This is a genomic window from Pseudomonas sp. GW821-FHT02A08 (assembly GCF_059422045.1).
On the sequence record NZ_JBWKWD010000046.1, the window covers coordinates 1 to 46,828 of the forward strand.

At 60.0% G+C, this 46,828-nt stretch carries 43 protein-coding genes, 2 tRNA genes and 1 riboswitch; of the genes, 27 read left to right on the plus strand and 18 right to left on the minus strand.

Translation table 11 applies throughout. The annotated features are described in order from the left end of the window. Positions 1–512 precede the first annotated feature (512 nt). The 5 genes from AC07W4_RS24515 to dapA form a co-directional block, all read right to left on the minus strand. Positions 513–602 (minus strand) — tRNA-Ser (locus AC07W4_RS24515). Positions 603–685: 83 nt separating this feature from the next. Next, positions 686–1,399, minus strand: a complete 714-nt coding sequence (gene purC, locus AC07W4_RS24520; RefSeq protein ID WP_495034314.1) for a phosphoribosylaminoimidazolesuccinocarboxamide synthase — start codon at positions 1,397–1,399, stop codon at positions 686–688. Positions 1,400–1,427: 28 nt separating this feature from the next. Then, on the minus strand, positions 1,428–2,186 hold the full coding sequence (locus tag AC07W4_RS24525) for an MBL fold metallo-hydrolase (RefSeq protein ID WP_008050753.1): 759 nt from the start codon (positions 2,184–2,186) through the stop codon (positions 1,428–1,430). Between the two features lie 4 nt (positions 2,187–2,190). Beyond that, positions 2,191–3,306, minus strand: coding sequence for an NlpB/DapX family lipoprotein (gene bamC / locus AC07W4_RS24530; protein ID WP_008050751.1), 1,116 nt, complete (start codon positions 3,304–3,306; stop codon positions 2,191–2,193). Between the two features lie 17 nt (positions 3,307–3,323). After that, positions 3,324–4,202, minus strand: a complete 879-nt coding sequence (gene dapA / locus AC07W4_RS24535) for a 4-hydroxy-tetrahydrodipicolinate synthase (protein WP_008050749.1) — start codon at positions 4,200–4,202, stop codon at positions 3,324–3,326. A 328-nt stretch (positions 4,203–4,530) separates the two neighbouring features. Here dapA and AC07W4_RS24540 point away from each other — a divergent pair, with 328 nt between their 5' ends. Both AC07W4_RS24540 and AC07W4_RS24545 read left to right on the plus strand, forming a co-directional pair. After that, entirely contained in the window at positions 4,531–5,091 is a 561-nt protein-coding gene (locus tag AC07W4_RS24540) for a glycine cleavage system transcriptional repressor (protein WP_007979776.1), read from the plus strand. Between the two features lie 10 nt (positions 5,092–5,101). Beyond that, positions 5,102–5,575 (plus strand): peroxiredoxin, encoded by a 474-nt coding sequence (locus AC07W4_RS24545; RefSeq protein ID WP_008050748.1) that lies wholly within the window; start codon positions 5,102–5,104, stop codon positions 5,573–5,575. A 144-nt stretch (positions 5,576–5,719) separates the two neighbouring features. Here the strand turns inward: AC07W4_RS24545 and AC07W4_RS24550 are convergent, their stop codons facing one another. Then, on the minus strand, positions 5,720–6,790 hold the full coding sequence (locus AC07W4_RS24550; RefSeq protein ID WP_008050747.1) for an AI-2E family transporter: 1,071 nt from the start codon (positions 6,788–6,790) through the stop codon (positions 5,720–5,722). A 31-nt stretch (positions 6,791–6,821) separates the two neighbouring features. After that, positions 6,822–7,061, minus strand: coding sequence for a sulfurtransferase TusA family protein (locus AC07W4_RS24555; RefSeq protein ID WP_007996208.1), 240 nt, complete (start codon positions 7,059–7,061; stop codon positions 6,822–6,824). 98 nt (positions 7,062–7,159) lie between these two features. On the opposite strand from AC07W4_RS24555, the gene AC07W4_RS24560 reads away from it, so the two are divergent. Then, the gene (locus AC07W4_RS24560; protein WP_008050746.1) at positions 7,160–8,593 is read left to right on the plus strand and encodes a M48 family metalloprotease; all 1,434 of its coding nucleotides are present in this window, start codon (positions 7,160–7,162) and stop codon (positions 8,591–8,593) included. Between the two features lie 76 nt (positions 8,594–8,669). Here the strand turns inward: AC07W4_RS24560 and AC07W4_RS24565 are convergent, their stop codons facing one another. The 4 genes from AC07W4_RS24565 to rpoE form a co-directional block, all read right to left on the minus strand. After that, entirely contained in the window at positions 8,670–10,094 is a 1,425-nt protein-coding gene (locus tag AC07W4_RS24565) for a DegQ family serine endoprotease (protein ID WP_008050744.1), read from the minus strand. Between the two features lie 178 nt (positions 10,095–10,272). Further along, positions 10,273–11,232, minus strand: a complete 960-nt coding sequence (locus tag AC07W4_RS24570) for a MucB/RseB C-terminal domain-containing protein (protein WP_008050742.1) — start codon at positions 11,230–11,232, stop codon at positions 10,273–10,275. An 8-nt stretch (positions 11,233–11,240) separates the two neighbouring features. Further along, complete coding sequence (locus tag AC07W4_RS24575; RefSeq protein ID WP_008050741.1) at positions 11,241–11,828, minus strand: sigma-E factor negative regulatory protein; 588 nt, start codon at positions 11,826–11,828, stop codon at positions 11,241–11,243. Positions 11,829–11,859: 31 nt separating this feature from the next. After that, on the minus strand, positions 11,860–12,441 hold the full coding sequence (gene rpoE, locus AC07W4_RS24580) for an RNA polymerase sigma factor RpoE/AlgU (protein WP_003172477.1): 582 nt from the start codon (positions 12,439–12,441) through the stop codon (positions 11,860–11,862). 552 nt (positions 12,442–12,993) lie between these two features. On the opposite strand from rpoE, the gene nadB reads away from it, so the two are divergent. Then, positions 12,994–14,610 carry an L-aspartate oxidase gene (nadB, locus tag AC07W4_RS24585; RefSeq protein ID WP_008050737.1) on the plus strand — a complete coding sequence of 539 codons (1,617 nt, stop codon included), beginning with the start codon at positions 12,994–12,996 and terminating at the stop codon, positions 14,608–14,610. Here the strand turns inward: nadB and AC07W4_RS24590 are convergent. Together AC07W4_RS24590 and AC07W4_RS24595 are read right to left on the minus strand one after the other, a co-directional pair. After that, positions 14,579–15,031, minus strand: coding sequence for a protein YgfX (locus AC07W4_RS24590; protein ID WP_495034315.1), 453 nt, complete (start codon positions 15,029–15,031; stop codon positions 14,579–14,581). The genes nadB and AC07W4_RS24590 overlap by 32 nt on opposite strands. Then, a complete protein-coding gene (locus tag AC07W4_RS24595; protein WP_007979797.1) occupies positions 15,015–15,269 on the minus strand; it encodes an FAD assembly factor SdhE in 255 nt (84 codons plus the stop codon). Before AC07W4_RS24595 ends, AC07W4_RS24590 begins: the two co-directional genes overlap by 17 nt. A 149-nt stretch (positions 15,270–15,418) precedes the next feature. Here AC07W4_RS24595 and ygfZ point away from each other — a divergent pair, with 149 nt between their 5' ends. Next, on the plus strand, positions 15,419–16,360 hold the full coding sequence (gene ygfZ, locus AC07W4_RS24600) for a CAF17-like 4Fe-4S cluster assembly/insertion protein YgfZ (protein WP_495034316.1): 942 nt from the start codon (positions 15,419–15,421) through the stop codon (positions 16,358–16,360). A gap of 34 nt (positions 16,361–16,394) precedes the next feature. Further along, entirely contained in the window at positions 16,395–17,216 is an 822-nt protein-coding gene (locus AC07W4_RS24605; protein WP_495034317.1) for an HDOD domain-containing protein, read from the plus strand. Between the two features lie 130 nt (positions 17,217–17,346). Here AC07W4_RS24605 and AC07W4_RS24610 read toward each other — a convergent pair whose 3' ends face one another. Beyond that, positions 17,347–18,735: a sensor histidine kinase N-terminal domain-containing protein gene (locus AC07W4_RS24610; RefSeq protein ID WP_495034318.1), complete on the minus strand. Its 1,389-nt coding sequence runs from the start codon at positions 18,733–18,735 to the stop codon at positions 17,347–17,349. After that, positions 18,728–19,399 carry a response regulator gene (locus tag AC07W4_RS24615; protein ID WP_007979804.1) on the minus strand — a complete coding sequence of 224 codons (672 nt, stop codon included), beginning with the start codon at positions 19,397–19,399 and terminating at the stop codon, positions 18,728–18,730. Before AC07W4_RS24615 ends, AC07W4_RS24610 begins: the two co-directional genes overlap by 8 nt. A gap of 237 nt (positions 19,400–19,636) precedes the next feature. Between AC07W4_RS24615 and AC07W4_RS24620 the strand changes: the two genes are divergently transcribed. The 7 genes from AC07W4_RS24620 (at position 19,637) to AC07W4_RS24650 (ending at position 27,306) form a co-directional block, all read left to right on the plus strand. Beyond that, positions 19,637–20,926, plus strand: coding sequence for an OprD family porin (locus AC07W4_RS24620; protein WP_495034319.1), 1,290 nt, complete (start codon positions 19,637–19,639; stop codon positions 20,924–20,926). A 39-nt stretch (positions 20,927–20,965) separates the two neighbouring features. Further along, a complete protein-coding gene (locus AC07W4_RS24625; protein WP_495034320.1) occupies positions 20,966–21,943 on the plus strand; it encodes a Bug family tripartite tricarboxylate transporter substrate binding protein in 978 nt (325 codons plus the stop codon). 58 nt (positions 21,944–22,001) lie between these two features. Next, positions 22,002–22,460, plus strand: coding sequence for a tripartite tricarboxylate transporter TctB family protein (locus AC07W4_RS24630; RefSeq protein ID WP_007996224.1), 459 nt, complete (start codon positions 22,002–22,004; stop codon positions 22,458–22,460). A gap of 1 nt (position 22,461) precedes the next feature. Then, positions 22,462–23,976: a tripartite tricarboxylate transporter permease gene (locus AC07W4_RS24635; RefSeq protein ID WP_007996225.1), complete on the plus strand. Its 1,515-nt coding sequence runs from the start codon at positions 22,462–22,464 to the stop codon at positions 23,974–23,976. Further along, positions 23,969–25,006, plus strand: a complete 1,038-nt coding sequence (locus tag AC07W4_RS24640) for an AbrB family transcriptional regulator (RefSeq protein ID WP_495034321.1) — start codon at positions 23,969–23,971, stop codon at positions 25,004–25,006. The genes AC07W4_RS24635 and AC07W4_RS24640 overlap by 8 nt, the downstream gene beginning before the upstream one ends. Before the next feature lie 78 nt (positions 25,007–25,084). Next, a complete protein-coding gene (locus AC07W4_RS24645; RefSeq protein ID WP_495034322.1) occupies positions 25,085–26,422 on the plus strand; it encodes an AAA family ATPase in 1,338 nt (445 codons plus the stop codon). After that, positions 26,419–27,306, plus strand: a complete 888-nt coding sequence (locus tag AC07W4_RS24650) for a hypothetical protein (RefSeq protein ID WP_495034323.1) — start codon at positions 26,419–26,421, stop codon at positions 27,304–27,306. Before AC07W4_RS24645 ends, AC07W4_RS24650 begins: the two co-directional genes overlap by 4 nt. A 48-nt stretch (positions 27,307–27,354) precedes the next feature. Here AC07W4_RS24650 and ung read toward each other — a convergent pair whose 3' ends face one another. Further along, a complete protein-coding gene (ung, locus tag AC07W4_RS24655) occupies positions 27,355–28,047 on the minus strand; it encodes a uracil-DNA glycosylase (protein ID WP_008050720.1) in 693 nt (230 codons plus the stop codon). 132 nt (positions 28,048–28,179) lie between these two features. On the opposite strand from ung, the gene dspII reads away from it, so the two are divergent. Beyond that, positions 28,180–29,292: an enoyl-CoA hydratase/isomerase DspII gene (dspII, locus tag AC07W4_RS24660; RefSeq protein WP_008050718.1), complete on the plus strand. Its 1,113-nt coding sequence runs from the start codon at positions 28,180–28,182 to the stop codon at positions 29,290–29,292. Positions 29,293–29,419: 127 nt separating this feature from the next. On the opposite strand, the gene AC07W4_RS24665 is transcribed toward dspII, so the two are convergent. Continuing rightward, complete coding sequence (locus AC07W4_RS24665; RefSeq protein WP_495034324.1) at positions 29,420–29,863, minus strand: hypothetical protein; 444 nt, start codon at positions 29,861–29,863, stop codon at positions 29,420–29,422. 167 nt (positions 29,864–30,030) lie between these two features. After that, positions 30,031–30,279, minus strand: a complete 249-nt coding sequence (locus tag AC07W4_RS24670; RefSeq protein ID WP_495034325.1) for a hypothetical protein — start codon at positions 30,277–30,279, stop codon at positions 30,031–30,033. Positions 30,280–30,561: 282 nt separating this feature from the next. Continuing rightward, positions 30,562–30,662, plus strand: a riboswitch (guanidine-I (ykkC/yxkD leader). A gap of 60 nt (positions 30,663–30,722) precedes the next feature. Between AC07W4_RS24670 and AC07W4_RS24675 the strand changes: the two genes are divergently transcribed. The 13 genes from AC07W4_RS24675 to AC07W4_RS24735 all read left to right on the plus strand — a co-directional run bounded on the left by AC07W4_RS24675 (position 30,723) and on the right by AC07W4_RS24735 (position 46,549). Next, on the plus strand, positions 30,723–31,790 hold the full coding sequence (locus AC07W4_RS24675; RefSeq protein WP_495034326.1) for a putative urea ABC transporter substrate-binding protein: 1,068 nt from the start codon (positions 30,723–30,725) through the stop codon (positions 31,788–31,790). Between the two features lie 15 nt (positions 31,791–31,805). Next, a complete protein-coding gene (locus AC07W4_RS24680; protein WP_495034327.1) occupies positions 31,806–32,621 on the plus strand; it encodes an ABC transporter permease in 816 nt (271 codons plus the stop codon). After that, the gene (locus AC07W4_RS24685) at positions 32,618–33,406 is read left to right on the plus strand and encodes an ABC transporter ATP-binding protein (protein ID WP_495034328.1); all 789 of its coding nucleotides are present in this window, start codon (positions 32,618–32,620) and stop codon (positions 33,404–33,406) included. Before AC07W4_RS24680 ends, AC07W4_RS24685 begins: the two co-directional genes overlap by 4 nt. Before the next feature lie 13 nt (positions 33,407–33,419). Then, the gene (locus AC07W4_RS24690) at positions 33,420–34,145 is read left to right on the plus strand and encodes an urea amidolyase associated protein UAAP1 (protein ID WP_495034329.1); all 726 of its coding nucleotides are present in this window, start codon (positions 33,420–33,422) and stop codon (positions 34,143–34,145) included. 11 nt (positions 34,146–34,156) lie between these two features. Then, entirely contained in the window at positions 34,157–34,798 is a 642-nt protein-coding gene (locus AC07W4_RS24695) for an urea amidolyase associated protein UAAP2 (RefSeq protein WP_495034330.1), read from the plus strand. A 306-nt stretch (positions 34,799–35,104) separates the two neighbouring features. After that, a complete protein-coding gene (gene uca / locus AC07W4_RS24700; protein ID WP_495034331.1) occupies positions 35,105–38,764 on the plus strand; it encodes an urea carboxylase in 3,660 nt (1,219 codons plus the stop codon). A gap of 25 nt (positions 38,765–38,789) precedes the next feature. Then, positions 38,790–40,568, plus strand: coding sequence for an allophanate hydrolase (gene atzF / locus AC07W4_RS24705; protein WP_495034332.1), 1,779 nt, complete (start codon positions 38,790–38,792; stop codon positions 40,566–40,568). Positions 40,569–40,759: 191 nt separating this feature from the next. Beyond that, positions 40,760–42,253, plus strand: a complete 1,494-nt coding sequence (locus AC07W4_RS24710) for a sensor domain-containing diguanylate cyclase (protein WP_495034333.1) — start codon at positions 40,760–40,762, stop codon at positions 42,251–42,253. Beyond that, positions 42,240–42,458 carry a cysteine-rich CWC family protein gene (locus tag AC07W4_RS24715; protein WP_008050697.1) on the plus strand — a complete coding sequence of 73 codons (219 nt, stop codon included), beginning with the start codon at positions 42,240–42,242 and terminating at the stop codon, positions 42,456–42,458. The genes AC07W4_RS24710 and AC07W4_RS24715 overlap by 14 nt, the downstream gene beginning before the upstream one ends. A gap of 34 nt (positions 42,459–42,492) precedes the next feature. Beyond that, positions 42,493–43,185 carry a pseudouridine synthase gene (locus tag AC07W4_RS24720; RefSeq protein ID WP_495034334.1) on the plus strand — a complete coding sequence of 231 codons (693 nt, stop codon included), beginning with the start codon at positions 42,493–42,495 and terminating at the stop codon, positions 43,183–43,185. Between the two features lie 314 nt (positions 43,186–43,499). Beyond that, positions 43,500–44,384 carry an alpha/beta fold hydrolase gene (locus AC07W4_RS24725; protein ID WP_495034335.1) on the plus strand — a complete coding sequence of 295 codons (885 nt, stop codon included), beginning with the start codon at positions 43,500–43,502 and terminating at the stop codon, positions 44,382–44,384. Between the two features lie 181 nt (positions 44,385–44,565). Continuing rightward, positions 44,566–44,639, plus strand: a tRNA-Gly gene (locus tag AC07W4_RS24730). Positions 44,640–45,004: 365 nt separating this feature from the next. Continuing rightward, positions 45,005–46,549, plus strand: coding sequence for a Fic family protein (locus AC07W4_RS24735; protein ID WP_495034336.1), 1,545 nt, complete (start codon positions 45,005–45,007; stop codon positions 46,547–46,549). The last annotated feature ends 279 nt before the right edge of the window (positions 46,550–46,828 follow it).

The window sequence follows — 46,828 nt, forward strand, 5'->3', positions numbered from 1 at the left end:
CTCCACAAGCACCCACACGAATTGCTTGATTCAGTTGTTAAAGAGCGGTTGGTTAAGAGCTTTCGTCTCAACCGAGGTGCACATCTTACAGCGCATCTTTTCAATTTGCAACCTTAAAAGTTTCTGATTTTTCAACAAAATCAACCACTTAAACCAAGAGCCACATCAAACTGCTCGTTAGCGGGAGGCGAATAGTACAGCATTAAAAACCGTGGTCAACCCCCCACCTGAAAATTCTTCTTCCTTACCAAAGCGCCCGGGTTGCCACCACGAGAACCTACAGCATCTATATAAAGCACCGGGACAGCAGCGAACCCAATCCACGTCACCTGGACATATAGATACAACAATGATGAGAAAGCCCTACGGCAAATGGATACTCAGGGACCCCAAGAGCATGACGGGTATCGCGCCAAAAATGCCGGGACACGAAATGCCCCCGATCAATGCGACAGAAACGAAAAAGCCCCTGAAACGTTTAACCATTTCAGGGGCTTAGTCTTATTCAATAATGGCGGAGAGATAGGGATTCGAACCCTAGGTACCGGTGAAGGTACAACGGATTTCGAATCCGTCCCATTCGGCCACTCTGGCATCTCTCCAACGGCGCGCATCATAACAACACTTTCGCAGGAAGCGAACCCCCTAAGCGAAATATTTCTGTGCTATCAGATGCTTGCGTCGGTTAAAGCGGTACGCCCAGACGATTGGCGACTTCTTCGTAGGCTTCGATGACGTCACCGAGGCCCTGACGGAAGCGGTCCTTGTCCATTTTCTTGCCGGTGGCCTTGTCCCACAGACGGCAGCCATCCGGACTGAATTCGTCGCCCAGCACGATGGAGCCATCGTGGAACACGCCGAACTCCAGCTTGAAGTCGACCAGCAGCAGGCCAGCGTCGTCGAACAGCTTACTCAGGACTTCATTGACCTTGAGCGACAGCTCTTTCATGCGAACCAGTTGCTCGGCGGTGCCCCAACCAAAGGCCACGACGTGGGATTCGTTGATGAACGGGTCGCCCTTGGCGTCGTCTTTCAGGAACAGTTCGAAGGTGTAAGGGTTGAGTTTCATGCCCTCTTCGACACCCAGACGCTTGACCAGGCTGCCGGCTGCGTAGTTACGCACGACGCACTCGACCGGGATCATGTCGAGCTTCTTCACCAGGCATTCGTTGTCGCCCAGCAATTTGTCGAATTGGGTCGGCACGCCAGCCGCTTCGAGCTTCTGCATGATGAAGGCGTTGAACTTGTTGTTCACTATGCCTTTGCGGTCGAGCTGCTCGATACGCTTGCCATCGAACGCCGAGGTGTCGTTGCGAAACAGCAGGATCAAACGGTTAGCGTCGTCGGTCTTGTAAACCGACTTGGCTTTGCCGCGGTAGAGTTCTTCACGTTTTTCCATGATGGGCTCCGCTTGCTAAGTAGATGGGCTAGGCGATGTGACGCCAGTCGAGCCCTGAATCTTGATCGGCCAGTTGCAGCCAGTCCGGGTCGCACCCGAGGGTGTCGACAAAACATTGCCGGGCCAGCCGCGGCAGGTTGTTCTTGCTGCTCAGATGGGCCAGGACCAGGTGCTGCAGGTCTTTCCAGCCCAGCTCGGCCACCAGGAATGCCGCCTGGTGGTTATTCAGATGTCCCAGTTCACCGCCCACCCGTTGCTTGAGAAAGTACGGGTAATGACCGCGAGCCAGCATGTCACGGCAGTGATTGGACTCGATCATCAACGCATCGAGGTCCCGATAGCCGTCCAGCACCTTGTCACAATACGAACCCAGGTCGGTCAACAGGCCGAAGCGCCGCAAACCGTCACTGAAAACATATTGCGTCGGTTCCTGTGCATCGTGGGCCACGGCAATGACACCGATGCTCAAGTCGCCGATTTGCAACTGCTCGCCGCCGGCCAGAAAGCCTGCGGGTTCAATCGGTTTGCGCATCCCGCGCAAGGTCCCGCGACTGAGGTAGACAGGCAGATTGTAGCGCCGAGACAGCAAACCCACGCCATGCACGTGGTCGGCATGTTCGTGGGTCACGAGTATCGCGCTCAGCTGCGCAGGGCTCACACCCAGGCGCAGCAGGCGTTTTTCGGTTTCCCGCAGGGAAAAACCACAATCCACCAATACGTACGTATCAGCGCTGGCTATCAGCGTGCCGTTCCCTTGGCTACCGCTGCCGAGAACGGCAAAACGCATGTGATCAGCCCAGGTTGTCCTGAATCACGCTCAACACCTTACGCGCCACATCTGCCGGCGCCACGGTGTTGATGTTTTTCTCGACCGTAACCTGGACGTTCTCGCCAACCTTGCTCAGGCGAACCTGATAACGCTCGGCACGGGCTTCACGCTCTTCCTTGCTCGGCGCACTGCCGAACAGGCTGCTGAAGAAGCCTGGCTTGTCGTCTTTGCTCTCGGCTTTTTCGGCCAGGTTGATGTAGTACAGGCCCAAGCTGCGGTTGATGTCTTCGACACGCCATTCGCCTTGCTCCAGTGCACGACCAACGCTCGACCAGGCACGATCCAGGTCGGTGCCGACGTTCAGCACAGGGTTGCCGCTGCCGTCTTCACTCAGGCTGACACGACTTGGCGCGTCGAAATCACGGGAAGCCAGCATGGAGACCGAACCGCCCTTCTCGGAGATACGGCTCATGCTCGCGAGCATGTCGTCGACCAGTGCCGCGTCCAGGCCAGTGTTGACCGAACGATTGGTGAAGGCCACGTCGGCGGTGCTGCCGGCAGGACGTTCGGCGCTGACCACGTAGACTTCACTGGTGTTGCGCTGCACGCCCGGCTCGATGCGCACCCGCACGCGGGTTTCGCTGTCCGTGCTGACGCCGGCCGCGCCCAGGCGCTTGGCCATGGCCGCGGACAGTTCGTCGGAATGCTGCCAGGTCGTGGTGAACTCGCCGGTTTGCGGACGCTGTTCATCCAGACGGAAACCGTTGTCCTGGAAGAACTGAACGGCCACGGGCCAGATTTCAGCCGGCGGATTCTGCGCCAGGATGGAGCTGGTGCCGCCGCTCTTCTGCAGGGAGTAGGCACTGGCGTCGGCACCCGCGGTCAGCGGTTGCGGCCGAGGAACGATGTATTCGCCCTTGGCGGTGTCATCGGCCACGTTGCGCGGGATCGGCAACAGCGGATCCAGACGCTTGGCGGTGTGGATATCCTGCGGTATTTGCATCGGTGCAGTCTGTTGCGCTTCCAGGTAATCGCTACCACGGTCACGGAAATAACCTTCCGGGCCCCAGATCCATCCACAGCCACTGGTGCTGGAGATAATCAAGGCAAGTGCGGAAAGTCCGGCCATTCGCTTCATGCGTTGTACTTCCTCAATTAAACCAGGACGCCGCACTGGCGCAGGGCCGTGCGCAGCGTTTCGTGACAAGGTGTGCTCAGCCAGGTCAACGGCAGGCGAATGCCTTCGTGCATCAGGCCCATTTCAACCAAAGCCCACTTCACCGGAATCGGGTTGGCTTCGATGAACAGGTCCTTGTGCAGCGGCATCAGTTTTTCGTTGATTGCCCGTGCAGTCTCGGCATCACCCTTGAGGGCGGCCTCGCACAGATCGGCCATTTCACGCGGCGCGACGTTGGCGGTGACGGAGATGTTGCCCTTGCCGCCCATCAGGATCAGCTCGACCGCGGTCGGATCATCGCCGGAAAGGACGATGAAGTCCTTGCTTACGCCGTCGAGGATGGCCTTGGCGCGCTTGAGGTCGCCGGTCGCTTCCTTGATACCGATGATGTTCGGCACGGTGGACAGTCGGATCACGGTTTCGGCCTGCATGTCGCAGGAGGTGCGGCCGGGAACGTTATAGAGAATCTGCGGGATGTCGACCGATTCGGCGATGTGCTTGAAGTGCAGGTACAGGCCTTCCTGGGTCGGCTTGTTGTAGTACGGCACTACCAGCAGGCAGGCATCGGCGCCGGCTTCCTTGGCATTACGGGTCAGTTCGACGGCTTCGCGGGTCGAATTGGCACCGGTACCGGCGATCACCGGAATACGACCGTTGACCTGCTTGACCACGGCACGGATGACTGCGATGTGCTCGTTGACGTCGAGGGTTGCCGATTCGCCGGTGGTGCCGACGGCGACTATGGCATGGGTGCCGTTTTCAAGGTGGAAGTCCACGAGTTTGCTGAGGCTGTCCCAGTCAAGACGCCCCTGTGCATCCATGGGTGTGACCAGTGCCACCATACTGCCCGCAATCATGAAACCGCTCCTGCCGGAAAAAGAGAGCCGTAATGGTACTGGCGCCAAGATGCTTGCACAAGCGAAGTACTGTGCTGCCGCCATTCCCCTTGGCGCCGGTTTTCGCTACCCTTCAGACTTTGATCGGTACAGACAAGCTCGTGCGTCGGGTTTCAGCCTCCATTTTCGGCATCACAAGCCCTGATCCAGCGTTGCCGCCTCTCGCTCCCGCCCTGCCGGAGCACGTCGCAACCTGCCTTCCGGGGTTTTCTGAATTCGCATCCGCAGGCTCGCTCCCGGCAAAACGCCTTCTGGACGTACCGACCGCTCATCGCTTTAGGAATGCTGCATGTCCACCCCCACAGTTCGCGAACAATTCCTTGTTATCAGTGCCCTCGGCGCCAACCCCATGGAGCTGACCAACGTCCTGTGCCGCGCCAGCCATGAAAACCGCTGCGCCGTTGTCACCTCTCGCCTGACCCGCCATGGCGAATGCAGTGCCCTGGTACTGGAAATCTCCGGTAGCTGGGATGCCCTGGCACGCCTGGAAGGCAGCCTGCCGGTTTTGGCCAAGCGGCATGCCTTCACGGTCAACGTGGTGCGCAGCGCGGCCCTGGAAAACCGCCCACAGGCCCTGCCGTACGTCGCTTATGTCAGCTCGGCCTACCGCTCGGACATCATCAACGAGCTGTGCCAGTTCTTCATGGACCACAATGTCGAGCTGGAAAACCTGACCTGTGACACCTACCAGGCTCCGCAGACCGGCGGCACCATGCTCAACGCCACGTTTACCGTGACCTTGCCGGCCGGCGTGCAAATCAGCTGGCTGCGCGATCAGTTCCTGGATTTTGCCGACGCGCTGAACCTCGATGCCCTGATCGAGCCCTGGCGCCCACAGAACCCAATGTAAGGAAGCTTTCATGGCCGTTGCCATCGACCAACCGGTTGCCGATTTCCAAGCCCCCGCCACCAGCGGGCAGACCGTCAGCCTGGCGGGCCTGAAGGGCAAGCAAGTGGTGATCTACTTCTACCCCAAGGACAGCACCCCGGGCTGCACCACCGAGGGGCAAGGCTTTCGTGATCAGTACGCTGCGTTCAAGGCCGCCAACACCGAAGTGTTCGGCGTGTCTCGCGACAGCCTGAAATCCCACGAGAACTTCAAGTGCAAACAGGAATTCCCCTTTGAGCTGATCAGCGACAAGGACGAAGCCATCTGCCAACTGTTCGACGTGATCAAGCTGAAAAAGCTCTATGGCAAGGAATACATGGGCGTGGATCGAAGCACCTTCCTGATCGACAAGAATGGCGTGCTGCGCCAGGAGTGGCGTGGTGTGAAGGTGCCAGGGCATGTCGATGCTGTTTTGGCGGCGGCTCAGGCCCTCGACAAAGCCTGACTCATATAGCGCCTATCCGGACGCTTTCGCGGGCAAGCCCGCTCCCACATTGGACCTTGTTCGCCTGAACAACTCGGTCAACTGTGGGAGCGGGCTTGGTCCGGGCGGCGTTCCGACGAAGAGGCCATCAGCCTCACCGAAGAATTAAAGCAACGGCGCCACCTCCGGCTCCTTGCGCGGCCAGGCGTCCAGCACGGCCTTGAACAGCGTCGCCAGGGGAATCGCGAAGAACACCCCCCAGAATCCCCACAACCCGCCAAACAACAGCACTGCGCAGATGATAACCACCGGGTGCAGGTTGACCGCCTCCGAGAACAGCAAGGGCACCAGCACGTTGCCATCGAGCGTCTGAATGATCCCGTAGACCGCCATCAAGTAGATGAACTGATCGCTCCAGCCCCACTGGAACAGTGCAATCAGAAACACAGGCACGGTCACCACCACGGCGCCGACATAAGGCACCACCACCGAAATCCCCACCAGCAGGGCCAGCAGCGCCGCATAGTTGAGCTCAAGGACAACGAAGGCGATGTAGGTCACGCCTCCGCAAATGAAGATTTCGATGACTTTGCCGCGAATATAGTTGGCGATCTGCCGGTTCATGTCATGGGCGACCCGAGTGATCAACGCCCGCTCACGGGGCAGGTATCCGCGCACCCACTGGCCGATCATGGCCCGATCCTTGAGAAAGAAGAACACCAGGATCGGCACCAGCACCAGGTAGATCATGATGTTCACCAGCAATGGCAGGCTCGACAGCGAGAACGTGAGCGCCCACTGACCAAACTTGCCGATTTCGCCCCGCGCCACTTCGATGGCCCGCAGTACTTGCTCATCCGATACCAGGTGCGGATAGCGCTCGGGCAGCAACAGCAATATCGACTGCCACTTGGCAAGCATGCCGGGCAACTCGTTGAACAACGTGATCAGTTGGTGCCACAGCAACGGCACGACAACCACGATGAATACCAGCAACAACCCCATGAACAACGCAAAAACCAACCCCACCGCTGCCCAGCCCGGCACGCGCAGGCGCTCAAGGGCCACCACCAGCCCCTGCATCAGGTAAGCCAGCACCATGCCGGCGAGCACCGGCGCCAGCATACCGCCCAGGGTCAGTACGACGGTGAATGCCAGAAACAGCAGGACAGCCAGCACCACCGCTTCTTCATCGGAAAAATAGCGCTGAATCCAGTCGCGTAACACTTTGAACATCAATAATCCTTAGGAGCAAACGCAGCCGATTTCAGGCTTTTTTCAACCAGTAGCGGTAAACACCCGCATCATCTTCTTCACGAAGCAGGGTATGACCGGCCAATCGGGCAAAGGTGCGAAAGTCGCGCTGCGAACCCGCATCGGTGGCGATGACCTTGAGTACCGCACCACTGGCCAGCCGGTTGAGCTCCATCTTGGCCTTGAGCAACGGCAACGGACAATTCAGGCCACTGGCGTCCAGTTCAACGTCATGCTCTACAGCGTCGGTCATTGCATCACTCCGGGTCAGGTGGTTGAGTTGCCTAGAATATCTGGTCGCAACGTCGGTGTCCGGCTACAGTAAGGTCTTTGTCGACTAAGGCTTTGTGCATGACATTTTTGCGCCCTACCCTGCTGACGCTCGCTTGCCTGCTCGCCTCACCGGGCTTCGCCGACGACCTGCCGTCACTCGGCGACGCCAGTTCTGCCATTGTCTCACCGCAACAGGAATACCAGCTCGGCCGTGCCTGGCTGGCCATGTTGCGCAGTCAGGTTTCGCAGCTCAACGATCCGCAACTCAAGAATTACGTGGAATCCAGCGTTTACCGACTGGTCGAGACCAGCCAGGTCACAGACCGGCGCCTGGAATTCATCCTGATCAACAGCCCGCAGCTCAACGCCTTTGCGGCACCCGGCGGGATCGTCGGGGTGAACGGCGGCTTGTTCCTCTATGCCCAGACCGAAGGCGAATACGCTTCAGTACTGGCGCACGAATTGGCTCACTTGTCGCAACGCCACTTTGCCCGAGGCGTCGAAGCGCAGCAACGCATGCAAGTACCCATGATGGCTGCATTGCTGGCGGGTATCGTGTTGGCAGCCGCAGGTGGCGGTGATGCCGGGATTGCAGCCATTGCCGGCACACAGGCCGCAGCCATCCAGGAACAGCGGCGATTCTCCCGCCAGAACGAGCAGGAAGCCGACCGTATCGGCATCCTCAATCTGGAAAAGGCCGGTTACGATCCCCGCTCGATGCCAACGATGTTCGAGCGCCTGGGGCGTCAGTACCGCTACGATGCCAAGCCACCGGAATTTCTGCTGACTCACCCGGTCACCGAATCGCGCATCGCCGACACCCGCAACCGCGCCGAACAGTTTCCAGCGGGCGGTATCGAAGACAGCATGCGCTACCAACTGATCCGCGCACGCGTACAGCTGATCTATGAAGAAACCCCGGGGCTTGGCGCCAAGCGCTTTCGCGCACAGCTCGACGAGAACCCGAAAAACGACGTGGCTCGCTACGGCCTGGCAATCGCCCAGATCAAGGGCGGCCAACTGAACGAAGCACGGGAAAACCTCAAGCAGTTGCTGGCCAAGTCACCCAACGAAATCATCTACAATCTGGCTCAGGTCGATCTGGACATCACCAACAATCGCCTGGCGGACGCCCAGTCCCGGGTTGACCGGTTGATGGGCCAATACTCTGGCAACTACCCGCTGAACCAGATGCGCGTCGACCTGCTGCTCAAGCAAAACCGTACCGCGGATGCGGAGAAAGCCCTCGAAGGCCTGCTCAAGTCGCGCCCGGATGATCCGGACGTGTGGTATCAGGTTGCCGAAACGCGCGGCCTGTCGGGCAATATCATTGGCCTGCATCAGGCTCGCGCCGAGTACTTTGCACTGGTCGGCGACTACAAACAGGCCATTCAGCAACTGGACTTCGCCAAACGCAGGGCTGGCAGCAACTTCCCGCTGTCTTCGCGGATCGACGCGCGACAACGCGAGCTGATGGAGCAGGAGCGCATGATCAAGGACATGATGGGCTGACGCCCCGACGACAAAAAGTCCGGACACAAAAAAACCGCCTCTTTCGAGGCGGTTTTTTATTCAACCAACAACCGGATTATTCAGCCAGCTTGAAGGTGATGAAGCTGGCACGCCCCTGACGCAGTACCCGCATCGACACCGAGCGGTTCTTTGGCAGCGCCTTGGCGATGTCCGCGAACTCCTTGGTGGAACCGATGGCCTGGTTGTTCAGGTGGGTGATCACATCACCCGGCTGCAAGCCGATCAGAGCGGCAGGACCGTCCTGCACCTCCTTGATCAGCACACCACCTTTGAGGTCGTAGGTTTTCTTCTGCTCGTCAGTCAGCTCGACCACGGAAACTCCGAGACGATTGCTGCTGCGCTCGATGCCGGATTTTGGCAGCGCATCCAGCTCCTTGCCTTCTTCCGGAATCGCGCCGACCGTCAATTCGACATTCTTGCGCTTGCCGTCACGAATCACTTCCAGATCGGCCTTGGTGCCAGCCTTCAACGCGCCAACAAGGTGCGGCAGGTCGGCCGACATCACGATTGGCTGACCGTTCATGCTCAGGATCACGTCGCCCACTTGCAGGCCACCCTTGGCAGCCGGACCATCATCCTGGATCTGGGCCACCAGCGCACCGGCCGGTTTCTCCAGACCGAACGACTCGGCCAGGTCCTTGCTCACTTCCTGAATCACGACGCCCAGCCAGCCACGACTGACCTTGCCACCGGATTTCAGCTGATTGGAAACATCCATGGCCACATCGATCGGGATTGCAAACGACACGCCCATGAAGCCACCGGAGCGGGTATAGATCTGCGAGTTGATCCCGACCACTTCCCCGTTGAGGTTGAACAGCGGGCCACCGGAGTTACCCGGGTTGATCGGCACGTCGGTCTGGATGAACGGCACATAGTTTTCGTTCGGCAGGCTGCGACCAACGGCACTGACGATGCCTTGGGTCACTGTGTGGTCAAAGCCGAATGGCGAGCCGATCGCGACAACCCATTGGCCAGCCTTCAGGTCCTGGGATTTACCGAGCTTCAGTACCGGTAGATCCTTGCCTTCGATTTTCAGCAGCGCCACGTCGGAACGTGGATCGGTACCGATCAACTTGGCTTTCATTTCGCTGCGATCGGCCAGGCGGACGAGGATTTCGTCAGCATCGGCGATCACGTGGTTGTTGGTCAGGATATAGCCATCGGAAGAGATGATGAAACCCGAGCCCAGGGAGGTTGCCTCACGCTGACGGTCACGAGGTGAGCGCGATTGTGGCGGCATGCCCCGTTCGAAGAATTCGCGCAGCATTGGCGGCAAGCCTTCGAGGTCGGGCATTTGCTGGCTGACTTTGCGGTCCGGCAGCTTTTGCGTGGTACTGATGTTTACGACCGCAGGCGAGGCCTGTTCGACCAGTTGCGTAAAGTCAGGCAATTCGACCGCCTGGACGGTGACCGCCTGACCGAGCACCAGCACGGTGGCAATAATGGAGAGGTAGGACTTCAAGCGAGGTATCGACATACGGCTCCCGTTACGACGAGCATGGTTAAGCGATATGGAGCAAGGAACACCGGGAACAATACGCCGGTATTTTTGTTCCGGGAACAACAAACAAGGCCAGAGCCGAGGGGCTCTGACCTATAAGAAATTTCCGGGTTTTTTGCAAATTGAAATGCTCACGAAACATTTCGAATTCAGCTCACTGCTTGGTTGCAGTGGTGTCGGTGCGCATCGAAAGCGCTATCCGTTCAGCGGTACCGACCGGTATCTCGCCGACGACCGTCACCATCATGTCGCCCTGTGCCGTGGCCAGGCGCCGGGAAACCGCAACGGTCGGCCCCAACTGAGTACGGGTGTCGGTGACTGTTGCGCCATTCAACGGCTCGAGGAATACCGAAAAGCGCGTCAGACCATCGTCATACATCAGGCTGTTGACCTGGGTCTTGGTCTGCGGATCCTTGCGAGCGGTGCTGCTGGTCAACTCGAAGCCGGGCGGCAACCAGTCGGAACGCCAGACCTGGGCAGACTTGACGGCAGAAGCCTTGTCACTCTCGAGGTTGACCGGCTTGCAATCATTACTGGCCTGCAGGTCTTTTTCGGAAGGAACGTCAGCGGTATCCAGTTGCGTGAACTGAAAGCGCTCCAGCAACCGCCCCTTGTCGTCCAGTAGCAAGGACTTCAGAGGCAGGCCGGTCTCTTTATCCAGATGCAGTTCAAAGCCGTAGCGGTGCTGATCGCGGGGTTTGAGCGATACGATCACCGCCGGACGCCCGGCGACACGCGACTTGCCGATGACGGCGAGGTCATACCAATTCTTGAGCTTTTGAGGATCGAGTGCACGGGCAGCGGAGTTCGGGGAGTCCCCAAGCCCGGCTATCAGTGTGCCGCTGACACATTGGGTTTGCCCATCAATGCGAACGACTTCCTGAGCGGAGCCGTCGAGCTGGATCAATCGCTCTCGGACCTTTCCATCCTGGACCAGGTGCCAGATGTTATGGGTAGAAAAACTACCGTTACGCTCGTAGACGAAAGTACCCTGAAAGCTTTGCTGCTGCTCTGCCTGGCCCAGGCGGGTCAACCAGTCCTGGGCATCATCAGCTTGGGCTGGAACGATGAACCAGCCGCTGAGCAGAAGCGAAAGTAGAGGTATGGCGCGCATGATCCTCCTTAACGGTTTTCCAGACTTGCGGCACGAGCGTACGGTAGAGCGCTCTCAGTGCCTTTCAGTGCAGCCTGTTGTGCGTGTTGGCGCAAGTAACCTGGCAGACGCTGATCGTGCCAGCCTGGCTGACCTTGCAATACGCCGTTGGCCATTGGGCCGGTAGCATCCGAACTCTCATTGTAGCCTGCCAGAACGGCTGGGCCTTTTACTTGAGGAGCGGCCAGCGCGGGTTGGGTGGATTGCTGGGCCAATTCGACGCCGGCGATCTCATCCTGGTTGTACAGACGCACACCGGCCAGCACCGCCAGGGTCACGGAAGCTGCGACCGCCAGACGACCCAGGCTGCGCCACGGACCACGGGAAGGTTTTGCCGGTACGGCTTCGTCAGCCAGGGCAGCAGAAACAGCCGCGGCGATGTCCAGGCGTGGAAGCAGCAGATCCTTGTGCATCACTGCCCGAGCGATCTGGTAACGAGCCCAGGTTTCACGGGTTTCAACATCGTCACAGGCATTCAATACCCGACGCAATTCCAATTCGTCCGCTTCGTTATCCATCACTGCGGACAGCGATTCCTGCAGGGCTTCACGACTCATGGCGTTCCTCTCTTGGCTGTCGCCGCTGTCTTTAGTTTTCCTGCAACAACGGCTGCAGGGCTTTGTCGATGGCCTCCCGGGCGCGGAAGATCCGGGAGCGCACGGTGCCTACCGGACATTGCATGACACTCGCAATGTCCTCGTAACTCAGACCATCAAACTCACGTAAAGTTAAAGCCGTACGCAAATCTTCCGGCAGTTGCTGAATGGTTCGATGGACGGTGCCTTCGATCTCATCCCGCAGCAAGGCCCGCTCTGGCGACTCGAGATCCTTGAGGCCATGATCGCCATCGTAGAACTCTGCATCCTCGGAACTGACATCGCTATCCGGCGGCCGACGGCCGCGTGAAACCAGATAGTTTTTCGCCGTGTTGATGGCGATGCGGTAAAGCCACGTATAAAACGCGCTGTCTCCGCGAAAATTTCCAAGTGCACGGTATGCCTTGATAAAGGCTTCTTGTGCCACATCCTGGGCTTCATGGGTGTCGTGCACGAAACGCACGATCAACCCGAGAATTTTGTGCTGGTATTTCAGCACTAGCAGATCGAAAGCACGCTTGTCGCCGCGCTGAACGCGTTCGACCAGTTGCTGATCCTCTTCCTGGGTTAGCATGAACACTCCTCGATGAGCTCGGAGGAGGCTTGCAGAAGTAAACCACCAGACTTGCAAACATAGACTCGTGCTTTTCGCAAAAGTTCTCCCCCTCCAGGCAAGTTTCCTGCGGGCTCTGATTTGGCACGCACGAAAAGCGCAGCACGAGTTGACCCGGCTGCGCGGATAATCTTGTCATCGGATTCTTCAGCAAGGACAGAACTGCAATCCCCACTGAAACCGACACTGTCCCTTGTTTCAGGCATCCGTCTATTGATCTTGGCCCTTTGGCAAAAGTTCCAAATATTTATAGCCGTACCAACCCGACATTGTGCAACCGTGAAGGGAAAAAGACTGTTAAATCGGCGATACAGTCATTCTCGCGCCCAACGGGCAGAAAAACATCCGACGAAGCGACCGGTGTTTTGCGTCACGGTAGTTTCACAATGCCATGCCAGCTCGGGTATTGTGCCGCTCCCCCCCTCTATATACTAGTGGGCTGTGCGGCTTGCATTGACTCGACAATCCAGCTGCGCCAACCCCGACCCGGGTCGCTTTGAGCGGAATCCTGAAATGAGCCAACAGTTTCAACACGATGTTCTGGTAATTGGCAGCGGTGCTGCCGGCTTGAGCCTTGCGCTGACCTTGCCCGGTCATTTGCGCATTGCCGTTCTGAGCAAGGGCAACCTCGCCAATGGCTCGACGTTCTGGGCCCAGGGCGGCGTTGCGGCCGTGCTGGACGACACCGACACCGTTGAATCCCATGTCGATGACACCCTCAATGCCGGCGGTGGCCTGTGCCATGAGGACGCCGTGCGTTTTACCGTCGAGCACAGCAGGGAAGCGATTCAATGGCTGATCGACCAGGGCGTGCCCTTTACCCGCGATGAACACTCGAGTAACGAAGATGGCGGGTTCGAGTTCCACCTCACCCGCGAAGGCGGCCACAGCCATCGGCGCATCATCCATGCCGCCGATGCCACCGGCGCCGCCATTTTCACCACCCTGCTCGACCAGGCCCGGAAACGACCGAACATCGAGCTGCTGGAGCAGCGGGTGGCGGTTGACCTGATCACCGAGAAACGCCTGGGACTCGAAGGTGATCGCTGCCTCGGCGCCTATGTGCTCAATCGCGGCACCGGCGAAGTCGACACCTACGGCGCCCGCTTTGTGATCCTCGCCTCCGGTGGTGCGGCCAAGGTTTACCTCTACACAAGTAACCCTGACGGCGCCTGTGGCGATGGCATTGCCATGGCCTGGCGCTCGGGTTGCCGGGTGGCGAACCTGGAATTCAACCAGTTCCACCCTACTTGCCTGTATCACCCGCAAGCCAAGAGCTTCCTGGTCACCGAGGCCCTGCGTGGCGAAGGCGCCCACCTGAAGCTGCCCAACGGCGAGCGCTTCATGCCACGCTTCGACCCACGGGCCGAGTTGGCGCCACGGGACATCGTCGCCCGGGCCATCGACCATGAAATGAAGCGACTGGGTGTCGATTGCGTCTACCTGGACATCAGCCACAAGCCCGAAGCCTTCATCAAGGCGCACTTCCCGACGGTGTACGAACGCTGCCTGGAATTTTCCATCGACATCACCAAACAACCGATTCCGGTGGTCCCGGCAGCGCACTACACCTGTGGCGGCGTGATGGTCGATCAACAGGGTCGTACCGATGTGCCGGGGCTGTATGCCATTGGCGAAACCAGTTTCACCGGCCTGCATGGCGCCAACCGCATGGCCAGCAACTCGCTGCTGGAATGTTTCGTCTATGCCCGCTCGGCGGCCGCGGACATTCTCGAACAGTTGCCCCGGGTGCCGATGCCGGCCCCCCTTCCCGTCTGGGATGCGAGCCAGGTCACCGATTCCGATGAAGACGTGATCATTGCGCACAACTGGGATGAACTGCGGCGATTCATGTGGGACTACGTTGGCATCGTGCGCACCAACAAGCGTCTGCAACGGGCGCAACACCGCGTGCAACTGTTGCTGGATGAAATCGACGAGTTCTACAGCAACTACAAGGTCAGCCGGGATTTGATCGAGTTGCGCAACCTGGCCCAGGTGGCCGAGCTGATGATTCTGTCAGCCATGGAGCGCAAGGAAAGCCGTGGCCTGCATTACACCCTCGACTACCCGGACATGTTGCCGGTCGCTCTGGACACTATTCTGGTGCCGCCCACCTACGTCGGCTGAATTTGAGCCGGACCCGCAGGCGTCGGTGCACATCCGCCGCCTGCGCATCCCTGGGTACGCAAATGGCCCGGACCCGGCGCTCGTCACGCAGTCGAAAACGCAGCACCACCACCAATGGCAGCGCCAGGCTGTCCGGTCTCAGTTGCACGGGCTGCCACCCCCCGGCTCGACTCCACAACTGCCAGCCATCGGCATCGCGCCGCAAGCCGCAGAATGCCTGTGGGTGCGTCAGCAAAATCTGACGCGGCAGCACCCAAAAGCCATGCAGCAGACAGCCAAAAACACCGAGCAAACTGGCCCAGACCGGAATTGACAGTAAAAACAACGAACCCAACGCGAACAGCTGGGCCAGGAGATACGCCGCCAGCAACTGCCGCGAGGCATGCCAGCGGCATTCGAACCCGTTACTTGGGCTGGACACGGTCCAGGATCATGCGAACCATGCGTTGCAGCTCGGGATCTTCCGATTCGCTGCGTTCCATGAACCAGCCGAACATGTCCTGATCCTCACACGTCAGCAGTCGGACGTACAACGCGCGATCCACTTCGTTGAGCGTTGCGTAAACCTCTTTCGTGAACGGCACCAGCAACACGTCAAGCTCAAGCATGCCACGGCGGCTGTGCCAAAAGAGGCGGTTCAGTTCAACATCTTCGACCATGGAGCGCTCCTCAAATAGGCCGCAAGTATACAGGCCCGCGCACCGTCGAACAGTCGGCTTTGGTCGGGCACCGACGAACCTTTGTTAACTACCCATTTCCAAGGCAGCCCCTTATGATGTCCTCCAGACTTTTTACCCTGCGATGACCCATGGCCGATTCTGCTTTTTTCTGCACTCTTTCTCATGAAGGCGTTCTCGCGGTCCGCGGCGCGGACGCCAGCAAATTCCTGCAAGGCCAACTGACCTGCAACCTCAATTACTTGAGCGATACCCGGGCCAGCCTCGGTGCGCGCTGCACGCAAAAAGGCCGGATGCAATCGAGTTTCCGCATCCTGCTCGAGGGTGACGGCGTGGTCCTGGCCATGGCCAGCGAATTGCTCGAACCGCAACTGGCGGACCTGAAAAAATACGCGGTGTTTTCCAAGTCGAAACTGACCGACGAAAGTGCCGCTTGGGTCCGCTTCGGCGTTGACCATGGTGATGCCGCACTGGTCAGCATCGGCCTGGACCTGCCGGCAGAAACCGACAGCGTCGTGCGCAACGATGGGCTGATTGCCATCCGTGTCTCGCCTGAACGCGCCGAACTGTGGGTCGCCGCAGGTCTTGCCGACGCGGTCAAAGGCAAGCTTTCGGCAGTGCTGAGCGAAGGCGATCTGAATCAATGGCTGCTGGGCCAGGTCCGCGCAGGGATCGGTCAGGTCATGCCCGGCACCCGCGAGTTGTTCATCCCGCAGATGCTCAACCTGCAAGCGATCGGTGGCGTGAGCTTCAAGAAAGGTTGCTACACCGGGCAGGAGATCGTCGCGCGGATGCAGTACCTGGGCAAACTCAAGCGCCGCCTGTATCGCCTGCAACTGGCTGCCGGCGAACTGCCTGAACCGGGTACCCCGCTGTTTTCCCCGACCCATGGCAGCTCCATCGGCGAAGTGGTGCTGGCTGCCCGCGCCGGACAGACCATTGAACTCCTGGCTGTGTTGCAAGCCGAAGCAGCAGAAAGTGGAGATATCCACCTGGGCGCGCTCGAAGGGCCGGCCTTGCAGCTGCTCGACCTGCCTTATGAACTGGACCGCGATCGCGAAATCCAGCAATAACGGCAGCACTTGGCGCAACACCTAGAGAGATTAAATGAGCAAGCTGGCGGAAAAGGTCCAACAGGATTTGGTTGAGGCCATCAATAACGATGACCTGGTTCTGCCAACGTTACCGGAAGTGGCCCTGCAGATTCGCAAGGCCGCGGAAAACCCGGAAGTCAGCGTCAGCACCCTGAGCAAAGTGATCGGCCGTGATACCGCGCTGTCGGCACGCCTGATCAAAGTGGTCAACAGCCCGCTGTTGCGCGCGGCCCAGGAAGTGACCGACCTGCATACCGCGATCACCCGCCTGGGCATCAACTACAGCTGTAACCTGGCGATCGGCCTGGTCATGGAGCAGATTTTCCATGCCCGCTCCGACGTGGTGGAACAGAAGATGCGCGATGTCTGGCGCAAAAGCCTGGAAATCGCCGGCGTCAGCTACGCCCTGTGCCGCAGCTACACCCGGCTCAAGCCCGACCAGGCTGCCCTTGGCGGGCTGGTGCATCAGATCGGCGTGCTGCCGATCCTGACCTATGCCGAAGATCACTATGAGCTGCTGTCCGACCCGGTCAGCCTCAACCATGTGATCGACCGGATTCATCCGCTGATCGGCGAAAAACTGCTCAGGGTCTGGGACTTTCCCGACATGCTGGTGCAGGTGCCGCAGCTCTACCTGAATTTCAAACGCCTGTCGGCGCAGGTCGACTATGTGGATCTGGTGCAGGTGGCCAGCCTGTATTGCCACAAGGACACCGACCATCCGTTCGCTCGTATTGATCCGTTGAGCGTGCCGGCCTTCAATGCTCTTGGCATCGACATCGACGACGAGGCGATGTGCGCCGACCTGGAAGAAACGCGCACGATGTTTTACTGATCAAAGACCGCGCTGGCCCCTTCGTCGGAACGCCGCCCGGAGCAAGCCCGCTCCCACATTGGATCTATGCAGCACCACAAATCCCTGTGGGAGCGGGCTTGCTCGCGAATAGGCCATAACAGACGCCGCATCAATCCCCTGCAACAAAGCTCACCCGCACCTTCAACCCCGCCCGCTCACCATCATGCAGGCTGATCTGCGCCAGATGCGCGCGGCAGATCTCACCGACAATCGCCAGTCCCAATCCGGAACCTGCCACTTGCTGATTGCGTCGGTAAAAGCGCTCGAATACCCGATCGCGCTCCTCAAGGGGAATACCGGGGCCATCATCTTCGACTTCCAGCACGGCAGGCGCCGAGACCCGCAGAATCACGTTGCCACCCGGCGGCGTGTGAGCCAGCGCGTTATCCACCAGATTGCTCAGTAGTTCGTTCAATAGCGTCGGCTCGCCCCGCAGCCAGACCGGCTCATCCGCCTCCAGCGCCAGCGCGATACCACGCTTATGGGCCAACGGCGCCATGGCCATGCCCAGTTCCCGGGCCAATTGACTCAGGTCGAGTAACTGCGCGCCGCCTTCGGCAATCGCCCGGGCGCCGTTTTCGACCCGTGCCAGGGAAAGCAGCTGATTGGCCAGATGGGTCAAGCGATCAGTGCCCTGGGCGGCGGTCTCCAGCGTGCTGCGCCAGGTTTCGGGCTCGGCTGAGCGCATGCCCAGTTCCAGGCGTGCCTTGAGCGCCGCCAGCGGCGTGCGCAGTTCGTGGGCGGCATCGGCGATGAATTGCGCCTGCTTCTCGAACTGCCCGCGCAAGCGCTCGGTAAAGTGATTGAGTGCGCGCACCAGCGGCCACAATTCGCGCTGCACTTCCACCAACGGCAAGGGCCGCAGATCGTCCGGCTGGCGCTCTTCCACCGCCGTGCGCAAGCGTTCCAGCGGACGCAACGCGGCACTCACCGCGAACCACACCAACATCAAGGCCCCACCCGCCAGCATGCCCAGGCGCAGCAAAGTATCTGTCGCCAGGCTGCGGGCCATGCTCACCCGCGCCTCATCGGTTTCCGCTACGCGGATTTCCGCCATGCCGTTCATGTTCGGCTCGCTCACCGGTTTGAGCAGGCTCACCACGCGCACGTTCTGCCCGCGATATTGGGCGTTGTAGAAGCGTGCCAGCGCCGGATAGTCATCGGTGCGCGGCGTTCCCGGCGGTGGCGCCGGCAGGTTTTCGTAACCGGAAATCAGCTTCTGATTGATGTCGTTGACCAGGTAGAAAATTCGCCCGGCGCTGTCGTAGGCAAACGTATCGAGGGCCACGTAGGGCACGTCGGCACTCAGGGTGCCGTCGCGCTGGGAGACGCCGGCGGCAATGGTTCGCGCCGAGGCCAACAGGGTCCGGTCATAGGCCGTGTCAGCCGCTTCACGACCGTTCCAGTAGGCGCTCAACCCACTGGCCAGCATCAACACCACCAGCAGCAGCGCCAGGTTCCACAGCAACCGCCAGCGCAGGCTGCTGGGCTTATGCATCGCGGCTTTCCAGCAAGTAACCGAGGCCGCGGAAGGTCACGATGGCGACCGGCTGGCCATCGAGTTTCTTGCGCAGGCGGTGCACGTAGATTTCGATCGCATCGGGGCTGGCCTCTTCATCAAGACCGAACACTTGCGACGCCAGTTGCTCCTTGCTCATCACCCGACCGGGACGCGCGATCAGGGCTTCGAGTACGGCTTGCTCGCGGGAAGTCAGGGTCAGCAACTCTTCGCCGAGGGTAAAACGCCGGGTCTCCAGGTCGTAGGCCAGCACACCGCAACGCTGAATGCGCTCACCGCCCAGCACACTGCGGCGTAACAAGGCTTTGACCCGGGCTTCGAGTTCGGTCAGTTCGAACGGTTTGGCCAGGTAGTCGTCGGCGCCGAGGTTCAGGCCGTGGACCCTGTCCTTGACGTCGCTGCGGGCGGTCAGCATCAACACCGGCAGGTTCTTGCCCCGCGCCCGCAAACGCGCCAGCACTTCGAAACCATCCATGCGCGGCAAGCCGACGTCGAGGATCGCCATGGCGTATTCCTCGCTGCCCAGCGCCAGGTCGGCTGCCACGCCATCGTGCAGAACGTCCACGGTCAGCCCGGTGCTCTTGAGCGCCTGGGCGACACTTTCGGCGAGCTGCAAATGGTCTTCGACGAGCAGGACACGCATGGATCTTTACCTCATTCCGGGATGGTCGACGCCATTCTCTGGCGCGAAGTTTACAGCCGCAACCGCCGCTGTGAAGCCCGAAAACCGTGAAAGTCAGCTGAAAGGTTAGCGAAAGGTTAGCCCGTTACAGTCCAGCCACGGACAGTTTCGACTGCCGTCGCTGCAGCCACACAGCGATACGAAAAACGCCTCGAAGCGTTTTCGACAAATAAGAACAATAAACGGAGTAAGTCATCCATGCAGTCCCTGCAGACCCAGGCTATCGCGCCTGCCCGCCTCTCCCGTTTCAGTCACACTGCGCTTGCCAGCGCTGCCGCCCTTGCCGGTTTTTCACCTTTGAGCCAGGCCGCATTCGTCGACGACAGCTCGGCCACTTTCGAAACCCGCAACATGTACTTCAATCGCGATTTTCGCGACGGTACAAGTGCCCAACAGTCCAAGCGCGACGAGTGGGCCCAGGGTTTCATGCTGAATCTGAAATCAGGCTACACCGACGGCACCGTGGGGTTCGGTGTCGATGCGCTGGGCATGTTGGGGGTCAAGCTCGACTCAAGCCCGGACCGCACCGGTACCGGCCTGCTGCCGACCGACGATGGGCGAGCCGTCGACGAATATTCCAAGCTCGGCCTGACCGGCAAAATGAAAGTCTCCGCCAGCGAGCTGAAAATCGGCAGCCTGATTCCGGAACTGCCGATCCTCAAGGCCAACGACGGGCGCATCCTGCCGCAGACCTTTGAAGGCGGCATGCTGACCTCCAAAGAGATCAAGAACCTGACCTTCACCGGCGGGCGCCTGGACAAGGCCAAGGATCGCGACAGCACCGACTTCGAGGACATTGCCCTCAACAACAAGAACAGCCGCTTCGCCGGAACGGTGGCCGGCAAGCACTTCGATTTTGGCGGCGTGGACTACAAGTTCACCGACAAGATCACCGGCAGCTACCACTTCGCGCAACTCGATGAAGTCTACAACCAGCACTTCCTCGGTTTGATCGCCTCGCAGCCATTCGGCCCCGGCACTTTTGCCAGCGACCTGCGGTTTGCCATCAGTGACGACCAGGGCGAGGCCCGTGGCGGCAAGATCGACAACAAGTCCCTCAATGGTCTGCTGAGTTACGCCTTGAGCGGGCACAAGTTCAGCGCGGGCTACCAGCACATGTCCGGCGACAGCGCATTCCCGTATGTGGATGGCAGCGACCCGTACCTGGTGAACTTCGTCCAGATCAACGACTTTGCCGGCGCCGAAGAACGCTCCTGGCAAGCGCGTTATGACTTCGACTTCGTCACCCTCGGCGTCCCCGGCCTGAGCTTCATGAGCCGTTACGTGAGCGGTGACAACATCAAGCTCAAGAACGGTGACGAAGGCAAAGAGTGGGAACGCAACTCCGAGATTAAATATGTTGTACAAAGCGGCGCACTCAAGGATGTCGCCGTGCGTTTGCGCAATGCCACCTACCGCTCCAACTACTCTGCTCGCGATGCCGATGAAGTGCGTCTGCTGGTGAGCTATAGCGTTGCCCTTTGGTAATTCAGTACGTCGATAACAACAACTCCCAAGGAGACTTGAATGAACCTGTCAATGCGTAAACTAGCCCTCGCCGCCAGCGTCCTGCTGTTCACCGGCCAAGTGCTTGCCGAACCCAAACGCCCGGAATGCATCGCCCCGGCTTCACCCGGCGGTGGTTTCGACCTGACCTGCAAACTGGCGCAAAGCGCGCTGGTCAACGAAAAACTGCTGACCAAACCGATGCGCGTGACCTACATGCCCGGCGGTGTCGGCGCGGTGGCGTACAACGCGGTGGTTGCCCAGCGTCCGGCGGATGCCGGCACCCTGGTGGCATGGTCAAGCGGTTCGCTGCTGAACCTGGCCCAAGGCAAATTCGGTCGCTTCGATGAAAGCAACGTGCGCTGGCTGGCCGCCGTCGGCACCAGCTATGGCGCCATCGCGGTGAAAAGCGATTCGCCTTACAAGACTCTGGACGATCTGGTCCAGGCACTGAAGAAAGATCCGAGCAAAGTGGTGATCGGTTCCGGCGGCACCGTCGGCAGCCAGGACTGGATGCAAACCGCGCTGATCGCCAAGGCCGCCGGGATCAACCCGCGCGACCTGCGTTATGTGGCGCTCGAAGGCGGCGGCGAGATTGCCACCGCCCTGCTCGGCGGCCACATCCAGGTCGGCAGCACCGACATCTCCGACTCCATGCCGCACATCCAGAGCGGCGACATGCGGTTGCTGGCCGTGTTTGCCGAGAAGCGTCTGGACGAGCCGGAAATGAAAGACATCCCGACCGCCAAAGAGCAAGGCTACGACATTGTCTGGCCGGTGGTGCGCGGCTTCTACCTCGGGCCAAAGGTCAGTGACGAAGACTACGCCTGGTGGAAAGACGCCTTCGACAAACTGCTGGCATCGCCTGAATTCGCCAAGCTGCGCGATCAGCGTGAACTGTTCCCGTTCGCCATGACCGGCCCGGAACTGGACACCTACGTGAAGAAGCAAGTCGCGGACTACAAAGTGCTGGCCAAAGAGTTCGGCCTGATCCAGTGATCGCCTCTGTCTAGCGGCTGCGGCTCCGTTTTGCGGGGCCGCGGCACAGGAGTTTTCCATGCTCTTACAACGCATTTTTGCTTCGGTGCTGTTACTGGTCTGTCTCGGCCTGGCACTGATGGCGTGGCCGTACCAAGCGGCTTTTTCCTACGAACCGGTGGGGCCTCGGGCCTTTCCACTGCTGATGCTTGGCCTGATGGGCTCAGCGCTGTTGTACATGGCGTTCCGTCCGGCACCGATCAAGCACAGTGCTGACGAGCCGCCACTGGATCGCGAAACCCTGACCAAGATCGGCATCTGCGTGGTGCTGTTGCTGGTGTTCGCCGGCACCTTCGAACCGCTGGGCTTCATCGTCGCCAGCATCCTGATCGGCGTGCCCATGGCCCGTCTGTATGGCGGTCGCTGGGTGCCAAGCATCGTGATCATCAGCCTGATGGCCGTCGGCCTCTACCTGCTGTTCGACAAGTTGATGGACGTGCCGCTGCCTTTGGGTGTGCTCGACGTTCTGGAGAACTGATATGGATACTCTTGGCTATTTGGGTCAGGGTTTCGGCGTCGCGCTGAGCCCGTATAACCTGGTGACTGCACTGTGCGGCACCCTGATCGGTACCGTGGTCGGCCTGTTGCCGGGCCTGGGGCCGATCAACGGCGTGGCACTGTTGATCCCGATCGCATTCGCCCTCGGCCTGCCACCGGAGTCGGCACTGATCCTGCTGGCGGCGGTGTATCTGGGTTGCGAATATGGCGGCCGGATCAGCTCGATCCTGTTGAACATCCCGGGCGAAGCGTCCACCGTGATGACCACCCTCGATGGTTACCCGATGGCACGCAAAGGCCTGGCCGGTGTAGCGCTGTCGTTGTCGGCATGGAGCTCGTTCATCGGTGCCTTTATCGCGACCTGCGGCATGGTGCTATTCGCCCCGCTGCTGGCGAAATGGGCAATTGCCTTCGGCCCGGCGGAATATTTCGTACTGATGGTGTTTGCGATTGTCTGCCTCGGCGGCATGGCCGGTGACCGTCCGCTGAAGACGTTCATCGCGGCGCTGATCGGTCTGTTCCTGTCGACCGTCGGCATCGACGCCAACAGCGGTGTGTATCGCTTCACCGGGGACAATATTCACCTGACCGACGGCATCCAGTTCGTCGTGCTGGTGCTGGGCCTGTTCTCCATCAGCGAAATCCTGCTGCTGCTGGAAAAAACCCACCACGGCCAGGAAGCGGTGAAAGCCACCGGGCGCATGATGTTCAACTTCAAGGAAGCGGCGTCGGTGTTCGTGGTGAACATCCGTTGCGGCGTACTGGGTTTCATCATGGGCGTGTTGCCGGGTGCCGGTGCGACCCTGGCCAGTGCCGTGGCCTACATGACCGAAAAACGCATGGCTGGCGCCAAGGGTACTTTCGGCCAGGGCGACATGCGTGGCCTCGCCGCTCCGGAAACCGCCATCGGTGGCGCAGCTTGCGGTGCGCTGGTGCCGATGCTGACCCTCGGCGTTCCAGGTTCCGGCACCACGGCGGTGATGATCGGCGCGCTGTCGCTGTACAACATCACTCCGGGCCCGCTGCTGTTCCAACAGCAACCGGACATCGTCTGGGGCCTGATCGCTTCGTTGTTCATCGCCAACGTGATGCTGGTGATCCTCAACATCCCGATGATCCGCATCTTTACCCGCATCCTCGCCGTGCCGAACTGGGCACTGGTGCCGGTGATCGCGATCATTACCGGGATTGGTGTCTACGCGGTGCACGCTACAACGTTCGATCTGTTCCTGATGATCGGCATCGGCATCTTCGGTTATATCCTGCGCAAGCTGGACTTCCCGCTGTCGCCGGTATTGCTGGGCTTCATCCTCGGCGGCCTGATGGAACAGAACCTGCGCCGCGCCCTGTCGATCTCCAACGGTGCACTGGAAATCCTCTGGTCGAGCCCGATCACCTTCGGTTGCTGGATCCTGACGGCGATCATGCTGCTGATGCCGCTTATCCGCATCTGGCGCAAACGTTCCGCCGCGCAACGCGCTATCGCCGATGTCTGACAGGTCCCCCTTCAAACTCTGGTGGGGAACCCCGCTGGTCGGCCTGCTTGGCGGTTACCTCGCCAGCCAGGTCGGCTGGCCTTTGCCGTGGATGGTCGGCTCGTTGCTGGCGATCATCCTCGTGCGCTGCCTGACACCCTGGCAACTGGCCGAAATCCCTGGCGGCCGCAAGTGCGGCCAGTGGATCGTCGGCATCGGTATCGGCCTGCACTTCACCCCGCTGGTGATGGAGCAGGTGCTGAGTCATTTCGGTCTGATCTTCTTCGGTGCGTTGGTCACCAGCCTGTCTGCCGTGGTCGGCGTGTGGCTGATGCGCCGCACCGGTGAAGATCGTGCCACGGCGTTCTTTTCCAGCATGCCCGGCGGCTCCGGGGAAATGGTCAACCTCGGCGCCCGCAATGGTGCGGTGCTCAGCCGTGTCGCGGCGGGGCAGAGTTTGCGGGTGCTGGTCGTGGTGCTCTGCGTGCCGGCGGCTTTCAAGTACTTACTGGGCGATGGTGCCCCGGTTTTACATGCCACCGCCGTGGACTGGCGCTGGCTGGCCCTGCTGTTCCCGGCAGGCGCATTGGCGGCCTGGATCTGGGAACGCCTGCGTCAACCCAACCCCTGGCTGTTCGGGCCGTTGCTGGTCAGCGCGGCAGTCAGCATCGGCTGGGATCTGCACATCGGTCTGCCCAATGGCGGTAGCCAGATTGGCCAATGGTTGATCGGCAGCGGTCTGGGCTGTCACTTCAACCGGCAGTTTTTCCGGCGTGCACCATCGTTCATGGGGCGTACCTTGATTGGCACGGTGCTTACCATGTTGATCGCCACGGCGGCGGCCTTGGGTTTGAGTGCGCTGACCCATCTGGATCTGCGTTCACTGACATTGGGCATGATGCCCGGCGGGATTGCCGAGATGAGCCTGACGGCGGAAACCCTGCAACTGTCGGTGCCTCTGGTGACGGCGATGCAGGTGATGCGGCTATTGTTTGTGTTGTTTCTGGCGGAGCCGTTGTTCAAGTACTGGGACCGCGATCCAACTTCGTAACGAACAATTGCCGTGAGACGAGCGGTATCCAATGAAGCATAGTTTGCTACCATCTCTGGCTTCGGGAGAGGTGAACTGATGCACATCAAAGATCTACAGATAGAAAAATTGCGGTCTTTCGAGAGTGCCACCCTTGAGTTCAATCTGCCGGGGGCCAAAGATCTGCAATACCCCAACGTCAATGTGTTGCTGGGGGACAATGGCCTCGGCAAAACCAGCATTCTAAGGGCCGTTGCCCTTGCGGTATTGGGGCCCCTCCTGAGTGGCAGTTCCGGCTTTGTACCTGAAGGTCTTATCCGGCGCGCACCGGGAAAAGTCGCCGGCAAAATCAACCTCAACAAAAACAAGGCACGACTGACTGCGCAAATCCTCTCGACAGTGGAAGAAAGACCACCACTTAAAAAAAGCGCATTGACCATGCCCGAAGAGTTTTCGGTAAGCACAGAAATCCGCACCGTCAGCCTGGTTGAGCGGATGAGTTGGAGTATGTCGCCGCAAGACTACGATGAAGCCATCGAGGCAATGCAACTGGATGAAAAGAGCCCTGCCTTTTTCATTGTCGGCTACGGCGCCACCCGTCGCGTAGAAGCGGCAGCCCGAGTTGACGAAAGCGCCCGAACCCGCTCTCGCTTGCGTCGTTATGAACGTGTCGCCGGCCTCTTCGAAGATCACTTGACGCTCATGCCCCTGTCTTATTGGCTGCCAGCCTTCGCCGAAGAGAACAAGGGTCGATACACGCAAGTCATCAACCTGATCAACGATCTGCTTCCCCCCGTCTGCCAGATTCAAAGTGTGCCCACGGATCGAGAGCACCTATTCGAAATGAACGGAACAGTACTGCCGTTTCGCGCCTTATCTGACGGTTTCAGGGCCTATATCGGCTGGATTGGCGATATGTTGTTCCATGTTTGCCAAGGTGTCTCCAGTGGTTTGAAACTACGAGAGATGCGTGGCGTCATCATGGTTGACGAGATTGATCTGCATCTTCATCCCGAGTGGCAACGCAGTGTGGTCCCTACACTAGCCAAAGCTCTTCCCAATGTTCAGTTCATCCTGACGACTCACAGTCCATTGGTTGTAGGTTCATTGACTTCGCAAAACCTGTTCGTACTGGCAGATGAAAATGGCTCAACCGTTGTCAAGCGCCTACCCGAACATGTACGGGGTAAGAGCGCCGAGCAGATTTTGCTTTCCCCCTATTTCGGCCTTGAAAGCACACGAGCGACTCCAACTGCGGACACCCTGATCAGCCTGGCGCGCAGTGCAGTTTCCGGAGATGCCAAAGCTTCTGTCGACTATCTGAGAGTCCTCGCCGAGGGTATGACCTTCGATGAAATGGCAAAACCTCAAAAAACCAAAACTACCGCTACCCGTGTCCGACGCCCGCGTGTGACGCCGTCAGAGTCGAAAGAATGATCCGCTACCCAATCTCGGAAGCTGAGCTAATTGCGTTGATCAACGGAGTACAACCGAACTGGATAGGCCGTGCTCAAACGCGAATCCAGCACTACATTGCTGCCGGTGGCTATACCGATGACCCGGACTTTTGGGGGGAAATCAAACACGTCTACATTTCGCTGCAGCATGAAAAATGCGCGTATTGCGAAACCAAGCTTCAGGGAGCCGTACTGGCGAGCAAAGTCCATGAAGTCGAGCACTATCGCCCCAAAAGTGAAGTCAAACCGTGGCCCAATCACAAGGTTGTTCACTGGAAAGACTTCAAGCCTGCCTGGCCCACAGGAGCAGGCAGCAAGGTGGGTTATTACAAGCTTGCGTATCATCATCTGAACTATGCCATCGCCTGCACCCGCTGCAATTCGACGCTCAAGTCGAGTTACTTTCCAATTCGTGGCAAACGCGACATTCAGAATAGTGACCCGGCGAACATGCAAAAAGAGTCTGCCTTGCTGCTCTACCCAATCTCATCGGTCGATCCCGATGACCCGCAAGAACTCATTACGTTCAATGGAGTACTGGCGGTTCCACGACACAGTGATGGCCCCGCAAACGAACGCGCAGTCACGACCATCGAGTTTTTTCAACTCAATCATGAAGACCTCACATCACGCAGAGCCGTAGAAATCAGGACGCTTTGGTTCGCACTACAGTTGGCTAAAATCAATCCGCAAGACAAACAACTATACGAAGACACAATCGCGTTGATGTGCAGTCCGCAAAGTCCTTTCAGTTCCTGCGTATCAGCCTTTCTTGAACTCACCAAAACGGACTATCCAACGGCGCAAGCGATGGCAAAGCTCATCGTCACGGCATTAACGGCAAATCAACCACTCACCGCCTGATGCATAAAGTTCGGGCAATCTGCCTTGAAAGCCGTTGGACCGAGGTACTCAAACCGGCGGCAACCGCCACTCGATCGGCGTCTCGCCATTCTGCTCCAGAAACTTGTTGGTCCGGCTGAAGTGCCCGCAACCAAGGAAGCCGCGATAGGCCGACAGCGGTGACGGGTGCACCGAGGTCAACACCAGATGCTTGGTGGCATCGATCAGCTTCTGCTTGCTCTGGGCATGGGCGCCCCACAGCATGAACACCAGGTGCGGTTGCTGTTGGCTGACCACTTCAATGACTCGATCAGTGAAAAACTGCCAGCCCTTGTCCTTGTGCGCATTGGCGTTGGCGCGCTCGACGGTCATGGTGGTGTTGAGCATCAGCACCCCCTGATCGGCCCAGCTCTGCAAGTAGCCATGGTTGGGGATGTCAATGTTCAGGTCGCGCTTGAGTTCTTTGTAAATGTTCACCAGCGACGGCGGCGCCGGTACGCCCGGCTGCACCGAGAAGCACAAGCCATGGGCCTGGCCCGGACCGTGATAAGGGTCCTGACCGAGGATCACCACCTTGACCTTGTCCAGCGGCGTGGAATTGAGCGCGTTGAAAATCATCGGCCCCGGCGGATAGATCTCCTTGCCGGCCGCCCGCTCCTGTTGCAGGAAGTTTCGCAACTCTGCCATGTAGGGCTGGTCGAATTCGGCACGCAGTGCCTCCTTCCAGCCCGGTTCGAGTTTGATACGGTCGTCAGCAGTCATGGTTACATCCGGCAAAAACAATGGGGCGAACCCTAGGAAAGCGCATCACGCTTGTCAATTGATCTGACGCAGATCCAGCACTTTCCCACACAGCGATCATACTTAATCCTCAAATTCCCGATCGAGGTCACGATGAATCTGCACTTCGAAGAACTCACCGGCACCGACGGCGCGCGCATCGGCATCGCCAGCCTGGATGCCGAAAAATCCCTGAACGCCCTGTCCCTGCCGATGATCAACGCCCTGCGCGACCGCCTGGAAGCCTGGGCCAAGGATCCGCAGATCGTCTGCGTCCTGCTGCGCGGCAACGGCGCCAAGGCCTTTTGCGCCGGCGGCGAAGTGCGCAGCCTGGTGGAGGCCTGTCGCGTCCATCCGGGTGAAGTACCGCCACTGGCCGCGCAGTTTTTTGCGGCGGAATATCGCCTGGACTTCAAACTTCATACCTACCCGAAACCGCTGGTCTGTTGGGGCCACGGCTATGTACTGGGCGGAGGCATGGGGTTGTTGCAAGGGGCAAGCATCCGCGTTGTCACGCCGAGCAGCCGGTTGGCGATGCCCGAGATCAGCATCGGCCTGTACCCGGACGTTGGCGCCAGTTGGTTTCTGTCGCGCCTGCCCGGCAAGCTCGGATTATTCCTGGGCCTGACCGGTGCGCACATGAACGGCCGCGATGCCATCGACCTTGACCTGGCCGATCGCTTCCTGCTCGATGAGCAGCAGCCGGAATTGATCGAAGGCCTATTGCAATTGAACTGGCAGGAACAGACACCCATGCAGCTCAACAGCCTGCTCAAGGCCTTGCAGCAGGAAGCCGTGGCACAGATGCCCGAAGCTCAGTGGCTGCCGCGACGCCAGCAGATCGACGAACTGCTGGATGTCAGCGACGTGCGTTGCGCCTGGAAGGCCATCAGCGCCTTGCGCGATCACACCGACCTGTTGCTGAGCCGCGCAGCCAGAACCCTGAGCGAAGGCGCGCCGCTGACCGCTCATCTGGTGTGGGAGCAGATCATCCGCGCCCGGCACCTGTCGCTGGCCGAAGTCTTCCAGATGGAATACACCCTGAGCCTCAACTGCTGTCGTCATCCGGAATTCAGCGAAGGCGTACGTGCCCGGTTGATCGACAAGGACCAGAAACCGCACTGGCACTGGCCGGACATCAACAACGTGCCGGACGCGGTGGTAGAGGCGCATTTTCACAAAGCGTGGGAGGGTCGGCATCCGCTGGCGGATTTGTCCGAATACTGAAAACACACACAAAACTGTGGGAGCGGGCTTGCTCGCGAAGGCGGAGTGTCAGACAACATCAATGTTTCTGAGACGACGCCTTCGCGAGCAAGCCCGCTCCCACATTAGAGCTGTGTTCTATATAAAACTAGCGGTGGTTACGCCGCCAGTTGTGATCGCCACGTTCGCCACGATGGTTGCGCCAGTCATGGCCTCGAGAGTCATTGTTCCAGCCCCCGCGGTTACGGCCGTCCCAGCCATGGTTCTGATGCATCCGGTAATAGCCCCGATATGGCTGGTAGTAATGCGGAGCGGGCTGGTAATAGCGCGGTTGATACATCCGCGGCTGGTAGTAATAGCGCGGCGTCGGCTGGTAATACCGCGCTGGTGGCATGTAATACCGAGGCGACGGTGTGTAGTAACCATTGGAATAGTAGGAACTCCCCCCGGCGTATTGGGTTGGCGCCGGCGAGGTATAGACTTCGGAACTGTAGTAGCTGCCTCCTTCATCGTAATAAGGCACGCACCCACCAAGGGATAATCCCAACACAGTAAGCAGAAGAATTCGGCGCAGCTTTTTTTGACAGTGCATGGCGGCCTCCTGGACCGCGGGCAAGCCACACCAGCGACGCTGGCAGGCGACAGTCAAATGTTCAATGACTGTCGAAATATCAGACACCGAATTCGGAATCTGGTGCGTCATCGAAACAAGTAGAAACATCTGGCCGATGAAAGGTTTTTCATCCATTCACGCCCTGATTAATGGTGACCACCGCGATGTCCACCGCCATGATGTCCACCGCCATGGCCACGGTAGTAACCATGCCCACCGTAGTAATAGGAGCGATAGCCACCGTAATAACGTGGACCGTAGTAACCGTAGTAATAAGGCGAGTAGTAGTCGGGGTAGTAATAAGGTCCCCCGTAGACGTCGGCAGGACCGTCGTAGTAGTAGCAGCCAGACAATCCGAGACCGAGCACTGCACCCAACAACAATCGACGTAACATGGCGGCCTCCGTAAAGACCTGTGACAGCAGCCGGCACACACCGACTTACACCTGTTTTGACTGGTAATCCCCTGCCAAGTGCGATGTTGCACCCGCCTCCTGATCAGCGGCGGACAGGTTCCAATGCGGTGCACCAGCGCACCATCACAAGGCAGTGCGCCTTTCCAACCAACACCGTCGACCTGCCTGTCCCCCACGCTAGAGCGCTCGGGCCAACTTGGCACGCCTCTCGCTTTAGTAAGACCGTGCAGGAGTCACTACAGGTTCGCGGCACCACAATTTGCAATGGCTGACTAGGGTTCCGGCTCGCAATCGCGAGTGGCTGGTCCGAGAGTTGGCGACCTCCAGTTGAGGTTACACGGCGGGACAAAAGCCCGGGAGACAAGCCACCGTTAGCGGTGCCGCTGCCTTCCTGTCCGTCCTTGATCAACTGGAGAATCACCATGTCCCAGCTTCGTTTACCCGCCCTGCTCGCCGCTGCGTTCGCCGCCCTCGTGAGCTTCTCGTCCCAGGCCGCCCAGAAAGACCACTTCAGCGTGTGCTGGACGATCTACGCCGGCTGGATGCCCTGGGAATACGCCGGCAGCCAGGGCATCGTCGATAAATGGGCGAAAAAGTACGGCATCAAGATCGACGTGGTGCAGCTCAACGATTACGTCGAATCGATCAACCAGTACACCGCCGGCCAGTTCGACGGTTGCACCATGACCAACATGGACGCGCTGACCATTCCGGCCGCTGGCGGCGTCGACAGCACTGCGTTGATCGTCAGCGATTTCTCCAACGGCAACGACGGCATCGTACTCAAGGGCGAAGGCAGGAAAGTCGCCGACCTCAAGGGCATGGACGTCAATCTGGTCGAACTCTCGGTCTCTCACTACCTGCTGGCCCGGGCCCTGGATTCGGTGGACCTCACCGAGAAAGACCTGAAAGTGGTCAACACCTCCGACGCCGATATCTCGGCCGCCTTCAACACCGATCAGGTCAACGCCGTCACCACCTGGAACCCGATGCTCTCGGACATCAAGGCCAAGCCTGCGGTGACCGAGGTGTTCAACTCCAGCCAGATCCCCGGCGAGATCATGGACATGATGGTGGTCAACTCCCAGACCCTCAAAGACAACCCGGCCCTGGGCAAGGCACTGACCGGCGCCTGGTTTGAAGTGGTCGAGTTGATGAGCGCGAAAAACGCCGCCGGCAAAGCCGCCCTGGAGCACATGGCCAAAGCCTCGGGCACTGACCTGGCGGGTTTCCAGGCGCAACTGGACACCACCAGATTGTTCGCCACCCCGAAAGAAGCCCTGGCGTTCAGTACCAGCAAGCAACTGCCGGAAACCATGCGCAAGGTCGCCGAGTTCTCCTTCCAGCATGGCTTGCTGGGTGAAGGCGCCAAGGACACCAGCGTGGTCGGCATGGCCTTCGCCAACGGCGTGACCAGCGGCGACAAGGCCAACCTCAAGCTGCGCTTCGACCCGAGCTACGTGCAGATGGCCGCCGACGCCAAGCTGTAATCAGGAGAACCGGTCATGCGCCTGATCAACCGTCACCCGGACCGCCCCAGTCGCCTGTTGCTGGTGATCCTGCCGCTCGCCCTGGTGCTGTTCGCCTACTTCATGGGCTCGGCCGAGCGACTGGCGGAAAACCCCAACGACAAGCTGCTGCCCAGCGCCGTGCAGATGACCGATGCGGTGAAACGCCTGGCGTTCGTCGCCGACAGCCGCACCGGCGGATTCCTGCTCTGGCAGGACACGGCGTCCAGCCTGCAGCGTCTGGCCATTGGCCTGGGCATCAGCGCCCTGGCCGGGCTGTGCCTGGGCATCGCCGCCGGTACCCTGCCATTGTTCGGTGCGCCGTTGTCACCCTTGCTGACCGTGCTGTCGATGGTGCCGCCGCTGGCGATCCTGCCGATCCTGTTCATCGTTTTCGGCTTGGGTGAATTGTCGAAAGTGATGCTGATCGTGATCGGCATTACTCCGGCGCTGGCCCGGGACCTGGAACAGCGCGCCCGGGAAATTCCCGTGGAACTGCTGATCAAGGCCCAGACCCTCGGTGCCTCGACATGGACCCTGATGCTGCGGGTGGTGTTGCCGCAACTGCTGCCACGGCTGTTGATCTCGCTGCGACTGATGCTCGGCTCGGCGTGGCTGTTCCTGATTGCCGCCGAAGCCATCGCCTCCACCGATGGCCTCGGCTACCGGATTTTCCTGGTGCGTCGCTACCTGGCGATGGACGTGATCTTGCCCTACGTGGTGTGGATCACTTTGCTCGCCTGGCTGATGGATTGGGGCCTTAAACGCCTGACCCGGCGTGCGTTCCCCTGGTATGAGGGGGCCGCCAAATGAGCTTCATCACCGTTAAAAACGTCTGGCAGCAATACGCCGATCAAGTGGTGCTCGAAGGTCTCAACCTGAACGTCAACGAAGGTGAGTTCTGCACCCTGGTGGGTACCTCCGGTTGCGGCAAATCGACCTTCCTGCGCCTGCTGCTCGGCCAGGAACGAGCCAGTCGCGGCGAAATCCTGCTCGACGGCCAACCGCTGGCCGGTGAGCCGGATGCCAGCCGTGGCGTGGTGTTCCAGCGCTACTCGGTGTTCCCGCATTTGAGCGTGCTGGACAACGTCGCCCTCGGCCTCGAACTGCCGCGCTCCCCCTTGCTAGGACGCCTGTTCGGCAGCGCGAAAAAAGAGGCCCGCGAAAAGGCTTCGGTGCTGCTGCACAAAGTTGGTCTCGGCCACTCGCTGGACAAGTATCCGGCGCAACTCTCCGGCGGCATGCAACAGCGGCTGGCCATCGCCCAGGCGCTGATCATGAAGCCGCGGGTATTGCTGCTCGACGAACCGTTCGGCGCCCTCGACCCGGGGATCCGCAAAGACATGCACGCCTTGCTCCTGGAGCTGTGGCGCGAGACTCGACTGACGGTATTCATGGTCACCCATGACCTGTCCGAAGGCTTCAGCCTGGGCACACGCCTGCTGGTGTTCGACAAGGTCCGTCTCGACCCGCATGCGCCCGGCCGCTATGGCGCACGCATCACCTACGACATCCCTTTGAACAGCGACCGCCGCACCCACCGTGCCGCCGTCGACGCCCTGCCAGTGCAACTGGCGGGCTCACTTCGAACCGCTTGAGAGGGTTTTGCCCATGACTGATTCGACCCAAATGTTCCCGCCCTTCGCCGAAGAAATGCTCCCCGGCGGCGGCCATCGTTCCTTCGTCTTGAAACGTGGCCAACTGCTGCGCCTGACCGACATTCGCGGTGGCGCCAACGTCAGCCTGATGCTGCTCAACGCCAACGAAAAAAACGAGCGCCTGAACCTGCCCGACAGCCTCAAATGCCAACACACCGCCAAGCTCACCGCCGGCCACTGCCTGTACTCGGACATGGGCCGCGTGCTGGCCGCCATCACAGCCGACACCTGCGGCTGGAGCGACAGCCTCGGCGGCGTGCTCTGCGCGGAAGAAGTGGCGCAAAAGTACGGCACGGGCCGCTATCAGGAACTGCGCAACGGCTTCTTCCGCAACGGTACCGACAACCTGTTGGTGGAGCTGGGCAAGTGGGGGCTGGGCCTGTCCGACCTGCTGATGACCCTCAACCTGTTCAGCCGCGTGAACGTCGATGACGCCGGGCGCTTCCATTTCGTCGAGGGCAATTCCAAGGCTGGCGACTACATCGAGTTGTACGCGCCGATGGACACCCTGGTGGTGCTCACAGCCCTGCAGCACCCGATGGACCCGTCGCCGGAATATGCGCCGAAACCGCTGAAGCTCAGCTGGATGAACGCCGACGCCAGCGTCGCCGAACACTGCCGTACCTCGCGCCCGGAAAACGAGCGCGGTTTCATCAACACCGACCGTTTGTTTGCCTGAGGATCGCTGCCATGTCACTCGCAATCGCCACCGTTGCACAGTCGCCTGAAACGGCCGTCTACCGCACCACCATCCCCGCCGGCGAACCCTGGCTGATGGAGGTCAAGGCCGGACAGACCCTGCGCATCCTCGACCTGGAAGGCAACCAGGCTATCGACACCTTGTTCTACAGCGTCGCCAATCCCAGGGAGCGCTACGACGTGCAGCGCACCCTGCGTCGGCAAAACAGTGTGTACCTGAGCACTGGCAGCGTGCTCTATTCCAACCTCGGCAAGCCGATGCTGACCATCGTCGCCGACACTTGCGGGCGTCACGACACCCTCGGCGGCGCCTGTGCGCAAGAGAGCAACACCGTGCGCTACGCCCTGGAAAAACGCTACATGCACAGCTGCCGCGACAACTACCTGCGCGCCTGTGCTCACGACGGCCGCCTGGGCAAGGGCGACATCGGGCCGAACATCAACTTCTTCATGAACGTACCGGTCACTGCCGACGGCGGGCTGACGTTCGAAGACGGAATTTCCGCGCCGGGCAAGTACGTCGACCTGCGGGCCGAGATGGACGTGATCGTGTTGATCTCCAACTGCCCGCAACTGAACAACCCGTGCAACGCCTACAACCCGACCCCTGCGGAGCTGCTGGTATGGAACTGAAATTCCCGAGACTGCGCCGTTGGTTGTTTGCCTTGTGCCAGGCCCGTTCGGGGCAGTGCATCAAACAGTAAAAGCACCACAAGTCCCCCTGTGGGAGCGGGCTTGCTCGCGAAAGCGGCGAATCAGACACATCGAAGTCGACTGACACGCCCCCTTCGCGAGCAAGCCCGCTCCCACAGGGGGTCAGCGGTGTCTGGCAGAGAACTGATTTTGCCACCGGGGACGACCCCGGTGCCTTTCGAAAAACTGCGGGACGGCCCGCATCCCAGTCGAGGCTGATGCGCTATCGCCTCCGGGGGTTATGCCATGTTCGAAAAAGTCCTGATTGCCAACCGTGGCGCCATTGCCTGCCGCATCCTGCGGACCTTGCGCGAACTGCAAGTGCCGGGCGTTGCCGTGTACTCCGAAGCCGATGCCGCCAGCCTGCACATCCTGCAAGCCGATGAGGCCCACAGCCTCGGTGAGGGTGCAGCGGCTGGAACTTACCTGGCGGTCAACAAGATCCTCGCCATCGCCAAGTCCACCGGCGCCACCGCGATCCATCCCGGCTACGGCTTTCTCTCGGAAAACGCCGCGTTCGCCGAAGCCTGCGAGGCCGTCAACATTGCCTTTATCGGACCGACACCCGAACAACTGCGGGTGTTCGGCCTCAAGCACACCGCACGCGCCCTGGCCAAACAACACGGCGTGCCGATGCTCGAAGGCACCGAACTGCTTGACAGCCTCGATGCCGCGCTGCTGGCTGGTGAACAGGTCGGCTACCCGGTGATGCTCAAGAGCACCGCTGGCGGTGGCGGCATCGGCATGCGCGTATGCCGCAGCGCGGCCGAGTTGAGCGAATCCTTCGAAGCGGTCAAGCGCCTGGGCCAGAACAATTTCAGCGACGCCGGAGTGTTCATCGAGAAGTACATCCAGCGCGCCCGGCACCTGGAAGTGCAGGTGTTCGGCGACGGTCACGGTGACGTGATCGCCCTCGGCGTGCGTGATTGCTCGGTGCAACGACGCAACCAGAAAGTCCTCGAAGAAACCCCGGCGCCGAACCTGCCCGACGGCATGGCCGAAGAGCTGTGCGCGGCCGCGATCAAACTGGCCAAAGCGGTGAATTACCGCAGCGCCGGCACCGTGGAGTTCGTCTTCGACAGCGATGCCCGGCGTTTCTACTTTCTGGAAGTGAACACCCGCTTGCAGGTGGAACACGGTGTCACCGAACAGGTGTGGGGTGTCGACCTGGTGCGCTGGATGGTGCAACTGGCGGCCGGTGATCTGCCGCCCCTGAGCGAACTGATGCAAGGTTTGAAACCGGTGGGCCATGCGATCCAGGCGCGGTTGTATGCCGAAGATCCGGGCCGCGACTTTCAACCGAGTCCAGGCTTGCTTACTGCCGTGGATTTCCCGGTGGCCAATGGCATTGAACTGCGTATCGACACCTGGGTCGAAGCTGGCTGCGAGATTGCGCCCTACTTCGACCCGATGATCGCCAAGGTCATCAGTTGGGCCCCGACTCGCGAAGAGGCCACCGCTGACCTGCATCAGGCGCTGGGGGCCAGCCTGCTCTACGGCGTGGAAACCAACCGCGATTACCTGCGGCAGATTCTGCTCGATGCACCTTTCGCCAGTGGCCAGCCGTGGACCCGTTGCCTGGAAGGCCTGGTGTATCAAGCCAACACCTTTGAAGTGCTCAGCGCCGGTACGCAAACCAGCGTTCAGGACTATCCCGGCCGTCTCGGTTACTGGGCGGTTGGCGTGCCGCCATCGGGGCCGATGGACAGCCGGGCGCTGCGTCTGGGTAACCGTTTGCTGGGCAATGACGAAGGCGCGGCGGCGCTGGAAGTCACCATGAGCGGGCCGTTGTTGCGCTTCAATTGCGAGGCGGTGGTGGCGGTGACTGGCGCGGTGATTCCATTGTTGCTCAACGGTGAAAGCGTACCGATGAACACGGCACTGCTGATTCCAGCGGGCGCGACGTTGAGCCTTGGCTCCATCGCAGGCGCAGGTGCCCGCAGCTATCTGTGCCTGCGTGGCGGCCTGCAGGTACCGGATTATCTGGGCAGCAAAAGCACCTTCACCCTGGGTCAGTTTGGTGGTCACGGCGGTCGCGCGTTGCGCGCCGGTGATGTGTTGCACCTGCCAGCCCTCAATGACCGCAGTGCCGGTCAGCAACTGGCTGACGAGCAGGGCACCGACCTGCCGGCGATTCGGCAGATTCGCGTGATCTACGGCCCTCACGGTGCCCCGGAATACTTCACGGAAAACTACATCGGCACCTTCTTCGCCACGCAGTGGGAAGTGCATTTCAACTCCAGCCGTACCGGCGTTCGCTTGATCGGACCGAAGCCTGAGTGGGTGCGCGCCGACGGCGGTGAAGCCGGTTTGCATCCGTCAAACATCCACGACAATCCTTATGCGATCGGCGCGGTGGATTTTACCGGTGACATGCCGGTCATCCTCGGCCCGGATGGCCCGAGCCTTGGCGGGTTCGTGTGCCCGGTGACGGTGATCGAGGCGGATCTTTGGCAACTTGGGCAGCTCAAGGCAGGGGACAAGGTGCAGTTCTCCCCCGTCGACCTCAAGACCGCCCGCACCCTGGCCTTGAAATGGGATCAATGTGGGAGCGGGCTTGCTCGCGAAGAGGGCGTGTCAGTCAACATTAAAGTGTCCGATGAACCGCTTTCGCGAGCAAGTCGGACCGCCGCACCGCCGCTCCCACAGGGGATTGTGTCGCCTGTGGTATTGGATTTAGGGCAGGACGATACGCGGTTGGTGGCGCGCCTTTGCGGCGACACCCACCTGCTGCTGGAAATCGGCGCCCCGGAACTGGACCTGGTCCTGCGCTTTCGCGCCCACGCTCTGATGCAGGCGCTGGAAAGCAAAGTCCTGCACGGCGTGATCGACCTGACGCCGGGCATCCGTTCGCTGCAAATCCACTATCAGCCCGAGCAACTGCCGCTGTCCGACCTGCTCGGCATCGTCGCTGGCGAATGGGACGCTGTGTGCGCCGCCAAGGACCTGCAAGTGCCCTCGCGCATCGTGCATCTACCACTATCCTGGGACGACCCTGCGTGCCAGTTGGCCATCGAGAAATATATGACCACGGTGCGCAAGGACGCGCCGTGGTGCCCGAGCAACCTGGAGTTCATCCGCCGCATCAACGACCTGCCGAACCTCGACGAAGTGCAGCGCACGGTGTTCGACGCCAGTTACCTGGTGATGGGCCTGGGCGACGTCTACCTCGGCGCACCGGTCGCCACCCCGCTCGACCCGCGCCATCGCCTGGTAACCACCAAGTACAACCCGGCGCGCACCTGGACCGCGGAAAACTCTGTGGGCATCGGTGGCGCCTACATGTGCGTCTACGGCATGGAAGGCCCCGGCGGCTATCAGTTTGTCGGGCGCACGTTGCAGATGTGGAACCGCTACCGCGAAGTTGCCGCGTTCGATGGCAAACCCTGGTTGCTGCGGTTTTTCGACCAGATCCGTTTCTACCCGGTCAGCGCCGATGAACTGCTGCGCATCCGCCGGGATTTCCCCCTCGGGCGCTTCGACCTGAACATCGAGCACAGTCAGTTGAACCTGGCGGATTACCAGGCGTTCCTGGCCCGGGAAGCCGAGACCATCGACGGGTTTCGCGATCAGCAAAAAGGCGCATTCAATGCCGAGCGCGAACGCTGGATCGCCAGTGGCCAGGCGCATTTCGACAGTGAAGAACCGGCCCCGGAGGCCACCGAAGATGCACCGCTGGCAAACGGCCAACAGAGCATCGACAGCCACATCGCCGGCAACCTCTGGCAGGTCCGGGTCGAAGCCGGCAACCGCGTCGAGGCCGGCGATGTGCTGGTGATCCTGGAGTCGATGAAGATGGAAATTCCCTTGCTCGCGCCAATGGCCGGCGTGGTGCGCGAGATTCGCGTGCAACCGGGTTCGGCGGTGCGCGCCGGGCAGCGTGTCGTGGTGCTGGAACTCGACTGAACCCATTTTGAAAAGGACTCATGCCATGAACATCAATCTGCAACTCGACGCCCTGCGCGACGCTTATCGCGACGGCCGCACCACGCCACGGCAATTGCTGCTGCAACTGCGGGACAAAGCCGCCGCGCTGAACCCGGACTATCACCTGTTCATCCACTTGCTCAGTGTCGATGAACTGGAGCCCTACCTCGCTGCCCTCGACGGTCGCGACTTCGACAGCCTGCCGCTGTACGGCGTGCCGTTTGCGATCAAGGACAACATCGACCTGGCGGGCATTGCGACCACCGCGGCGTGCCCGGCATTCGCCTACGTGCCGGAGCGTTCGGCGACCATCGTCGAACAATTGCTGGCCCTTGGTGCGATCCCGTTGGGCAAGACCAACCTCGACCAGTTCGCCACGGGGCTCAACGGCAGCCGCTCACCGTACGGCGTGTGCCCCAACAGCATATTGCCGGAGTATCCCTCGGGCGGTTCCAGCGCCGGATCGTCGCTGGCGGTGGCGCTAGGGGTCGCGAGTTTTGCGCTGGGCACCGACACCGCCGGCTCCGGGCGTGTGCCGGCGGCGTTGAACAACCTGGTCGGCCTGAAAGCCACCAAGGGCCTGATCTCGACGGCCGGCGTGGTTCCGGCCTGTCGTACACTGGATTGCGTCACCACTTTCACCGCCACGGCGCGGGAGGCCAGTCAGTTGCTGGCGCTCACCGCACGCCTCGACCCACGGGACGAATACAGCCGCAGCAATCCACTGTGGAACGACGGCTCGGCGTTCGGTACACCACGTCCCTTCCGTTTCGGCGTACCCCGTGCACAGGACCTGCAATTCTTCGGTTGCCCTGAAGGCCCGCTGTTGTTCGGTGATGCCATCGACCGCCTCAAGGCCCTGGGCGGCGAAGCGGTGGAACTGGACCTGTCGCCGTTCCTGGAGGCCGCACGCTTGCTCTATGAAGGCCCGTGGGTGGCCGAACGCTACAGCGTGACCGGGGAGTTGATGGCGCAAAAACCCGAGGCCGTGTTGCCGGTGATTCGCGCCGTTTTGGCCAAGGCACCCGCTGTCGATGGCGTACAAACTTTCCGCGCCCAATACCGGCTGCAAGCGCTCAAAGCCCTGTGTGACACAGCGCTGGAAGGCCTGGATTGCGTCGTCACGCCGACCATCGGCCGCCCGGTGACACTGGCGGAACTCGAGGTCGAACCGGTGCTGCGCAATTCGGAACTGGGCTACTACACCAACTTCATGAACCTGCTCGACTTCGCCGCCGTCGCCGTGCCCAGCGCATTCATGGACAACGGCATGCCTTGGGGCGTGACGCTGTTTGGCCGCGCCTTCACCGATCAGTATCTGTTGAGCGTAGCGGATGCCCTGCAGCGCCAGCAGGGCCTGGCCGCGCCTGCACCGGCGACGATAGCCCGCCATGATCGGGCGCGGCTGGTGGTCTGCGGTGCGCACCTGGACGGGTTGGCGTTGAACTGGCAGCTCAGGCAGCGCGGTGCCCGTTTGATGGAAACGACATTCAGCTCACCGGATTATCAACTCCATGCCCTGGCCGGCGGCCCGCCGTTTCGTCCGGGCATGGTCCGCGTGAAGGATGGCGGCGTGGCGATTGCGGTGGAAGTCTGGGAGTTGCCGAGCAGCGAGTTGGGTTCGTTCCTGACCGGGATTCCGGCGCCGCTGGGGTTGGGCAAGGTGCAACTGGCGGACGGTCGCTGGGAGAGCGGGTTTATCTGCGAGGCCCATGGGCTGGAGGGCGCGGTGAACATCAGCCATTTGGGCGGGTGGCGGATGTATCTGAAAACACTGCGTTGATCTTTCGATTCGCGGGCAAGCCCGCTCCCACAAGGACCGCGCTGTACCTGTGGGAGCGGGCTTGCCCGCGAAGGCGTCGGCTCAGGCACCACAGCCCTCGATGCTTGCCAATTCATTCTGCAAATGCCGCAGTTTTTCCCCTGCAGTGCCATTAGAATGCCTGCCATCGGACCTCTGCCAACGGAACTGCCATGCCGCTTCGCTCGCCGCTGTATTCTCAACGTTCGTTGGTACTCACGCTGGTCGCGTTGCTGGGCGCAGGTTTCCTCGCCACCTCCTTCCTCAGTTACTACGCCTCCCGGGCCTCGATCCGCGACAACATCGTCAACACCGAACTGCCGCTGACGTCGGACACGGTCTACTCGGAAATCCAGAAAGACCTTGTCAGGCCGATCCTGATTTCCTCGATGATGGCCCGCGACACCTTCATGCGCGACTGGGTGGTCAACGGTGAGAAAGACTCCGACCAGATGACCCGTTACCTCAACGAGGTCATGACCCACTACGGCGCCTACACCGCGTTCTTCGTCTCCAACACCAGCCTGACCTACTACCATGCCAAGGGTGTGCTCAAGCAGGTCAAGACCACCGAGCCCCGCGATGCCTGGTACTTTCGCGTGCGGGACATGAAGGATCCGTACGAGATCAACGTCGACCCGGACCTCGCCAACAAGGACAACCTGACCTTCTTCATCAACTACAAGGTCTACGACTACAACAGCCGATTCATCGGCGCGGCCGGGGTTGGCCTGACTGTCGACGCCGTGATCAAGCTGATCGACAAGTACCAGCAACGTTATCAACGCAGTGTGTATTTCGTCGACAACTTCGGGCGCCTGGTGCTCACCGGCGCCGAAGGGGGGCCGCAGGGTGCGCACATCGGGCAGAAACTCAGCGAACTCGACAGCATGAAAGACCTGGTCAGCCGGCTGCCCAAACCCCACAGCGGTAGTTACGAATACTCCGTGCAGGGCCAGGGGCATTTCCTCAACGTGCGGTTTATCCCGGAGCTGAACTGGTACCTGTTCGTCGACAAACGCGAAGACAGCGCCCTTGGTGAAATCCGCCAGTCGCTGTACCTCAACCTGCTGATCTGCCTGCTGGTGACCTTGATCGTGCTGGCCTTGCTCAACCGGGTGATCAAACGCTATCAGGACAAGATCCAGGCCCAGGCCATCCTCGACAGCCTGACCGAACTGCCCAACCGTCGTGGCTTCGACCTGCTGGCCGCGCAAGCCATGCACGAAGCCCGGCGCGAGCCCAGGCCCCTGACCGCCTTGCTGCTGGACCTCGACCATTTCAAGGCGTTGAACGACACCTACGGCCACCTGGCCGGCGACCAGGTACTGACCGGTTTCGCCCGGGATCTGGAAAGTTGCCTGCGGCACTCCGACATCGTCTGCCGCTGGGGCGGTGAAGAGTTCATCGTGCTGCTCAAGGACACCGACGGTAAGACCGGTCTGATGATTGCCGAGAAAATTCGTCAGCACGTGGAACAACAGCTCTATGCCTACAACGACAAAGCCTTGCAACTGACAGTGAGCATCGGCCTCACCACCCTGCAGCCCGATGACACCTTGCACAGCCTGCTGTCACGGGCGGATCATGCGATGTATCGTGCCAAGCAAACCGGCCGTAACCGCACCTGCGTGGAAAAACCTCACTCCAGCTATGAACCAGCCTGACCTCTGCCCCGCCTGCGGCGCCCCCAACGACTGCACCCTGGCCGATCCGCGAACCGCTGACCGCGCCTGCTGGTGCTACGGCGTCAGCATCGACCCGGCCGTGCTCCAGGCGCTGCCGGCGGAACTGCGCGACGCCTCGTGTCTGTGCCCGCGCTGCGCCGAGGTCGAGGCGCAATTGCAAGCAGCGTCCGGGTCGATCAAGTAAGATGCGCCCCCCTTTCCCTACCGATCCTTAAGTCATGCGTGTCGACCGTTTCCTCAGCAACCTGCCGTGCTTCAACCGTAAGCAGGTGCGCCTGTTGCTGGTGGAAAAACGCGTCAGGGTTGACGGAAAAGTCGTCAGCGACCCGCACAGCGAAGTCCGCGAATTCAGCCGAGTCGAAGTCGACAACGAAGTACTGCAACTCGGCAAACCCCTGCGTCACTTCATGTTGCACAAGCCCGCCGGATGCGTCAGCGCCACCCGGGATCCGCAGCACCCGACCGTGCTCGATCTGATCCAGGAACCGGACAAGGACGAACTGCACATCGCCGGACGCCTGGACTTCAACACCACCGGCCTGATGCTGATCACCAACGACGGCAGCTGGTCGCGGCGCCTGACCCAACCGCAGACCAAACTGCCCAAGGTCTATTACGTCGAAACCGAGCAGGACATCGGCCCCGAATACGCGATCACGTTCAGCCAAGGGCTGTACTTCGCCTTCGAAGACCTCACCACGCAACCGGCCGGGCTAGAGCTGCTCGGGCCAAAATGCGCACGTCTGAGCATCGTCGAGGGCCGTTATCACCAGGTCAAGCGCATGTTCGGCCACCTCAACAACAAGGTGATGCGCCTGCACCGCGAATGCATGGGGTCGCTGGTGCTCGACGACGCGTTGAAACCGGGCGAATACCGCCCACTGAGCGCTGAAGAGATCGGATCGATCTAAGCAGGCGACCGCCGAGCAGAAAGTTGTCGAACAATTTACCAACGGCACTTGCGCGATGACGTGACCCCTGCTTGAATCAGGACGTCGGCCGAAATGTGACCGATGAGTCACCACATACTTCCAAGAAACTTTTTGCCGGTAGGAACCCTTGGGTTCCGGCCTCATCCGGCAGACTGCCCGCCAATAACAATACCCGTCGACCGGACTGCAATGGATCGACATGGGCCTCTCAAATTCCAGGCGTATGCCTACCTGTCACAAAGCTCGTGCAATCTCTATTTGCGCGCATACCCGCTTGCCAGGAGTCTTATGACATGAGGCCAGAAATCGCTGTGCTGGATATACAGGGTCAGTATCGGGTTTACACGGAGTTCTATCGCGCAGACGCCGCAGAGAAGACCATTATCTTGGTCAACGGCTCGATGGCCACGACTGCGTCGTTTGCACAAACCGTGAAAAACCTCCATCCGCAGTTCAACGTCGTCTGCTACGACCAGCCCTACGCGGGCCGGTCAAAAGCCCACAACCTGCATGAAAAAATGCTCACCAAGGAAATCGAAGGGCAGATCCTTCTTGAGCTGATCGACCACTTCGCCGCCGAACACGTGCTGTCGTTCTCCTGGGGCGGTGCGGCGACCATGATGGCGTTGTCGCAACGGCCACGGCGCATCGAAAAAGCCGTGATCAGCTCGTTCTCCCCGGTGATCAACGCGCACATGCTCGACTACCTCGAGCGCGGCGTCGAACACCTCGGCAACCTGGACCGCGACCGGGTCGGACACCTGGTGAACGACACCATCGGCAAACACCTGCCGTCGCTGTTCAAGCGCTTCAACTATCGCCACGTCAGCTCCCTGGCCGAACATGAGTACGGGCAGATGCACTTCCACATCAACGACGTGCTGCACAGCGACCGCCAGTGCTACCTGCACGCGGCGAAGAAAATCGACGTGCCGGTGCTGTTCCTCAACGGCGAATGGGACGAATACACCGCCGCCGACGACGCCCGGTTGTTCGCCGGTCATGTGCAACACAGCACGTTCAGCACCATTCAGGCCACCGGCCACTTTCTCGACATGGAGCACAAAGCCGCCTGCCGAGACAGCCGCAACGCACTGATAGGCTTCCTGAAACCAGCGCAACACGAAAGCCGACCGCGTTACCACAACGTCCAGGAACACCATGCATTGGCAGGCTGAAGTAGCGTCATCGCGAGCAAGCACCGCCCTGCTGCGTTAAACGCATTCTGCAGGCGCGAGGCTTGCCCGCGATCGACCGTCAAACGGTCCGGGCTTTTTTGTCACATCTGCGTTAAGCCCGCTCCACGTAAAGAAAAACTTCAAATCCGCGGCCGTATCTGGTACAAAGTCAGCGCTCTGAGCGGGTGTCGTATAATGGCATTACTCCAGCTTCCCAAGCTGATAACGAGGGTTCGATTCCCTTCACCCGCTCCAATCAATTTCAGTCTCACGTCAAAGTGGTTTTGACGGGGGATGCAGAATCAGAAAAAACCGGTCCAAGTGGCCGGTTTTTTTATGGGCGGGATTTGGGGGACTCGCTGGTATAGGGACTCCTCCTCATCCGAACCCTGCGCAACTTTTTTCGTTTAGAAGGCTTACCTGACGCCCCCCATACGCAAAGCGCTCCTGTGCAGAAGCGGCTACTATAAAAGTCCCGTTAGCGTTTTTTTCGCATGATGGTGATTTGTTAGCGAATTTCGGTGACCGTTAACCCTTTCACCCCCCCCATGAAATTAACGCTTTCGCGTAGGATCAGTTATTTGTTAGCGTTTTTATCGCCTCAGTAAAGGATTTCGTTAATGCAGGTCGGTTTAAAGGCACTCGCAAACCAGTACGACATCGTTCTGGCACAGCCATTGCGTGTCGAATCGACGATTGGCACGACACGTGTCAGTCGCGAAAGCAGCGGGCATACGCAGAATCAGTATCCCCCGAGCTACCGGCCTGCCGACGATTTCTCAGGGCATTTCGAATTCGGCCTCAAATACGAAGAGATCCATCTCGAATTCTTTGCTCGCTTGTTTGCAAAGACCGGACCCGACCCTATCGAAGCCTGGTGCCGGCGAGAGCCTTTTGGCCAATATGCTCGCCGCACGGGGTTTCTCTATGAATGGCTGACAGGGCAAAGTCTGGATGTGCCAGACGTAACCAACGGTGGCTATGTCGATGCACTTTCTGCGCAGGACTACCTCACCCGTAGTCAACCACCACGAGTTCGACGTTGGCGAGTCAAAAACAACCTGCCCGGTACACCCGGTTTTTGCCCTTTAGTTCGTCGCACGACGGCAGTCAAAGAGGCTCTGCAATTCGATCTCGGCGCGGAGTTGAAAGAGTTGGATCGAACCTTTGGTGCCGATATCTTGATGCGTACGGCCAGTTGGTTGACGTTCAAGGAGTCACGAGCCAGCTTTCTCATCGAAAAAGAGGCCGACCAGGCTGATCGCATCCAGCGTTTTGCGCATGTCATTGCCCAGCACTGCGGCCATATCGAAGCCCCATTAAGCAATGACAGCCTACGTTCCCTGCAAGCCGGTATTTTGGGTCGAGATGCCATTGGGCTCGGCTTGCGGCGCTCCCCGGTATTTGTAGGTCAGGCCACAATGCGCGAGGACATCGTGCATTACATTGCCCCGCACTTTGAAGAACTTGCCCCTCTACTGGAAGGCCTCAACGAGTTCGAGATCGCGACGCGAGGTGCCGAGTCAGTGGCACGCGCCGCAGTGCTTGCATTCGGCTTCGTGTACATCCATCCCATGCGTGACGGCAACGGCCGGATTCATCGCTTCCTGATCAACGACACCTTGATCAGGGACAAGGCAGTGCCCGACGGAGTGATCCTGCCCGTGTCAGCCACTATCACCAGTTCGATCGATTTCAGGGCAGGCTACGACCGTACGCTCGAGGTGTTTTCACGACCGTTTATGCGCCGTTACGCGGCGACTTATCGATTCAGTGAACTCGTGACCTATGAGGACGGAACTCCCAGCAATTTCATCTTCGATGAATACAAAGACGCAGGCTTTGCCTGGCGCTACCCAGACCTGACCGAACACGTCTTGTACACCGCTCGCGTCGTTGAGCACACAATTCGTACGGAGATGGCGGATGAAGCACGAGTTTTAATGATCTTTCAGCGAGCGCAGGAACAACTCAAAGAAGTGCTCGAGATGCCGGATCAGGATGCGAACCGGATCATCCGTTCGATCAAGGAGAACGGCTGGGTGGTGTCCGGAAAGCTGAAGAAAGGATACCCGCAGCTTGAAAATGAAGGCATGGCGCAACGTGTTGTGGATGCAGTGCGCTCCGCGTTTGAGGATCGAGTGATGGGGGCTGATGAAGAGTGATCTTCGGTAGAACTGGATAGCGTGCAACTGCAGCTGAAAAGGAGACCGGTCCGAGTGGCTAATGCCAGTCAGTTAAGCAATTTCAGCCGCGACACCCTTTGTAGCAGCTGCCGAGCCCGCGAGGCTGCGTTCGACTGCGAAGCAGTCGTAAAATCAGTCATTGCGGTACGTCAGGCAGGCTGCGTCAGCAGGACTCACGACTGCTATGCAGCCGAACGCAGCCTCGCGGGCTCGGCAGCTGCTACAGATCGCATTACCGCTTAACTGACTGGCATTAGC

Coding starts and splice junctions, on each gene's coding strand:
- purC (WP_495034314.1), bottom strand. CDS start 1,399: ATGGAAAAACGTGAAGAACTCTACCGCGGCAAAGCCAAGTCGGTTTAC.
- AC07W4_RS24525 (WP_008050753.1), bottom strand. CDS start 2,186: ATGCGTTTTGCCGTTCTCGGCAGCGGTAGCCAAGGGAACGGCACGCTG.
- bamC (WP_008050751.1), bottom strand. CDS start 3,306: ATGAAGCGAATGGCCGGACTTTCCGCACTTGCCTTGATTATCTCCAGC.
- dapA (WP_008050749.1), bottom strand. CDS start 4,202: ATGATTGCGGGCAGTATGGTGGCACTGGTCACACCCATGGATGCACAG.
- AC07W4_RS24540 (WP_007979776.1), top strand. CDS start 4,531: ATGTCCACCCCCACAGTTCGCGAACAATTCCTTGTTATCAGTGCCCTC.
- AC07W4_RS24545 (WP_008050748.1), top strand. CDS start 5,102: ATGGCCGTTGCCATCGACCAACCGGTTGCCGATTTCCAAGCCCCCGCC.
- AC07W4_RS24550 (WP_008050747.1), bottom strand. CDS start 6,790: ATGTTCAAAGTGTTACGCGACTGGATTCAGCGCTATTTTTCCGATGAA.
- AC07W4_RS24555 (WP_007996208.1), bottom strand. CDS start 7,061: ATGACCGACGCTGTAGAGCATGACGTTGAACTGGACGCCAGTGGCCTG.
- AC07W4_RS24560 (WP_008050746.1), top strand. CDS start 7,160: ATGACATTTTTGCGCCCTACCCTGCTGACGCTCGCTTGCCTGCTCGCC.
- AC07W4_RS24565 (WP_008050744.1), bottom strand. CDS start 10,094: ATGTCGATACCTCGCTTGAAGTCCTACCTCTCCATTATTGCCACCGTG.
- AC07W4_RS24570 (WP_008050742.1), bottom strand. CDS start 11,232: ATGCGCGCCATACCTCTACTTTCGCTTCTGCTCAGCGGCTGGTTCATC.
- AC07W4_RS24575 (WP_008050741.1), bottom strand. CDS start 11,828: ATGAGTCGTGAAGCCCTGCAGGAATCGCTGTCCGCAGTGATGGATAAC.
- rpoE (WP_003172477.1), bottom strand. CDS start 12,441: ATGCTAACCCAGGAAGAGGATCAGCAACTGGTCGAACGCGTTCAGCGC.
- nadB (WP_008050737.1), top strand. CDS start 12,994: ATGAGCCAACAGTTTCAACACGATGTTCTGGTAATTGGCAGCGGTGCT.
- AC07W4_RS24595 (WP_007979797.1), bottom strand. CDS start 15,269: ATGGTCGAAGATGTTGAACTGAACCGCCTCTTTTGGCACAGCCGCCGT.
- ygfZ (WP_495034316.1), top strand. CDS start 15,419: ATGGCCGATTCTGCTTTTTTCTGCACTCTTTCTCATGAAGGCGTTCTC.
- AC07W4_RS24605 (WP_495034317.1), top strand. CDS start 16,395: ATGAGCAAGCTGGCGGAAAAGGTCCAACAGGATTTGGTTGAGGCCATC.
- AC07W4_RS24610 (WP_495034318.1), bottom strand. CDS start 18,735: ATGCATAAGCCCAGCAGCCTGCGCTGGCGGTTGCTGTGGAACCTGGCG.
- AC07W4_RS24615 (WP_007979804.1), bottom strand. CDS start 19,399: ATGCGTGTCCTGCTCGTCGAAGACCATTTGCAGCTCGCCGAAAGTGTC.
- AC07W4_RS24620 (WP_495034319.1), top strand. CDS start 19,637: ATGCAGTCCCTGCAGACCCAGGCTATCGCGCCTGCCCGCCTCTCCCGT.
- AC07W4_RS24625 (WP_495034320.1), top strand. CDS start 20,966: ATGAACCTGTCAATGCGTAAACTAGCCCTCGCCGCCAGCGTCCTGCTG.
- AC07W4_RS24630 (WP_007996224.1), top strand. CDS start 22,002: ATGCTCTTACAACGCATTTTTGCTTCGGTGCTGTTACTGGTCTGTCTC.
- AC07W4_RS24635 (WP_007996225.1), top strand. CDS start 22,462: ATGGATACTCTTGGCTATTTGGGTCAGGGTTTCGGCGTCGCGCTGAGC.
- AC07W4_RS24640 (WP_495034321.1), top strand. CDS start 23,969: ATGTCTGACAGGTCCCCCTTCAAACTCTGGTGGGGAACCCCGCTGGTC.
- AC07W4_RS24645 (WP_495034322.1), top strand. CDS start 25,085: ATGCACATCAAAGATCTACAGATAGAAAAATTGCGGTCTTTCGAGAGT.
- AC07W4_RS24650 (WP_495034323.1), top strand. CDS start 26,419: ATGATCCGCTACCCAATCTCGGAAGCTGAGCTAATTGCGTTGATCAAC.
- ung (WP_008050720.1), bottom strand. CDS start 28,047: ATGACTGCTGACGACCGTATCAAACTCGAACCGGGCTGGAAGGAGGCA.
- dspII (WP_008050718.1), top strand. CDS start 28,180: ATGAATCTGCACTTCGAAGAACTCACCGGCACCGACGGCGCGCGCATC.
- AC07W4_RS24665 (WP_495034324.1), bottom strand. CDS start 29,863: ATGCACTGTCAAAAAAAGCTGCGCCGAATTCTTCTGCTTACTGTGTTG.
- AC07W4_RS24670 (WP_495034325.1), bottom strand. CDS start 30,279: ATGTTACGTCGATTGTTGTTGGGTGCAGTGCTCGGTCTCGGATTGTCT.
- AC07W4_RS24675 (WP_495034326.1), top strand. CDS start 30,723: ATGTCCCAGCTTCGTTTACCCGCCCTGCTCGCCGCTGCGTTCGCCGCC.
- AC07W4_RS24680 (WP_495034327.1), top strand. CDS start 31,806: ATGCGCCTGATCAACCGTCACCCGGACCGCCCCAGTCGCCTGTTGCTG.
- AC07W4_RS24685 (WP_495034328.1), top strand. CDS start 32,618: ATGAGCTTCATCACCGTTAAAAACGTCTGGCAGCAATACGCCGATCAA.
- AC07W4_RS24690 (WP_495034329.1), top strand. CDS start 33,420: ATGACTGATTCGACCCAAATGTTCCCGCCCTTCGCCGAAGAAATGCTC.
- AC07W4_RS24695 (WP_495034330.1), top strand. CDS start 34,157: ATGTCACTCGCAATCGCCACCGTTGCACAGTCGCCTGAAACGGCCGTC.
- uca (WP_495034331.1), top strand. CDS start 35,105: ATGTTCGAAAAAGTCCTGATTGCCAACCGTGGCGCCATTGCCTGCCGC.
- atzF (WP_495034332.1), top strand. CDS start 38,790: ATGAACATCAATCTGCAACTCGACGCCCTGCGCGACGCTTATCGCGAC.
- AC07W4_RS24710 (WP_495034333.1), top strand. CDS start 40,760: ATGCCGCTTCGCTCGCCGCTGTATTCTCAACGTTCGTTGGTACTCACG.
- AC07W4_RS24715 (WP_008050697.1), top strand. CDS start 42,240: ATGAACCAGCCTGACCTCTGCCCCGCCTGCGGCGCCCCCAACGACTGC.
- AC07W4_RS24720 (WP_495034334.1), top strand. CDS start 42,493: ATGCGTGTCGACCGTTTCCTCAGCAACCTGCCGTGCTTCAACCGTAAG.
- AC07W4_RS24725 (WP_495034335.1), top strand. CDS start 43,500: ATGAGGCCAGAAATCGCTGTGCTGGATATACAGGGTCAGTATCGGGTT.
- AC07W4_RS24735 (WP_495034336.1), top strand. CDS start 45,005: ATGCAGGTCGGTTTAAAGGCACTCGCAAACCAGTACGACATCGTTCTG.